At 73.6% G+C, this 56484-nt stretch carries 52 protein-coding genes (1 of these 52 running past the window's edge); 28 read left to right on the forward strand and 24 right to left on the reverse strand.

Translation table 11 applies throughout. From position 1 onward, the window contains the following. Positions 1–107: 107 nt before the first annotated feature. The 8 genes from IE247_RS31470 to IE247_RS31505 form a co-directional block, all read right to left on the reverse strand. Positions 108–317, reverse strand: coding sequence for an MbtH family protein (locus tag IE247_RS31470; protein WP_190126763.1), 210 nt, complete (start codon positions 315–317; stop codon positions 108–110). Further along, positions 314–3130: a condensation domain-containing protein gene (locus tag IE247_RS31475; RefSeq protein WP_190126764.1), complete on the reverse strand. Its 2817-nt coding sequence runs from the start codon at positions 3128–3130 to the stop codon at positions 314–316. The genes IE247_RS31470 and IE247_RS31475 overlap by 4 nt, the downstream gene beginning before the upstream one ends. 14 nt (positions 3131–3144) lie before the next feature. Further along, complete coding sequence (locus tag IE247_RS31480) at positions 3145–4587, reverse strand: lysine N(6)-hydroxylase/L-ornithine N(5)-oxygenase family protein (protein WP_190126765.1); 1443 nt, start codon at positions 4585–4587, stop codon at positions 3145–3147. A gap of 80 nt (positions 4588–4667) precedes the next feature. After that, positions 4668–5960, reverse strand: coding sequence for an acetylornithine transaminase (locus IE247_RS31485; protein ID WP_190126766.1), 1293 nt, complete (start codon positions 5958–5960; stop codon positions 4668–4670). After that, positions 5957–6913 (reverse strand): acetylglutamate kinase, encoded by a 957-nt coding sequence (gene argB / locus IE247_RS31490; protein WP_229869480.1) that lies wholly within the window; start codon positions 6911–6913, stop codon positions 5957–5959. The genes IE247_RS31485 and argB overlap by 4 nt, the downstream gene beginning before the upstream one ends. Continuing rightward, positions 6910–8061, reverse strand: coding sequence for a bifunctional glutamate N-acetyltransferase/amino-acid acetyltransferase ArgJ (argJ, locus tag IE247_RS31495; protein WP_190126767.1), 1152 nt, complete (start codon positions 8059–8061; stop codon positions 6910–6912). The genes argB and argJ overlap by 4 nt, the downstream gene beginning before the upstream one ends. After that, positions 8058–9080: an N-acetyl-gamma-glutamyl-phosphate reductase gene (gene argC, locus IE247_RS31500; protein WP_190126768.1), complete on the reverse strand. Its 1023-nt coding sequence runs from the start codon at positions 9078–9080 to the stop codon at positions 8058–8060. The genes argJ and argC overlap by 4 nt, the downstream gene beginning before the upstream one ends. Before the next feature lie 227 nt (positions 9081–9307). Further along, positions 9308–10282, reverse strand: coding sequence for a helix-turn-helix transcriptional regulator (locus IE247_RS31505; RefSeq protein ID WP_190126769.1), 975 nt, complete (start codon positions 10280–10282; stop codon positions 9308–9310). Positions 10283–10362: 80 nt separating this feature from the next. On the opposite strand from IE247_RS31505, the gene IE247_RS31510 reads away from it, so the two are divergent. The 5 genes from IE247_RS31510 (at position 10363) to IE247_RS31530 (ending at position 17992) form a co-directional block, all read left to right on the forward strand. Beyond that, positions 10363–11097, forward strand: coding sequence for an alpha/beta fold hydrolase (locus IE247_RS31510; RefSeq protein ID WP_190126770.1), 735 nt, complete (start codon positions 10363–10365; stop codon positions 11095–11097). Positions 11098–11456: 359 nt separating this feature from the next. After that, on the forward strand, positions 11457–14102 hold the full coding sequence (gene lanKC / locus IE247_RS31515; RefSeq protein ID WP_190126771.1) for a class III lanthionine synthetase LanKC: 2646 nt from the start codon (positions 11457–11459) through the stop codon (positions 14100–14102). 29 nt (positions 14103–14131) lie between these two features. Then, positions 14132–14263: a SapB/AmfS family lanthipeptide gene (locus IE247_RS31520; protein ID WP_190126772.1), complete on the forward strand. Its 132-nt coding sequence runs from the start codon at positions 14132–14134 to the stop codon at positions 14261–14263. A 133-nt stretch (positions 14264–14396) separates the two neighbouring features. Next, entirely contained in the window at positions 14397–16214 is a 1818-nt protein-coding gene (locus tag IE247_RS31525; RefSeq protein WP_190126773.1) for an ATP-binding cassette domain-containing protein, read from the forward strand. Next, positions 16211–17992 carry an ATP-binding cassette domain-containing protein gene (locus tag IE247_RS31530; protein ID WP_190126774.1) on the forward strand — a complete coding sequence of 594 codons (1782 nt, stop codon included), beginning with the start codon at positions 16211–16213 and terminating at the stop codon, positions 17990–17992. Before IE247_RS31525 ends, IE247_RS31530 begins: the two co-directional genes overlap by 4 nt. 14 nt (positions 17993–18006) lie before the next feature. Here IE247_RS31530 and IE247_RS31535 read toward each other — a convergent pair whose 3' ends face one another. Continuing rightward, the gene (locus tag IE247_RS31535) at positions 18007–18612 is read right to left on the reverse strand and encodes a response regulator transcription factor (RefSeq protein ID WP_190126775.1); all 606 of its coding nucleotides are present in this window, start codon (positions 18610–18612) and stop codon (positions 18007–18009) included. A gap of 463 nt (positions 18613–19075) precedes the next feature. On the opposite strand from IE247_RS31535, the gene IE247_RS31540 reads away from it, so the two are divergent. After that, complete coding sequence (locus tag IE247_RS31540) at positions 19076–20200, forward strand: winged helix DNA-binding domain-containing protein (protein WP_190126776.1); 1125 nt, start codon at positions 19076–19078, stop codon at positions 20198–20200. Positions 20201–20230: 30 nt separating this feature from the next. Here IE247_RS31540 and lysA read toward each other — a convergent pair whose 3' ends face one another. The 3 genes from lysA to IE247_RS31555 all read right to left on the reverse strand — a co-directional run bounded on the left by lysA (position 20231) and on the right by IE247_RS31555 (position 22911). Continuing rightward, entirely contained in the window at positions 20231–21568 is a 1338-nt protein-coding gene (gene lysA / locus IE247_RS31545) for a diaminopimelate decarboxylase (RefSeq protein WP_190126777.1), read from the reverse strand. Continuing rightward, positions 21565–21933 (reverse strand): SAV_915 family protein, encoded by a 369-nt coding sequence (locus IE247_RS31550; RefSeq protein ID WP_229869481.1) that lies wholly within the window; start codon positions 21931–21933, stop codon positions 21565–21567. The genes lysA and IE247_RS31550 overlap by 4 nt, the downstream gene beginning before the upstream one ends. 177 nt (positions 21934–22110) lie before the next feature. Then, positions 22111–22911, reverse strand: a complete 801-nt coding sequence (locus tag IE247_RS31555; RefSeq protein ID WP_373305634.1) for a helix-turn-helix transcriptional regulator — start codon at positions 22909–22911, stop codon at positions 22111–22113. A 156-nt stretch (positions 22912–23067) separates the two neighbouring features. Between IE247_RS31555 and IE247_RS31560 the strand changes: the two genes are divergently transcribed. Further along, positions 23068–24747, forward strand: a complete 1680-nt coding sequence (locus IE247_RS31560) for an AMP-binding protein (RefSeq protein WP_190126779.1) — start codon at positions 23068–23070, stop codon at positions 24745–24747. Then, entirely contained in the window at positions 24744–26396 is a 1653-nt protein-coding gene (locus tag IE247_RS31565; protein WP_190126780.1) for an AMP-binding protein, read from the forward strand. Before IE247_RS31560 ends, IE247_RS31565 begins: the two co-directional genes overlap by 4 nt. A 24-nt stretch (positions 26397–26420) precedes the next feature. On the opposite strand, the gene IE247_RS31570 is transcribed toward IE247_RS31565, so the two are convergent. After that, a complete protein-coding gene (locus IE247_RS31570) occupies positions 26421–26948 on the reverse strand; it encodes a GNAT family N-acetyltransferase (protein ID WP_190126781.1) in 528 nt (175 codons plus the stop codon). Positions 26949–27037: 89 nt separating this feature from the next. After that, entirely contained in the window at positions 27038–27841 is an 804-nt protein-coding gene (locus IE247_RS31575; RefSeq protein ID WP_190126782.1) for a hypothetical protein, read from the reverse strand. Between the two features lie 166 nt (positions 27842–28007). Between IE247_RS31575 and IE247_RS31580 the strand changes: the two genes are divergently transcribed. The 6 genes from IE247_RS31580 to IE247_RS31605 all read left to right on the forward strand — a co-directional run bounded on the left by IE247_RS31580 (position 28008) and on the right by IE247_RS31605 (position 34470). Continuing rightward, positions 28008–28304 (forward strand): hypothetical protein, encoded by a 297-nt coding sequence (locus IE247_RS31580; protein ID WP_229869482.1) that lies wholly within the window; start codon positions 28008–28010, stop codon positions 28302–28304. Further along, a complete protein-coding gene (locus IE247_RS31585) occupies positions 28301–28678 on the forward strand; it encodes a helix-turn-helix domain-containing protein (protein WP_190126783.1) in 378 nt (125 codons plus the stop codon). The genes IE247_RS31580 and IE247_RS31585 overlap by 4 nt, the downstream gene beginning before the upstream one ends. A gap of 266 nt (positions 28679–28944) precedes the next feature. Continuing rightward, on the forward strand, positions 28945–29916 hold the full coding sequence (uraD, locus tag IE247_RS31590; RefSeq protein WP_308433274.1) for a 2-oxo-4-hydroxy-4-carboxy-5-ureidoimidazoline decarboxylase: 972 nt from the start codon (positions 28945–28947) through the stop codon (positions 29914–29916). A gap of 10 nt (positions 29917–29926) precedes the next feature. Then, positions 29927–30847 carry a factor-independent urate hydroxylase gene (pucL, locus tag IE247_RS31595; RefSeq protein WP_190126784.1) on the forward strand — a complete coding sequence of 307 codons (921 nt, stop codon included), beginning with the start codon at positions 29927–29929 and terminating at the stop codon, positions 30845–30847. A 25-nt stretch (positions 30848–30872) separates the two neighbouring features. Beyond that, a complete protein-coding gene (locus IE247_RS31600; protein WP_190126785.1) occupies positions 30873–32237 on the forward strand; it encodes an 8-oxoguanine deaminase in 1365 nt (454 codons plus the stop codon). A 94-nt stretch (positions 32238–32331) separates the two neighbouring features. Further along, complete coding sequence (locus IE247_RS31605; protein ID WP_190126786.1) at positions 32332–34470, forward strand: hypothetical protein; 2139 nt, start codon at positions 32332–32334, stop codon at positions 34468–34470. Positions 34471–34491: 21 nt separating this feature from the next. On the opposite strand, the gene IE247_RS31610 is transcribed toward IE247_RS31605, so the two are convergent. Next, a complete protein-coding gene (locus tag IE247_RS31610) occupies positions 34492–34980 on the reverse strand; it encodes a beta-class carbonic anhydrase (protein WP_190126787.1) in 489 nt (162 codons plus the stop codon). 201 nt (positions 34981–35181) lie between these two features. Between IE247_RS31610 and IE247_RS31615 the strand changes: the two genes are divergently transcribed. Together IE247_RS31615 and IE247_RS31620 are read left to right on the forward strand one after the other, a co-directional pair. Beyond that, positions 35182–36732, forward strand: a complete 1551-nt coding sequence (locus tag IE247_RS31615; protein WP_190126788.1) for a YfcC family protein — start codon at positions 35182–35184, stop codon at positions 36730–36732. A gap of 125 nt (positions 36733–36857) precedes the next feature. Next, positions 36858–37805: a fibronectin type III domain-containing protein gene (locus IE247_RS31620; protein WP_190126789.1), complete on the forward strand. Its 948-nt coding sequence runs from the start codon at positions 36858–36860 to the stop codon at positions 37803–37805. 72 nt (positions 37806–37877) lie between these two features. On the opposite strand, the gene IE247_RS31625 is transcribed toward IE247_RS31620, so the two are convergent. Then, positions 37878–39056: an FAD binding domain-containing protein gene (locus IE247_RS31625; RefSeq protein WP_190126790.1), complete on the reverse strand. Its 1179-nt coding sequence runs from the start codon at positions 39054–39056 to the stop codon at positions 37878–37880. 62 nt (positions 39057–39118) lie between these two features. Then, positions 39119–39784, reverse strand: coding sequence for a nucleotidyltransferase family protein (locus IE247_RS31630; RefSeq protein WP_190126791.1), 666 nt, complete (start codon positions 39782–39784; stop codon positions 39119–39121). 198 nt (positions 39785–39982) lie between these two features. Here IE247_RS31630 and IE247_RS31635 point away from each other — a divergent pair, with 198 nt between their 5' ends. Beyond that, positions 39983–40318: a DUF5955 family protein gene (locus tag IE247_RS31635; protein WP_190126792.1), complete on the forward strand. Its 336-nt coding sequence runs from the start codon at positions 39983–39985 to the stop codon at positions 40316–40318. 100 nt (positions 40319–40418) lie between these two features. After that, entirely contained in the window at positions 40419–41111 is a 693-nt protein-coding gene (locus tag IE247_RS31640; protein WP_190126793.1) for an alpha/beta hydrolase, read from the forward strand. A gap of 52 nt (positions 41112–41163) precedes the next feature. Here IE247_RS31640 and IE247_RS31645 read toward each other — a convergent pair whose 3' ends face one another. After that, complete coding sequence (locus IE247_RS31645) at positions 41164–41973, reverse strand: IclR family transcriptional regulator (RefSeq protein ID WP_190126794.1); 810 nt, start codon at positions 41971–41973, stop codon at positions 41164–41166. Positions 41974–42221: 248 nt separating this feature from the next. On the opposite strand from IE247_RS31645, the gene allB reads away from it, so the two are divergent. Beyond that, positions 42222–43571, forward strand: a complete 1350-nt coding sequence (allB, locus tag IE247_RS31650) for an allantoinase AllB (RefSeq protein ID WP_229869483.1) — start codon at positions 42222–42224, stop codon at positions 43569–43571. 3 nt (positions 43572–43574) lie between these two features. Beyond that, complete coding sequence (gene alc / locus IE247_RS31655) at positions 43575–44723, forward strand: allantoicase (RefSeq protein WP_190126795.1); 1149 nt, start codon at positions 43575–43577, stop codon at positions 44721–44723. On the opposite strand, the gene IE247_RS31660 is transcribed toward alc, so the two are convergent. Continuing rightward, positions 44720–45175, reverse strand: a complete 456-nt coding sequence (locus IE247_RS31660) for a MarR family winged helix-turn-helix transcriptional regulator (RefSeq protein WP_190126796.1) — start codon at positions 45173–45175, stop codon at positions 44720–44722. The genes alc and IE247_RS31660 overlap by 4 nt on opposite strands. 111 nt (positions 45176–45286) lie before the next feature. On the opposite strand from IE247_RS31660, the gene IE247_RS31665 reads away from it, so the two are divergent. Together IE247_RS31665 and IE247_RS31670 are read left to right on the forward strand one after the other, a co-directional pair. After that, positions 45287–46162, forward strand: coding sequence for an MBL fold metallo-hydrolase (locus tag IE247_RS31665; protein ID WP_190126797.1), 876 nt, complete (start codon positions 45287–45289; stop codon positions 46160–46162). 138 nt (positions 46163–46300) lie between these two features. Further along, a complete protein-coding gene (locus IE247_RS31670; RefSeq protein WP_190126798.1) occupies positions 46301–46909 on the forward strand; it encodes a dihydrofolate reductase family protein in 609 nt (202 codons plus the stop codon). Between the two features lie 24 nt (positions 46910–46933). On the opposite strand, the gene IE247_RS31675 is transcribed toward IE247_RS31670, so the two are convergent. Beyond that, positions 46934–47149 (reverse strand): hypothetical protein, encoded by a 216-nt coding sequence (locus IE247_RS31675; protein ID WP_190126799.1) that lies wholly within the window; start codon positions 47147–47149, stop codon positions 46934–46936. 145 nt (positions 47150–47294) lie between these two features. On the opposite strand from IE247_RS31675, the gene IE247_RS31680 reads away from it, so the two are divergent. Further along, positions 47295–48551 (forward strand): sensor histidine kinase, encoded by a 1257-nt coding sequence (locus tag IE247_RS31680; protein WP_190126800.1) that lies wholly within the window; start codon positions 47295–47297, stop codon positions 48549–48551. After that, a complete protein-coding gene (locus IE247_RS31685; RefSeq protein WP_190126801.1) occupies positions 48548–49252 on the forward strand; it encodes a response regulator transcription factor in 705 nt (234 codons plus the stop codon). Before IE247_RS31680 ends, IE247_RS31685 begins: the two co-directional genes overlap by 4 nt. Before the next feature lie 33 nt (positions 49253–49285). Here IE247_RS31685 and IE247_RS31690 read toward each other — a convergent pair whose 3' ends face one another. Next, positions 49286–50290, reverse strand: a complete 1005-nt coding sequence (locus tag IE247_RS31690; protein WP_190126802.1) for a Gfo/Idh/MocA family protein — start codon at positions 50288–50290, stop codon at positions 49286–49288. Between the two features lie 102 nt (positions 50291–50392). Here IE247_RS31690 and IE247_RS31695 point away from each other — a divergent pair, with 102 nt between their 5' ends. From IE247_RS31695 to IE247_RS31710, 4 genes are all read left to right on the forward strand, one after another. Next, positions 50393–51166, forward strand: a complete 774-nt coding sequence (locus tag IE247_RS31695; RefSeq protein ID WP_308433275.1) for a GntR family transcriptional regulator — start codon at positions 50393–50395, stop codon at positions 51164–51166. Between the two features lie 315 nt (positions 51167–51481). Then, on the forward strand, positions 51482–52495 hold the full coding sequence (locus IE247_RS31700) for a sugar ABC transporter substrate-binding protein (RefSeq protein ID WP_190126803.1): 1014 nt from the start codon (positions 51482–51484) through the stop codon (positions 52493–52495). Further along, entirely contained in the window at positions 52492–53553 is a 1062-nt protein-coding gene (locus IE247_RS31705) for an ABC transporter permease (RefSeq protein WP_190126804.1), read from the forward strand. Before IE247_RS31700 ends, IE247_RS31705 begins: the two co-directional genes overlap by 4 nt. Continuing rightward, on the forward strand, positions 53520–54356 hold the full coding sequence (locus IE247_RS31710) for an ATP-binding cassette domain-containing protein (protein ID WP_190126805.1): 837 nt from the start codon (positions 53520–53522) through the stop codon (positions 54354–54356). Before IE247_RS31705 ends, IE247_RS31710 begins: the two co-directional genes overlap by 34 nt. A 6-nt stretch (positions 54357–54362) precedes the next feature. Here the strand turns inward: IE247_RS31710 and IE247_RS31715 are convergent, their stop codons facing one another. The 3 genes in view from IE247_RS31715 to IE247_RS31725 are tightly spaced (at most 1 nt apart) and all read right to left on the reverse strand, a layout consistent with a single transcriptional unit that may run on beyond the window. Beyond that, positions 54363–54878 carry a S24/S26 family peptidase gene (locus IE247_RS31715; protein WP_190126806.1) on the reverse strand — a complete coding sequence of 172 codons (516 nt, stop codon included), beginning with the start codon at positions 54876–54878 and terminating at the stop codon, positions 54363–54365. Between the two features lies 1 nt (position 54879). Then, positions 54880–55539 carry an ABC transporter ATP-binding protein gene (locus IE247_RS31720; protein ID WP_229869484.1) on the reverse strand — a complete coding sequence of 220 codons (660 nt, stop codon included), beginning with the start codon at positions 55537–55539 and terminating at the stop codon, positions 54880–54882. After that, on the reverse strand, positions 55533–56484 hold the 3' portion of the coding sequence (locus tag IE247_RS31725; protein WP_190126807.1) for an ABC transporter ATP-binding protein. It continues 944 nt past the right edge of the window; only the last 952 of its 1896 coding nucleotides appear in the window; the start codon falls outside the window, past its right edge; it ends in the stop codon at positions 55533–55535. Before IE247_RS31725 ends, IE247_RS31720 begins: the two co-directional genes overlap by 7 nt.

Consider the following 56484-nt stretch of genomic DNA (forward strand, 5'->3'; position numbering starts at 1 on the left):
GTGCCCCCCGGGGCCGTCCCGCGCACTGTCGGGGGGGGGGGGGGGGCCCCGCCCAGCCACCGCGGGGGCCCGGCCGGGGGAGCGGGGCCCCCCCCTCTACGTTCGGCTCAGGACTTGGCGATCAGACTCGCCGGGCGCATGTCGGTCCAGTGCGTCTCGACGTACTCCGCGCAGGCCTGCCGCGAGTCCTCGCCGTGCACCACGGTCCAGCCCGCGGGGACTTCGGCGAACACCGGCCACAGCGAGTGCTGGTTCTCGTCGTTGACCAGCACGTAGTACTGGGCGTCGTCGTCCTCGAAGGGGTTGGTGGCGGTCATGATGGTGTCTCCTCAGATGTGTCGTTTCCGGTCACAAGGGTCGTGATCGTCTTGGTGATACGGGTGGTGAGGCGCAGGGCCTCCTCACCGGTGAACAGCCTGCCCGCCCAGCGCCAGCGCAGAACCGTTCCGTCCTGATCATCTGCCGGCACGGTCAGTTCGAGCGCACCGCGCACCGGCGGCTCCGTGCCGGGCAGCTCGGCCAGCGCTGCCCGCAGGGCGGCCCGCTCGGGCCCCGGCGCGAGGCCCCAGCCGGGCGTTTCCGCCCAGTGGCGGGAGGATTCGCCGCGCGTGTAGCGCACGGCGGGACGTGCCCCGGCGGCCAGCACCGGCCCCGCCTGCGGATGCAGATGGCGCAGCCGCTCATGCCCCCGGCCGTGGTCCGGTACGGCGGACCACGGCGCTCCGGACCCGGCCGGGGCGACCCGTACCGGATGGACGGGCGTCAGCGCGCCGACCGTGCGTTCCGGCCGGAGTACGGAGGGCAGCTCCACCTCAGCCAGCAGCTCGCCGCCGTCCGGGCGGAGCCTCGGCTCGTCCCGTGCCGCCAGTGCCAGCGCGCCGAGCACCGCCCGGTCCAGCAGGGCGGGTTCGACACCGGACGGCAGCGCGGACTCGACGACCTGGTCGACCCGGTCGAGGGCATCGGGCCCGTCCGGTGCGGCTCCCGGCCCGTCGGCGGCGGGGGCGAGCAGCTCGCGCCAGTAGGGCAGTTCCGCGATCCGGCCCGGCTCCTGGGCCTGCTCGGACAGGTGCGCGGCCCAGCTCCGCAGCCCGCCGCCCGGAGTCTCCTCCGGTGGCTCGTGCCCCTGGGAGAGCGCGGCGGCGACCGCAGCCAGCCGGTCGGCGACCAGCGGCCAGGAGGCGTCGTCCACGGCCAGCCGGTGGCCGGTGAGCAGCAGCCGGCCGGGTGCGTCCGGGCCCGCGTCGAACCAGACCGCGCGCAGCACAGTCCCCGTGCCGGGGTCCAGCTCCGCCGCCGCCGCGCGGGCCCGGCCCGCGAGGACGGAGACCAGCTCCTCGCCGCCGACGCCCCGGACGTCCACCCGGCGCAGGGTGGACGGGTCCACCACGGCCGGAGCCGTCGCCGACGGCAGGATCTCCGTCGCCCAGACCCCCGCCGCCCGGTGCAGCCGCAGCCGCAGCGCGGGCTGCTCCCGGGCGAGGAGGGCCAGTGCCCGGCGCAGCGGCCCGGCGGCGAGCCCGGGCCCCACCGTCAGCAGCAGGGACTCCTGGAGCCGCGCCACCGGCCTGCCCGCCTCCCGCAGCCGGTGCGCGGAGGGCAGCAGCGGCAGCGGCCCCTCCTCCTCGCCCCGGGAGCCGGTGCCGTGCCCCGCCTCCGGCCCGGGCCCGGGCTCCGGCTCGGGCCCGGCGGCCTCCAGGGCGGCCGCGATCCGCTCCTCGTCCAGCAGCGCGAAGCCGGACAGCGGCCGGCCGGGCTCGGCGCACAGCCGCCGCAGCAGATCCGTGTACCGCACCGCGTGAGAGGCGAGCGCCGGTACGTCGTACAGCGCCGGGTTGGCGTCGAAGTCGAGCCTCAGCCGCCCGTCGGGGTACCGGACGGCGGAGAGCGAGAGATCGTCCACCGGGCCCGAGGCGAGGGTGACCACATGGCCGGGCGTCCCCGCAAAGTCCAGCTCGGTGTCGAAGGGCCGCAGATTGAGCAGCGGCCCCGGCAGCCGCGCGGGTCCCGGCCGGTCCTCGTCCGGCAGCCCCGGCCACAGCTCACGGGCGATCCGGGCGCCCCGGAACCGCTGATGGGCGCGGACGGCGGCGAACTCCCGGCCGGTCCGCTCCAGCACCTCGACGAAGGTGTCACGGCCCGTCAGCGGCAGCCGCAGAGGAAGGGTGTTCAGGGCCATGCCCGGCACCCGGAGCGTCCCCGGCCCGGTGCGCGCCATCGCGTACATCGCCAGCACCGGCTCCGGGGTCCCGGTGTGCCGGTGCAGCTGCACGGCGAGCGCCGCGCCGACGGCCTCCGCCCAGGTGACCCGGGCGGCCCGGGCCGCCTCGGCGACCGCCGCGCCCGCCCGGCGGTCCAGCACCGCAGTGTGGCGCAGCGCGGTGTCGGACGCGGGCGCGGAGCCCGCCGCGAAGGAGGCGGCTCTCGGGCCGTCGGCGTAGCGGGCCGCCCAGTGGGCGCGGTCGGCCGTCTGCCGTGCCGAGTCCCGGTAGTCGCGCTCCGCCGCCACCAGGGCGGCGACGGGTTCGAAGGGCGAGCCGGGCGGCGCGGTGCCGCGCACGCGGGCGGTGTACACCTCGGCGATGCGGCGGGTGAGCAGGGAGAGGCCGTAGCCGTCGACGGCGAGATGGTGGAAGTATTGGAAGAGCAGATGCCGCCGGGGCCCCACGGTCACCAGGACGGCCCCGGTCAGCGAGGGCGCGGCGCGGCCCGCCGCCGGGCCGGGGGGCGCGAACAGCAGATCCGGCCGGGGCGGGCAGGCGAGCTGCTCGCGCACCAGCTCCACGGCGGCGGCCGTGGGGTCGCCCGCGCCCGAGGTGTCGAGCCGGGGCAGCCGCCAGCTCCCCGCGTCGAAGACGGCCGGCTCCTGGCCGAGCCCGCCCCCGCTCTCCCGTACCCGGAAGTGCAGTCCGGCCGCTTCGGCGAGGGTGTGGCGCAGGGCTCCCTCCAGCGCGGCGACGTCGAGCGGGCCGGTCAGCTCGATGTACTGGCCCACATTGTGGGCGGCGTTGTCGGGGGCGGCGCGCTGGGCGGCGAGCACCTCGGCCTGGGCCTCGGTGAGTTCGAGCGGCTCCGCGCCGGCCGGGTCGCCGGGGACCGGCGCGGGGCCCCGGAGGATCGTCTCTGACATCGTCCCGGCCGCCCTCAGCCGCTGTGCGCGGCGACGCTGCCCGCGGCCTCGCCGAGGTCCGCGCCCAGCCGGTCCAGCCGGTCCAGTTCCTCGCTCCCCGCGCGGCGCAGCAGCAGCGAGTCGCGGATCTCGCCGGAGCGCACGGCGAGCGTCGAGAGCAGCGAGGAGGTGATGCCGTGGGTGTGCTCGGTGCCCGCGCCCTGGAGGTAGACGCCGCCGCGCACCCGGTCCGACATCCGCACCCGGTGGTCCCGGTCGATGCGCAGCCTGCCCTGTCCGTCGGTGAGGCACTCGTCGGCGAGCGGCCCGAGCAGCTCGCGCGGGTCGCAGGGGCGGTAGCCGGTGGCCAGTACCACCGCGTCGGAGTCGAGGGTGATCAGCTCCTTGGTGGTGAGGGAGCGCACCACCGCCCGCGCCCCGTCGGGCAGTTCCTCGACGCCGGTCAGCTCGCGGGTGTTGAGGATCCGCAGCCGCTGCGCGCCCGCGACCTTCTCCTGGTAGACCGTGCGGTAGAGCTGTTCGATGAGATCGCCGTCGACCACCGAGTAGTTGGTGTTGCCGTGGTAGCCGAGCAGTGCCTGCTTGGCGTCCTCGGGGGCGTCGTAGAAGTCGTCCACGGCCGAGGGGTCGAAGATCCGGTTGGCGAAGGGGCTGTCGTCGGCCGGGCTGTAGCCGTAGCGGGTGAAGACGGCGCAGATCTCGGCGTCGGGGAAGGTGCGGTGGAGATAGTCGGCGGTCTCGGCCGCCGACTGGCCCGCGCCCACGACGGTGAATCTGCGGTGGGGCCGCTTCTTCAGCCCGGGGGCGCGGAAGAGCAGATCGCGGTTGTGCCAGACGTGTTCGCCCGCGGTGATGCCCTGCGGGAGCCGGGGCCGCAGCCCGGTGCCCAGGACCACATTGCGGGCCCGCACCACCCGGCCCGCGCCGCCCTCGACCCCCGTACCGCCCGCGCCGCCCGTACCGCCCGCGCCGTCCGCCGGGCGGCTGAGTACGTCGAAGCTCTCCACCAGCCCTCCGCGCTCGACGGGACGGACGGCGACCGCCTCCCGCCCGTAGGACACCCGGTCCGCGAAGGACGCCGCGCACCAGCGCAGATAGTCGTGGAACTCGACCCGGGTGGGGAAGAAGCTCTTCTGGTTGATGAAGTCGGCGAGCCGGCCCCGATCGTGGAGGTAGCGCAGGAAGGTGAAGCGGCTGCCGGGGTCGCGCATGGTGGCGAGGTCCTTGAGGAACGACACCTGCATGGTGGCGCCCTCCAGCAGCATGCCCTGGTGCCAGCCGAAGTCGCCCTGGCGCTCCACGAAGGCCGAGGAGACCGTCTGCCCGGGGGCGCACTGCCCGTTGTGCTCCGCGATGGCTATGGCCAGTGCGAGATTGGCCGGGCCGAAGCCTATGCCCACCAGGTCCTGGGTGGGGGTGGTCTCCTGCTGTGCGGTGCTCGCGTGCCCTGCCGACATGCTCGTCCTTACTGGGTGGGGGCCGGCTCGGGGGGTGATGAGCCGGCGGGCGGTGTGGGGGTCCGTCGGGTACGGCGGTGTCAGCCGGGGGTGCCGAGGATCTCGGGCAGCGCCGCGACGAACGCGTCGGCCTCCTGGGCGGTGAGGGTCAGCGCGGGCGCGAGGCGCAGCAGGTCCGGGCCGGTCGCGTTGACCAGGAATCCGGCGTGCTGGGCGGCGAGCGCGGCCCGGGCGGCCACCGGTTCGGTGAGCGCGATGCCGAGGAGGAGCCCGGCGCCCCGCACCTGGCGCACCCGGGGGTGGTCCATGGCGAGGACGGAGCGCCGCAGTCGCTCGCCGACCCGCCGGACATGGTCGAGCAGACCGTCGGCCTCGATGGTGTCGAGGACCGCGAGCGCGGCGGCGCAGGCCACGGGGTTGCCGCCGAAGGTGGAGCCGTGCTGGCCCGGGGTGAGCAGCTCGCCCGCGGCCCCGAAGGCGAGCACCGCGCCGATCGGCAGTCCGCCGCCGAGCCCCTTGGCGAGGGTGACCACGTCGGGGACGATCAGCGGATCCGACTGATGGGCGAACCAGTGGCCGGTGCGGCCGATTCCGGTCTGGATCTCGTCCAGCATCAGCAGCGCGCCCGCGTCGCGGGTGATCTCCCGGGCCGCCCGGAGATAGCCGGGCCGGGCCGGTATCACCCCGGCCTCGCCCTGGATCGGTTCGAGCAGCACCGCCGCCGTCTCCTCGGTGACGGCCTCCCGCAGCGCTGCCGGGTCGCCGAAGGGGACATGGACCACCTCGCCGGGCAGCGGCAGGAACGGGTCCCGCTTGGCGGGCTGGCCGGTCAGGGCCAGCGCGCCCATGGTGCGGCCGTGGAAGCCTCCGGCGGCGGCGACGATCCGCCTCCGCCCGGTACGGCGGGCGATCTTGAAGGCGGCCTCGTTGGCCTCCGCGCCGGAGTTGGCGAAGAAGACCCGGCCGCTCCGGCCGCCCGAGAGCCGCAGCAGCCGTTCGGCGAGGGCGACCGGCGGCTCGGCCGCGTACAGATTGGAGACATGGCCGAGCCGGGCGATCTGCTCGCCCACCGCGCCGACGACGGCGGGGTGGGCGTGGCCCAGGGCGTTGACCGCGATGCCGCCGACGAGGTCGAGATAGGCGGCGCCGTCGGCGTCCCACACCGTGCGGCCCTCGCCCCTGACCAGCGCCAGCGGGGGAGTGCCGTAGCTGTCCATCATCACGGCCCGCCAGCGCTGGGTCAGATCGGCGGTGCCGCCGCGCCGGGCCACGGCGTCGTCGGCGGGCGTGGGGTGCACGGGGTGCGCGGGGTGCGCGGGGTGCGTAGGGTGCGTGGGGTGTGCGGCGGGCACGGGGTGCGCGGTGGTCGTCATCTGCCGTCCTCTGATGCGGGGGAGCCGGTGCTCGGGCGGCCCTGGTCCCGGGCGTCGGGCACCACCGTCGTGCCGGTGCGGTCGTCGGTGAAGACTTCGAGCAGCAGGGAGTGCGGCACCCGGCCGTCGAGCACATGCGCCATGCGGACGCCGCCGTCGCGCACCGCGCGCAGACAGCCCTCCATCTTGGGGACCATCCCACTGGCGAGCCCCGGCAGCAGCTTCTCCAGCTCGCTCACCGTCAGCCGCTCGATGACCTCGGTGCTGTGCGGCCAGTCGGCGTACAGCCCCTCGACGTCGGTGAGCATCACCAGCTTCTCCGCGTTCAGCGCGCTCGCCAGCGCGGCGGCCGCCAGATCGGCGTTGATGTTGTAGATCTGGCCGTCCTCGCCGCGCGCCACGGGCGAGACCACCGGGATACGGCCCCCGTCGAGCAGCGCCCGCAGGGTGTCCGGGTCGACCCGGACCACCTCGCCGACCAGCCCGATGTCCACCGGTTCGCCGTCCACCCACGCCGGGCGGCGCACCGCGGTCATGGTGTGCGCGTCCTCGCCGGTGAGCCCGACGGCGAACGGGCCGTGGGCGTTGATCAGCCCGACGATCTCGCGCTGCACCCGGCCCGCGAGGACCATCCGTACGACGTCCATGATCTCGGGGGTGGTGACCCGCAGGCCCGCCGCGAAGCGGACCTCCAGATCGAGCCTGCCCAGCAGGGAGCTGATCTGCGGGCCGCCGCCGTGGACGACGACCGGGCGCAGCCCCGCGTACCGCAGGGAGACGACGTCCTGCGCGAAGGCCGCCTTCAGCTCCTCGTCCACCATCGCGTTGCCGCCGAACTTGATGACGACGACACGGTCGCGGAAGCTCTCCAGCCAGGGCAGTGCCTCGATCACCGTACGGGCGCGGGAGGCGGGCCCCGCCGGGTCGGCCGGGAGCGGGCCCGGGGCGCTCACGAGCTGTACGCGCTGTTCTCGTGGACGTACTGGGCCGTCAGGTCGTTGGTCCAGATCACGGCGGACTCCCGGCCGGCGCGCAGATCGATGGTGAGGGTGATCTGACGGCCCGACAGATCGACCTTCTCCCTGGCCTCGCCGGGCGCGCCGTCCCGGCACACCCACACTCCGTTGATCGCCACATCGAGCCGGTCGGGATCGAAGACGGCGTCCGTGGTGCCGACGGCCGAGAGCACCCGGCCCCAGTTCGGATCCTCGCCGTGCAGCGCGCACTTGAGGAGGTTGTTCCTGGCGACCGACCGGCCCACGGCGACCGCGTCCCGCTCGGAGGCCGCGCCGACGACCTCGACCTCTATCTCCTTGGACGCGCCCTCGGCGTCGGCGACGAGCTGGCGGGCCAGGTCGAGACAGACGGTGTGGACCGCCTGGGCGAAGGTCTCCGGCTCCGGGACGACGCCCGAGGAGGCGGACGCCAGCAGCAGCACGGTGTCGTTGGTCGACATGCAGCCGTCGGAGTCGACCCGGTCGAAGGTGGTGCGGACCGCGTCCCGCAGCGCCGTGTCCAGCGCGTCGGCGTCGGCGTCGGCGTCGGTGGTGAGCACTGCCAGCATGGTGGCGAGGCCGGGGGCGAGCATGCCCGCGCCCTTGGCCATGCCGCCGACCGTCCAGCCGTCGGCAGAGACCGCGGCGGTCTTCGGCACCGAGTCGGTGGTCATGACGGCGAAGGCCGCCTCCTGGCCGCCGTCCGGCGTCAGCCGTCCCGCGGCCTCGGCGACGCCCGCGGCGAGCCGGTCCATCGGCAGCCGGGTGCCGATCAGACCGGTGGAGCATACGGCCACCTGGTCGGGGTCGGCGTCGAGCGCCTCGGCGGTCAGCTCGGCGGTCCGCCGGGTGTCCTCGTGCCCGGCGCGCCCGGTGCAGGCGTTCGCGCCGCCGGAGTTGAGGACGACGGCACAGAGCCGGCCGTCCGCCAGCACCCGGCGCGACCAGCGCACCGGGGCGGCCTGGACCCGGTTGGAGGTGAAGACCCCGGCCGCCGCCCGCGACGGTCCGGTGTTCACCACCAGCGCGACGTCCGGGGCTCCGGACTCCTTGATCCCGGCGGCGACGCCGCTCGCGAGGAATCCCTGGGCAGCGGTGACACTCACGGGGCCACTCCATTCATGGGAAGTCCCAGGGTCTCCGGCAGCCCCAGGGCGATGTTCATGCTCTGCACGGCACCGCCCGCGGTGCCCTTGGTGAGGTTGTCGATCGCGCTCACGGCGACGAGCCGCCACGCGCTCTCGTCCAGGGCTATCTGCACCTGGGCGGTGTTGGAGCCGAGTACGGCCGAGGTCGAGGGCCACCGTCCCGCGGGGAGCAGCCGGACGAACGGCTCGTCGGCGAAGGCCTTCTCATAGGCGGCGCGCACCTCGTGGACCCCCTCCCGCACCCGCGCCGAGCAGGTGGCGAGGATGCCCCGGGGCATCGGCGCGAGGGTCGGGGTGAAGGAGACGGTCACCGCCTCGCCCGCCGCCGCCGAGAGGTTCTGGACCAGCTCGGGGGTGTGCCGGTGGCCGCCGCCGACTCCGTACGGGCTCATCGAGCCCATCACCTCGGAGCCGATCAAATGGGGCTTGGCGGCGCGGCCCGCGCCCGATGTGCCGCTCGCGGCGACGATCACCGCCTCGGGTTCCAGCAGCCCGGCGGCGAACGCGGGGAAGAGCGCGAGCGTCACGGCGGTCGGGTAGCAGCCGGGCACGGCGATCCGGCGGGTTTCCCGCAAGGCCTCCCGGCAGCCGGGGAGTTCGGGGAGTCCGTACGGCCAGACGCCGGCGTGCGGCGAGCCGTAGAAGGTCTCCCACGCCGCCGGGTCCCGCAGCCGGAAGTCCGCGCCGCAGTCCACCACCAGAGTGGAGTCGCCGAGCCGCCCGGCCAGCTCCGCCGACTGCCCGTGGGGCAGCGCGAGGAACACGACATCGTGCCCGGCCAGCGACTCGGCCGAGGTCTCCACGAGCAAGCGGTTGTGGAGGGCCCCCAGTTGGGGCTGCACCTCGCTCAGGGGGCGGCCCGCGCTGCTGTGGGCGGTCAGGGTGCCGATCTCCACCTCGGGGTGGGCCGCCAGCAGTCGCAGAATCTCACCCCCGGCGTAACCACTCGCGCCCGCAACAGCCACGCCGAAGGTCATCTCAGGAATCTTCTCTTTCGATCGCTGGTGACACGCGGTGACCGTCACCCCGCCCGACAGGAACTTAGCTTAGCCTAACCTAAGGATTGATTTCTGAGGGTGCGGCGGAGCTGTGACCATGGCGACCCTCCGCCCACCGGACCGCTGTTGGGGTGTGACCGAGATGTGCGCCAAGGGGGTAACGGGATGACCTCGCCCTTCCCGAACTGCCGCGGTGAATCCGGTATTTACCGCGACGGTTCTTCCGGTCGCCGTTGAGCGGCTGCGGTGAGCTGGGCGGCGAGGTCCTTGAGGGCCTGTCGCAGTTCGTCGGGGTGGTGGATGGTGAAGGGCCATTCCAGGGAGGCGAGCAGGTGTGCCATGCCGTCCAGCCGGTCTGCTCGTGCGTGCATGAGGACGCCGGCGGGCTGGGCGGTGAGGGTGACCGCTGATCGGGGCAGTCGGCGGGCGATCTCGTCGAGGGGGCCGTGGATCGTCACCTCGACCTGCCAGCGGTAGGGGCCCTGGGCCAGGGTGGAGGTCAGGTGGGCGACGGGATCGAAGCCGTCGGGTGCGGTGAAGCTGTCGGCTCGGGGGGCGACGGAGGCGATGCGGTCGATGCGGAAGGTCCGCAGGCTGTCGCGGAGGTGGTCGTGGCCGACGGCGTACCAGCGGCCGGTGTGGAAGACGACGCCGTAGGGGTCGATGTCGCGTTCGGTCTGCTCCTGCCGCCAGGACCGGTGGCTGATGCCGACGGTCGTGCTGGCGCGGGAGGCCTGGGCCAGGGCCAGCAGGACGCCGGTCCCGGGTGCCTGCCCGATCACGGCGTTGGCGGTGAACGAGAGGGCCTCCCGCATGGCGGCGAGCGGTTCGCGCGTGGCGTGCGGGAGCACCCGCTCGATCTTGGCCAGGGCGCCGGCGCTGGCCGGTGCGGCCGTGCTCATGCCCAGGCGTTCCGCGGCGAGCAGACCCAGGACGACGGCGAGGGCCTCGTCGTTGGTGAGGACCAGGGGTGGCATCCGGTAGCCGCGGGCCAGTCGGTAGCCGCCGTGGCGTCCGCGTTCGGCTTCCACGGGGATGCCCAGTTCCCGCAGGTGGGACATGTACCGGCGCACCGTGCGGACGTCGGTGTCCAGACGGTCCGCCAACTCTGCCCCGGTGAGTCGGGCGTGGGACTGGAGGAGTTCCAGCAGGGTCAGAACACGGGTGAGGGGATGCGACATGGATCACTCGGCATTTCAGGGCGGAAAATGTCCTGTATCAACTCTACGCTCCCGACAGCACCTCACATCAGGGAGATCGCATGGCCACCTTCGTACTCGTTCCCGGCGCCTGGCTCGGCGCGTGGGCCTGGGAAGACACCGCCCGCACTCTGCGGGAGAACGGCCACACGGCGCTGCCGCTCACGCTGACAGGCCTGGCCGAGCGCGCAGGTCAGGGCGGACCCGAGACGGACCTGAACACGCACATCGCGGACATCGCCGGCTTCATCGAGGAGAACGGTCTGCGCGACGTCACGCTGGTCGCCCACAGCTACGCGGCTGCCCCGGTCACCGGGGCGGCCGGGCGTCTCGTCGACCGGCTGGAGCGCGTGATCTACGTGGACAGCGCCCCGTTCACCGCAGGCATGTGCATGCTCGACCTCATGCCGCCGGAGGCGGCGGACCAGCTGAACCGGCAGGTCTCCGCCTCCGGCGACGGGTGGCGGCTGCCGATGCCGCCGTTCGAGGTCCTGGGTCTGTCCGGAAGCCTCGTCGGGCTCGGTGAGGGACAGCGGGACGCTCTGTGCTCGCGTGCCACCCCTCACCCGTTCGGCACCTACACCCAGCGCCTCGCCGGCCCGACCGAGCCCGGGGCCGGTGTGGACCGTGTCCTGATCACCTGTCATGACTTCATGGGCCTGCTGGATGCCGGGACACCGATGCTGGCGTATCTGAAGCAGCCGCCGTGGCGGCGCTTCGAACTGCCCACCGGGCACTGGCCGATGCTGTCCGCACCCACCGAACTCGCCGACATCCTCGACAAGGCCGTCTCCTGACCGCGCTGGACGAGAGACGCGGCCCGATGCGTGACCACGAAAGCCTCCGCGGGCCGCAAGCCCACGCTCGGGCCCCGGCCGGCGCAGCAGGGGAGACGTCTCGGCATCACCGCCAACCACACTGAGGGGGCTCCGGGCGCGCGGCGGCCGGCCGCCGCCGGTGCGATCCGCGCGGCGGCGCTCCCCGGAGGATGTGCGTTCCGCATGCCCGAACGCTGCGCGCGAGCGTGCGGGAGGCATGCGTTCCGCATGTCCGGCCGTACACCGGAGTCATGACAGCGATGACTGTCAGGCCCCCCGACCGTTGTGAAAGCTTCCTCTCACCAGCACAACCGGAGCCGACCTGAGGGAGGTACGGGGTGAACCCGGAGTACGCCGCGTACTGTCAGGCGGACCGAGACTTCTACGACGCGCCGCACCGCGACCGGGGCGGTGTCGCCGCCGAGGAGTCGTTCTACGCCGCGGCCCGCACCCCGGCCCCCGAAGGCTGGGAGACCTCCCGCCGGGGCGACTGGCTCTCCCTCACCCCCAGCGGGCTCACCCTGCCCCAGCAGGGCTGGAAGATCCATGTGGCCGCCGCCCTCGACAACGCGGAATCGATTCTGCGCCGAGTGCTCGACCACTGCCTCCCCCGGCGGATCCCGCTCAAGTTCATCCCCGGCCCCGGCCTGCTCCTGCTGCGCAACGCCAAATACGCGGACCGCGCCGGCAGCGGCAAGTTCATCACGGTCTACCCGCACTCCGAGGAGATGTTCCCCGAGCTGTGCGCGGAGCTGACCGCCCTGCTGGAGGGCGAGCACGGCCCGTACATCCTCAGCGATCTGCGCTGCGGCGACGGACCGGTGCACGTACGGTACGGAGCCTTCGCCGCCCGCTACTGTCCCGGCCCGGACGGCCGGCTGGTCCCCGCCATCGCCGACCCGACGGGCGCCCTCGTACCCGATCCGCGCGGCCCCTCGCTGCGCATCCCCGACTGGGTGACGCCCCCCGAGATCCTCCGGCCCCATCTGGAGGCCCGGCAGGCCGTCGGCATGGACGGCATGCCCTACGAGATCCAGGGCGCGCTCCACTTCTCCAACGGCGGCGGCGTCTACCGGGCCCGCGACACCCGCACCGGGAAGACCGTCGTCCTCAAGGAGGCCCGGCCGCACGCCGGACTCGCCGCCGACGGGGCCGACGCGGTCGCCCGGCTGGAGCGCGAGCGCACCGCGCTGGAGAAGCTCGCCGGACTCGACTGCGTCCCCGCGGTGCTCGACCGATTCGAACTCGGCGGCCATCACTTCCTGGCGCTGGAGCATGTGCCCGGCACCACCCTCAACACCGTCTTCGCCCGCCGCTTCCCGCTCTCCTCCGCCGACCCGGACGCCGAGCGGCTCGCCGAGCACGCCGCCTGGGCGGCCGGCATGCACACCAGGGTGGAGCGCGCGGTGAGCGCCGTCCACGAGCGCGGCATCGTCATCAGCGATCTCCACATGAGCAATGTCATGGTCTCCGAGGACGAGTCGCGGATCACGCTCCTGGACTTCGAGGCCGCCTTCCCGGCCGAGGAGAACCGCCGCCAGGTCGTCGCCAACCCCGCCTTCGTCGCCCCGCGCGACCACCGGGGGACCGACATCGACCGCTACGCCCTCGCCTGTCTGCGCCTCGCCCTGCTGCTCCCCCTGACCACCCTCCTCGCCATCGACCGGGGCGTCGCCGCCCGGCTGGCACGCGAGATCACCCGCGTCTTCCCGGTGACCGGGGAGGATCTCCGCCCCGCGGTGGCGGAGATCCTGCGCGAGCCCCGGTACGAGGACGCCGGGCCCGCCCGCACCGGAGCCCGGACCCGGGGCGCGGACCGCCAGGCCGCCGCACCGGAGCCGCCCGAGCCCGGACAGTGGCCCCTCAGCCGCGACTCCATGGCCCGCGCCATCACCGCCTCCCTCACCCCCGAGCGCGAGGACCGCTGCTTCCCCGGCGACATCGCCCAGTTCGCCTCCCCGGCCGGCGGCCAGTCCTTCGCCCACGGCGCGGCCGGAGTGCTCTACGCCCTCCACCGAACCGGCGCGCCCCCCTGCCCCGAAGCCGTCGAATGGCTCCTGGACAAGGTCAAGGAACCCGCGTCCGGCACCCCCGTCGGCTTCTACGACGGCCTCGCCGGGATCGCCTGGACCCTCGACCGCCTCGGCCACCGCGAGCAGGCCGCCGAGACCGCCCGCCTGATCGCCCGCCAGCCGCTGGAGGGCCTCACCCCCGATCTGCACGGCGGCCACGCGGGCATCGCCCTCGCCCTCGACGACCTCGCCGGCTCCGCCACCGGAGCCGAGGCCACCGCCCTGCGCCGGGCCGCCGACCGCTGCACCGCCCTCGCCGCCCGCGCCCTGGCCTCCGGCCCGCCGTCCGCCCGCACCGGACTGCTGCACGGCGCGACCGGCCTCGCCCTCCTCTTCGTACGCCGCTACGAGAGGACCGGCGACCCGGCCCTCCTCGACCTCGCCGCCACCGCGCTCCGGCGCGATCTGGCCCGCTGCAAGCCCGGCCCGGACGGCGCGCTGATGGTCGTCGACGGCAAACGGCTGATGCCCTACCTCGGCGGCGGCAGCGCCGGGCTCGCCACAGTGCTCGACGACTATCTCGCCCACCGCCACGACGAGGCCTTCGAAGCCGCCCGCCGGCAGATCGAACCCGGTCTGCGCTCCGCCTTCTACGTCCAGCCCGGACTCTTCCGAGGGGTGGCCGGACTCATCCTCCATCTCGTCCGCACCCCCCTCGGCGACCCCGGCGAACGGCGGCGCGCCATCGACCGCCACACCGGACTCCTCGGCCGCCAGGCCACCCCGTACGCCGGTGAACTGGCCTTCCCCGGAGAGCAGCTCATGCGCCGGTCCATGGACCTGGCCACCGGCACCGCCGGATGTCTGCTCGCCCTCGGCAGCGTGCACCGGCCCGACCGGGCCGCCCTGCCGTTCCTCTCGCCCCGCGAGAGCCCCGAGACCCGGCCCCAGCCAGGGGCCGCGCACCAATGAGAAATACGTCCCCACGAAAGGAATTCATCATGGCTCTTCTCGACCTTCAGGCCCTGGAGACCCCCGCCGAGGACGCCTTCGGCGATGTGGAACACGGCAGCCAGGTCAGCCTGCTCGTCTGTGAGCACAGCTCGCTGAGCGTCGTTCTCTGCACCCCGTGACACCACGGCCGAGGGTCTGACCGGTGAACAACCGCACCGCAGGGCCCCTCGGCCCACCGGCCGGCACCCGGGCGCTTCGCCCGGGGCCGGCCCCGCCGGCCCGCGCCCGGCCGATACCGGAAGGACCGTGAGTGTGACGAGCAGTCGGCCCGTGGCGCAGTCCTCCCCGCCACAGGCGACGGTCCTCCGGCCGCCGGGCGCCGGGCGGCTCTCCCTCGCCGCCGTCGTCATCTGCTCCACCGGAGCGGCCCTCGCCGCCCTCGCCCTGCCCGCGGCCCTCGGCGCCGCCGTCGACGAACTCCTCGCGAGCGGCCGGATCCCCTGGACCGCGCTGCTGCTGTGCGCCGCGCTCACCGCCGCCGAAGTCGTCCTGGACGCGCTCGTCGCCCTCCTCGGCGGCACCACCACAGCGCATCTCACCGCCCGGCTGCGCACCGCGGTCATGGACCGCCTCGTCCGGGCCGAACCCCGCCGCGGCGGCGCGATCGCCCCCGGCGACCTCACCACCCGGCTCACCTCCAACGCCGCCGAGGCCGCCGCCGTCCCGGTCACCACCGCGAACGCCGCATCCGTGGTCCTGCTCCCGCTCGGCGGAGCCGTCGGACTGCTGCTCATCGACCCCTTCTCGGCCCTCGCGCTCCTTCTCGGCACCCCCGCCTTCATCCTGGTGCTGCGCGTCCTCGTCCGCCGCACCGCCGACGCCTCCGCCGACTACCAGCGCGAACAGGCCCTGATCGCCACCCGGCTGACCGAGACGCTCGACGGGATCGCCACCGTACGAGCGGCCCGCACCGCCGCCCGCGAACACGCCCGGATCGTCGAACCCCTCACCGCGCTCGCCGCCCACGGCCGCCGCACCTGGGACGTCCACGGCCGGGCCGTCGGCGCCAGTGCCGTGCTGCTGCCCCTGCTCACCGTCCTGGTGCTGGCCGTCGCCGGGCTGCGGATGTCCTCCGGCGCGATCAGCGTCGGCGATCTGTTCGCCGTCTCCCGCTACGCCGTGCTCTCCGTGGGCCTCGGCGCGCTCACCGGCGCGCTCGCCGCGATCTCCCGGGGCCGCACCGCGGCCCGCAGGCTGAGCCCGCTGCTCGACCTCCCGCCGGTGCCCCACCGCTCCCTCGCCCTGCCGCCCGGCGGCCCCGGCACGGTGGAGCTGTACGACGTCGACGTCGTACGGGACGGGCGGCCGGTGCTCCGCGCGGTCCGCCTCACCGTGCCCGGCGGCACCTCGATGGCGGTCGTCGGCCGCTCCGGCTCCGGCAAGTCCGAGCTGGCGGCCGTCGCGGGCCGGCTCACCGACCCCGACGCGGGGACCGTCACCCTGGACGGGGTACCGCTGGACGGCGTGGACCCGGTACGGCTCCGCGAGGAGATCGCCTTCGCCTTCGCCCGGCCCGCGCTGCTCGGCACCACCGTCGAGGACGCCATCGCCTTCGGCGCGCGCACCCCCTCCGCCGCCGAGGTCCGCGCGGCGGCCCGCGCCGCCCGCGCCGACGGCTTCGTCGCCCTGCTCCCGCTCGGATACCGCACCCCGCTGGAGCGCGCCCCGCTCTCCGGCGGCGAGTACCAGCGCCTCGGGCTCGCCCGCGCCTTCGCCCACGCCGGCCGGCTGCTGATCCTCGACGACGCCACCTCCAGCCTCGACACCGTGACCGAGGCCCACATCCAGCGCGCCCTCGCCGCCCGCGCGGGCGCCGGCACCCGGCTCGTCGTCGCCCACCGCGTCTCCTCCGCCGCCCGCGCCGACCGCGTGGTCTGGCTGGAGAACGGCTCCGTCCGCGCCGTCGGCCGCCACGACGACCTCTGGTCCGACCCCGCCTACCGCGCGGTCTTCACCGCCGAACCCGGCGCTCGCACCGAGCCGGAAGCAGGGGCCGCGCCGCGTGGCCCCGGCACCGCTGCTCGCGCCGGTGCCGCCGGTCCGGGCCGCCCGGACGGAGAGACGCCTTGACCCCACAGCGACCGGCCGCCGCCCTCACGACGGAGGCGGAACCCAAGACCGCGCTGGGGCGCGTCGTCCGCGAGGGGCGGCCGTTCCTGCGGGCGCGCACCGGGGTTCTTCTGCGGCTGGGCGGCTGGTCACTGCTGGAGTTCGCGCAGACCTTCCTGGGCGGGTTCGCGATCGCCCGGGCGATCGACGCGGGGTTCCTCGCGGGCGAGCCGGGCACCGGACTGCTCTGGCTGGCGGTGGCCGCCGTCGCCACGCTTCCCGCCGCGCTCGCGACCCGGGGGGTCTTCGGACGGCTGGCGGATCTGGTGGAGCCGATGCGCGACGGGCTGGTGCGCCGGGCCGTCGCCCGGGCCCTCGGCGACGCGCTCGACGGCCCGGCCGCCGCCACCACCCGCTCGGTCTCCCAGGTCACGCATCAGAGCGAGATCGCCCGCGACGGCTGGGCCGGGCTCGTGCTGTCCCTGCGCTCCTTCGTCTTCACCGCGGCGGGCGCGCTCGCCGGTCTCGCGGTCCTCTCCCCCCGGCTGCTGCTGGTGGTCCTGCCGCCGCTCCTGCTCGGCCTGGGGCTCTTCCTCGCCACGCTCTTCCCGATGGCGGCCCGTCAGCGGGCCTATCTCGGCGCGGACGAGGCCTTCGCCGCCCACGCGGGCCGGACCGCCGCCGCGCTCCGCGACATCGCGGCGGCCGGCGCGGCCGACCGGACCGTCGCCGAGGCCGAGGCGCTCGCCCGCGACCAGGCCGACCAGGCCAGGGGCCTGGCCCGCTGGGCGGCCGTACGGATCCTCGCGCTCGCGGTGTGCGGGCGGGTGCCGCCGCTGGTGCTGCTGCTCGCCGCGCCCTGGCTGATGCGGCACGGGCTCACCAGCGGTGCGCTGGTGGGGGCGTTCACCTATCTCACCTACTCGCTGGCCCCCGCCGTGCACGCGCTGCTGAGCATGCTCGGCACCGCCGGCGGCCGGCTCGTGGTGGTCCTGGACCGCTTCACCGGCCCCGCCCCGCTGCCCCCGGCGGACCCGCCCGTGCCCACTCCCGTGCCCGCCCCGACGGCGCGCCCGCGCCCGCCCGTCGCCGAGCTGAGGGGCGTCAGCTTCGCCTACGGGCCGGCGGCCCGCCCGGTGCTCGACCGGCTCGATCTCACCCTCGGCGAGGGGGACCGTCTCGCGGTCGTCGGCCCGAGCGGCAGCGGGAAGTCCACCCTCGCGGCGGTGCTCGCCGCGGTGGCCGCGCCCACCGGGGGAGAGGTCCGCTGGCTGGGCCGCCCCGCCCAGGGGCAGCGGCCCACCGCCGTCCGTACGCTCCTTCCCCAGCAGCCGTACGTCTTCACCGGCACGCTCCGCGACAATCTCCGCTATCTCCGGCCCGGCGCCCGGGACCGGGAGATCGCCGAGACGGTGGCGGCGATCGGCCTCGGTGAACTGTCGGACCGGCTCGGCGGGCCGGACGCCCCGCTCGACCCGGGGCGGCTCTCCCCGGGCGAACGCCAGCTGATCGCACTGGGCAGAGCCCATCTGACCACCGCGCCCCTGCTCATCCTGGACGAGGCGACCAGCAGCCTCGACGCGGCCGCCGAAGCCCGGGCCGAGAGCGCGCTCGCCGAGCGGACCGGGGCGCTGGTGGTCATCGCCCACCGGCTCAGCTCGGCGGCCCGCGCCGGCCGGGTACTGGTGATGGACGGCACGCACACGACTCTCGGCACCCCCTCCGAACTGCTCGCCGGATCGGCGCTCTACCGCGATCTGGCCGGCCGCTGGTCCGGTGTCCCCGGTGTCCCCCGTTAGCGGCCCCGGACCGGCTAGAGCCAGCCGAACTCCCGGGAGAGCCGGATGGCGTCGAGCCGGTTGCGGGCGCCGGTCTTGCGGATCGCGGCCGCCAGATAGTTCCGTACGGTCCCACTGGCCAGATGCAGTGCGCCGGCTATCGACGAGACGGACTCACCCTCCGCCGCGAGAGCCAGCACCCGTAATTCGCGCGGCGAGAGCGGCACTTCGCTCGCCTGGAGCAGACCGAAGGCGAGCGACTGGTCGATGTGACGGCCGCCCGCCGCGACTTTCCGTACGACCTCGCACAAGTGGTCCACCTGGCCGAACTTGTCGATGTAGCCCCTGGCCCCCGCGTCCGAGGCTCTGCGCAGATCCCCGGCGCGATCCCCCCGGGCGAGCACCACCAGGGCCGTGCCGAGTCCGGCCGGGTGCCTCGACGACTCGACGAAGCTGAGGACTTCCACGGAATCCGGACAGTCGAGGTCGGTGACGAGTATGTCCGCCGCCCACTCGGCCATGGCGGTGCGTACCCCGCCCTTGTCCGTGGTGCGCACCTGGAGTCCCTGGTCCCTGCCGAGCAGAGAGGCCAGCGAGGCGCGCCACAGAGCCACCGCGTGTACCAAGAGAACCGATGTCATGGGGGGGTGCTCCTCAACTCTCGTTACCGAAGAGTGCGTTGGGTCAGTTGGTTCTATGCGCAACTACCACTAGTTCATCGCAGACGACCCGCGTATCACTGACGAACTGCCTAATACCCGTGCGCGGGCGGACGCGAGGGGGGCGTGAGAGCGCACACCGTGACCCTCCGTGTGCCTCCGTTCACCGAACCTCGCGCCCGCGTACGGGTTTGAGTCGCGGAGGGCTCCGGCCGAGAGTCTCCTTCCCGGTCACCGCGGAACCAGTCGTGCCCCGGCCGTACTCCGTCAAGGACGCCCCCTCCCACCCCCAGATCAAGCCAACTCTCTTTTGTTACAAGGAGGTTCGGCGAAACGCGGACTCACCGGACCCGTACGGGCCGATCGCCGCCGGGCGGGCACGGAAGACACTCCGGGCCATCGATGAGGACCGGAACTGTCCGCAAGCCTCCGTAACGTGTACGCCATGGCCCCCAAGACCACCCACCCCCGGCTCACCGCCCGCGACCTCGGCCGCGCCACCCTCGCCAGACAGCTGCTGCTGCGCCGGACACCCCGGAGCGAGCTGACCGTCGAGGGAGCCGTGGAGCACCTCGTCGGCCTCCAGGCGCAGAACGTCAAACCCCCCTACCACGCCCTCGCCGCCCGGCTCGCGGACTTCGACCCCGCCGAACTCTCCGGGCTGATGGCCTCCCGCCGGGTCGCCCGTCTGGTCACCATGCGCTCCACCCTGCACACCCACACCGCCGACGACTGCCTCGCGCTGCGCCCCCTCCTCCAGACGGGCGGCCCCGACCGCGAGCTGAGGGCGTTCCGGGCCGGACTCACCGGAGTGGACCTCGGCCGGCTGGCCGAGCTGACCCGGGCGCTCGTGGAGGAGGAGCCGAGGACCATGAAGCGGCTGCGCGAGGCGCTGCTGACCGAGTGGCCGCGGGCCGACCCCTTCGCGCTCTCGGTGGCCGCCCGCTGTGTGCTCCCGCTGGTGCAGACCACCCCGCGCGGGCTGTGGGGCGGCGTCGGACAGGTCACGCTCACCACCGCCGAGCACTGGTTCGGCCGCCCCGCCGGGCCCGCCGCCGCCCTCGACGAGGTCGTACGGCGCTATCTGGCCGCCTTCGGACCCGCCTCCGTGAAGGACTTCCAGTCCTGGTCGGGGCTGACCCGGACCAGACCGGCCTTCGAGCGCCTCCGCCCGGCGCTGGCCGTCTTCCAGGACGAGAAGGGCGTCGAACTCTTCGATCTGCCCGAAGCGCCGAGGCCCGGCCCGGACACCCCGGCCCCGCCCCGCTTCCTCCCCGAGTTCGACAATCTGCTGCTCTCCCACGCCGACCGCTCACGCGTGATCGCCCAGGACGGGCACCGGGCCCTCACCCGGCGCGGCAACCAGTCCTTCCCGACCCTCCTGATCGACGGAGCGCTCGCCGGGATCTGGCGGCTGACCGAGACCGGCGACCACGCCACCCTGACCGTGCGGCCCTTCGGCGACCTCTCCCGCGCCCGGCGCGAAGAAGTGGCCGCGGAGGGGGAGCTGATGCTCTCCGCCCTCTCCGCGGCCACCTCGTACGACATCCGCTTCGGCCCGGTCGAGTGAAGCGAGCGGGCCGAAGGTCCCGGCGGGCCGTCAGAGGCCCACGTCCCGGCCCCGGTGGTCCTCGAAGGTCTCCCGCCGCACCAGCAGCCGCGACCGCCCCCCGGCGACCGCCACCACCGGCGGCCGGCCCGTCAGGTTGTAACCGGAGGCCATCGACACCTGGTACGCGCCCGACGCGGGCACCGCCAGCACATCGCCGGGCCGCAGATCCTCCGGCAGCTCCACCGACTCCGCGAGCACATCGCCCGCCTCGCAGTGCCGGCCGACCACCGTCGTCGCCCGCATCGGCGCGGCGGACGGCCGCCCCACCATCCGGACCGTGTACCGCGCCCCGTACAGCGCGGGCCTCGGGTTGTCGCTCATCCCGCCGTCCACCGCCGCGAAGACCCGGCCGCCGGTGCGCTTGACCGCCAGCACCCGGTAGAGCGCCACCCCCGCGGTGGCCACGATCGAGCGGCCCGGCTCCACGGTCAGCCGGGGCAGCGGAAGGTCGAACTCCGCGCAGGCGCGCACCAGCGCGTCATTGATCCGGCGGCCGTACGCGGCGGGCGAGGGCGCGGGCTCCCCGGGCAGCTGGGCGACCGCGAAGCCGCCGCCCGCGTCCAGCTCGGGAAGGGTGACGCCGTAGCGGTCACGGATCCTCGCCATGAACGCGACCACGCGCCGCACCCCCCGCGCATAGGGCTCGGCGGAGGCGATCTGGGACCCCAGATGCATGTGCAGTCCCACCAGTTCCAGCCGCGGCTGGCCCAGGATGCGGGCCACCGCGTCCTCGGCGTCGCCGCCCGCGATCGAGAGGCCGAACTTCTGCCCCTCCGCGCCGGTGCTGATCTTGTGATGGCCGCCCGCCGCTATCCCGGGCAGCACCCGCACCATCACCTGCTGCGCCTCGGGGCCCGGCACATGGGCCGCCAGCCGGGCGATCTCGCACTCCGAGTCGATGACGATCCGGCCCACACCCAGCCGCAGCGCGGTCCGCAGATCCCGGGGCGACTTGGCGTTGCCGTGCAGCACGATCCGGTCGGCGGGGAAGCCCCGGGAGGCGGCCAGCTCCAGCTCGCCCGCCGAGCAGACGTCCAGCCCCACACCCTCCTGCTCCATCCAGTCCACCATCGCCCGGCACAGGAACGCCTTGGCCGCGTACACCACATCGGCGTCCGGCAGGGCGCGCCGCCAGGCGGCGGCCCGGGCCCGGACCTCGGCCTCGTCCAGCACATAGACGGGGGTGCCGTACCGCTCGGCCAGCTCGGCGAGCGGCACCCCGCCGACCGAGACATCGCCGCCCCTGGCCGTCACGGCGGACGCGGGCCACACCGAGGGGGCGGTCAGCTCGGGGAGCGGGACGGGGATGGTCGACAGGGTGGTCATCCGTACACCTCGGTCCAGGAGAGCCGGCGAGAGCAGGGCCCGGCCGGGGCCCCGTCGCCACGCGGGGCGGGGGCGGGGGCGGCGAGCTGGGGATCCACCGTCACGGTGGTCACCCCGAGGGGTTCGGCGAGCGTGCGCAGCGCGGGTTCCGCGAGCCTGATCCACTGCTGGCGCGCGCCCAGGACACGGGCGAGCAGCTCCGGGCCGGTGAATCCGACGGCGGTGCGCTCCCCGAGCGGGGTGCGCAGAAAGCGCAGCTGACATCCTCCGGCGGAGCCGAGCCGAACCGGCACGTACAGCGGCCCCGCCGGGCCGAGTTCGTCGGGGTCGGCGGTCTCCGCGTCCTCACGGGTGAGGGTGTTCATGGTGTCCTCCGCAGGGGAAGTCGATGGCGGGCCATCGGCCGACGGGAGACCCCGCCGACCTGGTTGAAGCTATGCCCGCCCCGGGGGTCCCCAGCGGTTCCCTGACGCTCCGCTGATCGTTCGCCGCCGCTATTTGACGCGCTCTTGGCGCCGGCCGCCGTCGCTCGAAGGCAGGCGCTACGGCAGCAGGCCAGCGCGGCGGGCCGCGACCACCGCCTCCAGCCGGGTGTGCGCCCCCAGCTTCCGCATCGCCGCCCGCAGATACCCCTTCACCGTCTCGGGCCGCAGCCCCAGCCGCTCCGCCGCCGCCGCGTTGGTGGAGCCCGCCGCCACACAGGCCAGCACATCCACCTCACGGGGCGAGAGCGCGACCGCCCCGGCGAGGCTCGATCCGCCGCCCGCCGCCGCCAGCCGCCCGCACACCGCGAGAAGCTGCTCCCGCAGCCCCCCGTCCACCACCTGCGGGGCCAGCGCCCGCAGCACCCCGTGCACCTCGCGGACCTCCTCCCACGCGCCGAGCCCCGCCACCGGCTCCCTGGCCAGGGCCAGCAGCCCCCGCACCTCGTCCCGGACCACCAGCGCCTGCTCCACATCGCGCGCCGCCGCCACCGCCGCGTCGAAGGCCCGGTCGCCGAGCGCCACCGGCCGCCGCAGCGCCCCGTACAGCACCCCCCGCACCTTGCGGCGCACCACCACCGGCACCGCGAGCACCGAACGCAGCCCCTCCGCCGAGACCGCCGCGTCGTACTCGTGGCTGATGTGGCGCGCCTCCTGGTAGTCGGTCACCGCGCACGGCCGCGACAGCGCCATCGACTTCCCGCCGAGCCCGTGGCCCGTGCAGATCGCCAGCCCGTGCAGCGCGTTGGTCCGCGCCCCGCTGATCTCGGCGATCCGCAGCCGCCGCGCGTCGTGCAGCATCCCTCCGAAAGTGATCGGGATCCCGGTCGCCCGGCGCAGCCGCAGCAGCGCCGCGCGCATCTCCACCGCCTCGGCAGGCTCGGACACCGCTCCACTCCCCTCCGTACCTCCGCCGCGGGGCCCCGCGGCGGGTCCCCACCCCCCGATCGGGGGTGGTGAGACGTACGTCACTGATTACACGATGCTACTGAGTGGTGAGGCAATGAGGAGGGGCACATGACGGCAAGCAGCGTGACCGAGGAGTTCCGGGCGGCCCGGGACTTTCTGCTGCGACACCGGGAGGACTACCGAAGCGCGTACGACGGCTTCGTCTGGCCCCGGCCCGAGCGGTTCAACTGGGCACTCGACTGGTTCGACGCCATCGCCGAGGGCAATGACCGGATCGCGCTCCACATCGTGGAGGAGGACGGCTCCGAGACCCGGCTCTCCTTCGCCGAGCTGTCCGCCCGCTCCGCCAGGGTCGCCAACTGGCTGCGCGCCCAGGGCGTCCGGGCCGGGGACCGCCTCGTCGTGATGCTCGGCAACCAGCACGAGCTGTGGGAGACCGCCCTCGCCGCGATGAAGCTGCGCGCCGTCGTCATTCCCGCCACCCCGCTGCTGGGCCCCCTCGATCTGCGCGACCGCGTCGAGCGCGGCGGCGCGGCCCATGTGCTCGTACGCGCCGAGGACACCCCCAAGTTCGACGAGGTGCCCGGCGGCTACACCCGGATCGCGGTCGGCGGCGGGGCCGTCCCCGGCTGGCTGGCGTACGAGGACGCGCACACCGCCGACGCCGTGTTCCGGCCCGACGGGATCACCCGATCCGACGACCCGCTGATGTTCTACTTCACCTCCGGCACCACCGACCGCCCCAAACTGGTGGAGCACACCCACGCCTCGTACCCCATCGGCCATCTCACGACGATGTACTGGATCGGTCTCCGGCCCGGCGATGTCCACCTCAACATCTCCTCGCCCGGCTGGGCCAAGCACGCCTGGTCCAATCTCTTCGCGCCGTGGAACGCGGAGGCCACCGTCTTCATCCACAACTACACCCGCTTCGACGCGGCCAAGCTGATGGCCTCGATGGACCGCGCGGGGGTCACCAGCTTCTGCGCGCCCCCCACGGTCTGGCGGATGCTGATCCAGGCCGACCTCACCCGGCTGCGGGTCCCGCCGCGCGAGGCGGTCGCGGCGGGGGAGCCCCTCAACCCCGAGGTCATCGAGACCGTGCGCCGGGAGTGGGGCGTCGCCATCCGGGACGGCTTCGGCCAGACGGAGACCACCGTCCAGGTCGCCAACACCCCCGGCCAGCTCCTCAAGGCCGGCTCCATGGGCCGCCCCAGCCCCGGCTACCGGGTGGAGCTGCTCGACCCCGTCACCGGCGCGCCCGGCGCGGCGGAGGGCGAGATCTCCCTCGACCTCTCCGCCGCCCCGGTGGGGCTGATGGCCGGATACCGGGGCGATCCGGAGCGTACGGCGGAGGCCACGGCGGGCGGTCACTACCGCACCGGGGACATCGGATCGCGCGACGCCGACGGGTACATCACCTACATCGGCCGCTCCGACGACGTCTTCAAGTCCTCCGACTACAAGATCTCGCCGTTCGAACTGGAGAGCGCGCTGCTCGAACACGAGGCGGTGGCGGAGGCGGCGGTGGTGCCCGCGCCCGATCCGCTGCGGCTCTCCGTCCCCAAGGCGTACATCGTCCTGGCGGACGGCTGGCAGCCGGGACCGGAGACGGCGAAGCTCCTCTTCGCCCACTCGCGCTCCGTCCTCGCGCCCTACAAACGGGTGCGGCGCATCGAGTTCGCCGAACTGCCCAAGACCGTCTCCGGCAAGATCCGCCGGATCGAGCTGCGCGAACGCACCGCGAAGGGATCCACCGCCGAATACGACGAAGGGGACTCGCGATGACCACCGTGACCGGCACAGGCGCCCTTACCGGTACCCGTACCCGGCTCTCGTACGACCACGGCACCGGCACCACCCCGCTCCTCGGCGACACCATCGGGGAGAACCTCGACCGCGCGATCGCCGCCCACCCGGACCGCGAGGCCCTGGTGGTCGCGGACGGACCCCGCTGGACCTACGCCGAGTTCGGAGCCGCCGTCGACGAGCTGGCCAGGGGCCTGCTCGGCATCGGCGTCGCCCGGGGCGACCGGGTCGGGATCTGGGCGGTCAACTGCGCGGAGTGGGTGCTGACGCAGTACGCCACCGCCCGCATCGGCGCGATCATGGTGAACATCAACCCCGCGTACCGCGCGCACGAACTGGAGTACGTACTCAACCAGGCCGGGGTCTCGGTGCTCTGCGCCTCCCTCAGCCACAAGACCAGCGACTACCGCGCCATGGTCGAACAGGTGCGCGCCGACTGCCCCCTGCTGCGCTCGGTCCACCACATCGGCGACGCCTCCTGGGACGCGCTGCTCGCGGCCGGCCGGACGGTCACCGCCGGGCGGCTCGCCGCCCGCGAGGCCGAGATCTCCTGCGACGACCCGGTCAACATCCAGTACACCTCGGGCACCACCGGCTTCCCCAAGGGAGCCACCCTCTCGCACCACAACATCCTCAACAACGGCTACTTCGTCGGCGAGACGCTCGGCTACACCGAGCGGGACCGGATATGCATACCCGTGCCCTTCTACCACTGCTTCGGCATGGTGATGGGCAATCTCGCGGCCACCTCGCACGGCGCGTGCATGGTGGTCCCCGCGCCCTCCTTCGACCCGGCCGCCACCCTCCGCGCGGTCGCCGCCGAGCGCTGCACCTCGCTCTACGGCGTGCCGACGATGTTCATCGCCGAACTGGGCCTGCCCGACTTCGCCTCCTACGACCTCGGCTCGCTGCGCACCGGCATCATGGCCGGCTCGCCCTGCCCCGTGGAGGTGATGAAGCGCGTCGTCGCCGAGATGCACATGGCGGAGGTGTCGATCTGTTACGGAATGACGGAGACCTCCCCGGTCTCCACCCAGACCCGGCGCGCCGACGATCTGGAGCGCCGCACCGGCACGGTGGGGCGGGTGATGCCGCATGTCGAGGTCAAGATCGTCGACCCGGCCAGCGGGGTGACCCTGCCCCGGGGCACGGCCGGTGAGCTGTGCACCCGGGGCTACAGCGTGATGGCCGGCTACTGGGGGGAGCCGGAGCGGACCGCCGAGGCGGTCGACCCCGGCCGCTGGATGCACACCGGGGATCTCGCCGAGATGCGCGAGGACGGCTATGTGCGGATCGTCGGCCGGATCAAGGACATGATCATCAGGGGCGGCGAGAACATCTACCCCCGGGAGGTCGAGGAGTTCCTCCACACCCATCCCCAGGTCGCCGACGTCCAGGTCGTCGGCGTCCCCGACCAGCGGTACGGCGAGGAGATCCTCGCCTGTGTCGTCCCCCGCGACCCCGCCGACCCGCCGACCCTGGACGCCATCGCCGCCTTCTGCCGGGACCGGCTGGCGCACTACAAGATCCCGCGCCGGCTGGAGATCCTGGACGGCTTCCCGATGACGGTCAGCGGGAAGGTGCGGAAGGTGGAGCTGCGCGAGCGGTACGGGGCGGCCGGCCGCTGACCGTCCCGGCCGCCGTCCCGTCCCTCACAGCTCGCGGCGCATGCACACCCTCGGCCACCGGTCGAGACCGATCTCCCGCTCCACGCGTCTGATCCTCCGCAGCCCCTCGGTGAGTTCGCCCTCGCCGAGGGCGCGGAAGCCCAGCCGGGCGTAGTACGGGGCGTTCCACGGCACCTCGGTGAAGGTCGTCAGCGTCAGGGCGGTGAGCCCGCCGGCCCGGGCGCGGCCCTCCAGGTGCTCGATCAGCTCGCGGCCCAGACCCCGGCGGGCCGCCGCCGGATGGACCGAGACCTGCTCGATGTGGGCCGCGCCGTCGACCTCCTCATGGAGCAGATACGCCAGCGGCGGACCGTCCCCGCCGCCTTCGGCCCGCTCCACCGCCACCCAGGCGCGGCCCTCGCCCCGGAAGCCCTCCAGCACCGTGAGGGCGGGCGGCTCGTCATCGGCGATCCACCCCATCCCCAGCCCCCGGAACGCCTCTCCGGCGGCCCGCTCGATCTCCTGGAGCCGGGGCAGTTCGGCGGCCTCCGCCTCTCTCACACATATACGCATACCGGAATTGTCACTGTTCGAAGAGGTCTCGGGCGAGTGGATTCCGTGCCGCGCGGATCCGCGCGCCGTCCGGACCGGGCGGGGAGACCTCAGGCCCCCGTCTCCATCAATTCCTCCGCCGCCCCGTTCACCGGCTGCGGATTCCCCGTGAGGTCCATCACGAAGAGCGGCACACCCAGGCCGTCCGCCCGCTCCCGGGCCTGGGGCGCGTACCCCGCGAGCGAGAAGAACGCGGTCGCCGAGGACTCCGCCATCCCGTTCAGCCAGAGGCACTCCACGTCCCGCAGTGTCGCGGGCCGGGTCGAGGGGTCCACCTGCGCGATCAGCCCGGCGGCGCGCAGCTCCACGGTCGTGGCGGCGGTCCGGACCTCCGGCGGTCCCTCCGGCCGGGCCTCGGCGGGATGCGTCTCCCGCCCGGTGACGTCATGGAATCCGAGCCACCGCAGATACAGCGTCACGACGCTCACCGCGTCCCGCTCGGTCCTTATGGTGACCGGCCGGAACGGGGGGCGCGGGGAGAGGGCCGGGCGCGCCGGGGCGTACGGGGGCGCGGGCGGCGGCTCCACGGCGGCCGGCCGCACCTCCGCGCGCCCGTCCGGCCGCGCGGCGGAATCGAGGGGCGGGCCGTCCTCCGCCCGGCGCACCGGCACCCGCAGCAGCGTCCCGCAGGGGCAGCCGAGCTCCGGCTGCGGCCAGTGGTCCCGCCGTCCGCACGCCGTGCAGCGCACCACCACCCACTCCTCGTCCCAGCTGCGCCGGACCATCCGCTCGGGCGGCGCGCCCAGCAGCAGCGGCGGGGCCAGCGGGGCCCCGCAGGCGCACGGGTACACCGGTGAGGCGAACAGATGGTCGCGCAGGCAGGACGGGCACCGCACCGGCACCGAATCGGCCATCGCTCACACCCCCACCGTCTCCGTCGGCCCTCCATCGTCCACCAACGCCATCGGTACGGCGAGCGGGTTCGGCCAACCCCGGCGATCTTCCCGCAGGTCTCGTCCCGGCGGCGGTGATTCCTCCGTACCGTGATCCCCGGGGGCCGCGTCGCGTTAGGTTGTGCGCGTGCGATTGAGACTGGAGTTCACGACCGAGCCCTTCGACCTGGAGGAGCCGCCGGAGCACGCGGTCGCCGCGCGCGAGGCGATCCGGATGGCGGGGCTGGACGACGTGGACGTCGGGCCGTTCGGCAACACCGCCGAAGGCGGCCCCGACACCGTACTCGCCGCCGTCGACACGGTGTTGCGCCGTGCTCTCGACGCCGGGGCGACCCGGGTCACGCTCCAGGTCAATGTGGTCGCTCCGGCTCTTCGGGCCGATCCGTCCGCCGCGCCGGGGGAGTCCGGGGGGTCCGGGGCATGACCGGCGAAGCGGATCATCCGCTGGTACGGGCCGTCCGGCCGCTGATCGACGCGCTGGGCGCGGAGATCGTGCCCCCGGGGCGGGCGGGGCCCGAGGACGTGGTGCTCGACTGGGAGGGCGAGAGCGTTCTCGCGGTACGGCTGCCGCAGCTCTCCGAGTCGCTCGACCGGCTGCTGGCCGCGCTGGAGCGCCGTCACGGCATGCCGCTGTCCGAACTCGACCGCAGGGCCAAGCAGTCGATCGTACGGAATCTGGAGGCGCGCGGCGCGTTCTCCGTACGCCATGGCGTGGAGCGGGTCGCCGGGGCGCTCGGCGTCAGCCGCTTCACCGTCTACAACTATCTGAACAGGGCGAACGCGGCGGACGACGGCTGATCCGCCGGGGCGGGCCCCGGTGCGCCGGGGCGGCCCCGGGGGCGCGGTCCGGACAGATGGCCTCCGGACCCTGTTCGGCGGTGCCCGCCATTCCCTATTCTTCAACAGAGTGTTGAGGCCGTCGGCCGATGGCGTCGACTGTGCCCGCCCGATCGCACCCGATCGCATTCTGGCTGATTCCTATAGGGTTTTGACCGCATTTCGCTCGCGGCCTCTCTTCACGGCCCGCTCCCCGGCGGGGCGGCGAGCGAGTCCCGGAGGCTCCCGTGACGCCGAGTCCACCGCCACCACCGCCACCGTCGGCCCCGCCGATCCTGTCGCCCCCGCCGGGCCGGGCCCTCGGCCCCTCAGCGGCGGCGCTCGCCCGGTTCAACGCACGACCGGAGGCCGAGGCCGCCGCCGTGCTCCACGAGGTGTGCGCCTGCCGCGCCTGGAGCCGGGGCCTGCTCGCCCGGCGGCCCTTCCCCGGCCCCGACGCCCTCCTCGCCGCGAGCGACGCCGCCGTCGCGGAGCTGACGGCGCGGGAGCTGGCGGAGGCGCTGGCGGGACATCCGCCCATCGGCCGCCCGGAGCCCGGCGATCCGGTCTCCGCCCGGGAGCAGCGCGCCATGGCCGGGGCCACCGCCGCCCTCCGGGCCGAGATGCACACGCTCAACCAGGCCTACCAGGAGCGATTCGGCCATGTCTTTCTGATCTGCGCCACCGGACTGACGGCCGAGCGGCTGCGCGACGCGATCCGGCTGCGCGTCAAGAACCCGCCCGAGCGCGAACGGGAGATCGTCCGCACCGAACTCGGCAGGATCAACCGGCTCCGGCTGACCCGGCTCCTGGACAACCCCCGGCCGCACACGTACGCCGACGACGCCGCCGAGAGAGAGCGTATGAGCACGGAAACCACCGCCTCCGTCTCCACCCATGTCCTCGACACCGGCGTCGGCCGCCCCGCCGCCGGCGTCCCCGTACGGCTCTCCGCCCGCGCCGGACCGGGCGACGACGCCCCCTGGACGGTCCTCGGCGACTTCGCCACCGACACGGACGGACGCTGCGCGGATCTGCCGCCGCTGCCGGAGGGAACGGCCCACGCCCGCCTCGAATTCCGGACCGGCCCCCACCGGGAGGGCGGCGGCGGTGCCTTCTTCCCCGAGGTGGCGGTCGTCTTCGCCGTCGTGCCGGGCGAGCACTTCCATGTGCCGCTGCTGCTCGGCCCGTTCGGCTACTCCGTCTACCGAGGGAGCTGAGTCAAGAGCCGTGTCCACGATTCTCGGTCAGAACAGTTACGGAAAATCGGAGAACCGCGTCGTCAGAATCGTCCGCGAAGGCCCCACCCACCACATCAAGGACCTCACGGTGTCCATCGCCCTCTCCGGCGACATGGACGAGGTCCACTACTCCGGTTCCAACGCCGGAGTCCTGCCGACCGACACCGCCAAGAACACCGTGTACGCCTTCGCCAAGGAGCACGGAATCGACTCCGCCGAACAGTTCGGCATGCGGCTCGCCCGCCATTTCGTGACCTCGCAGCCGGGGCTGCGCCGGGCCCGTGTCCAGGTCGAGGAGCACGCCTGGGAGCGCGTCGAGACCACCGGCCCGACCTGCCACTCCTTCGTCCGCAGCGGCCGGGAGACCAGGGTAGGCAGGATCGGCTACGACGGCGAGCGCTGGGAGATCGTCTCCGGCCTCCAGGACCTCACCGTGCTCAACTCGACCGACTCCGAATTCCGGGGATACGTCAAAGACGCGTACACCACCCTCGAAGAGACGTCCGACCGGATTCTCGCCACCGAGATCTCGGCCCGCTGGCGCTACCGCTGGAGCCGCGACGGCGAGCCCGCGCCCGACTGGGACCGCGCGTACGAACGGGCGCGTACGAACATCCTCCGGGCCTTCGCCGGAACCTACTCCCGATCGCTCCAGCAGACCCTCTACGCCATGGGCTCACACGTCATCGAGCGGAGCGGCGGGGAGGGCGGGGAGGGCGGAGAGGTGGACGAGATCCGTCTCTCCCTGCCGAACAAACACCACTTCCTGGTGGATCTGACGCCCTTCGGACTCACCAACGACCACGAGGTCTATCTCGCCGCCGACCGCCCCTACGGCCTGATCGAGGCCACCGTCCTCCGCGCCGGAGCCCCGGCCCGCATCCCGGCGGACCTGCTCCGCGACCGCTGACCCCACGGCAGAATCGAGGCCCCGCATGCCGGTCCTGCGCACCGTCATCGAGAACTGCGCCGTCGCGACCGTGGACGAGCGCGACACCGAGTACGCCCGGGGCCATCTCGTCCTCGCCGGCCCGCTGATCGAGTCCGTCGGCGACGGACCCGCGCCCCGGGGCCTGAAGGGGGTCGTCCGCCGGATCGACGCCACCGGCCATCTCGCCACCCCGGGCCTGATCAACACCCACCACCACTTCTACCAGTGGCTCACCCGGGGGCTCGCCGCCGAACACGGCCTCTTCGACTGGCTGGTCGCGCTCTACCCCCTCTGGTCCAGGATCGACGAACCGATGGTCCGCGCGGCCGCCCGGGGCTCCCTGGCCGTCCTGGCCCTCGGCGGCGTCACCACCGCCGCCGACCACCACTACATCCACCCGCGCGGCTCCGGGGACCTCTCCGGCGCGATCGTCGGCGCGGCGCGCGAGACGGGCGTACGGCTCACCCTCGCCCGGGGCTCCATGGACCTCGGCGCGTCACAGGGCGGACTGCCGCCCGACTTCGCCGTGGAGAGCCTCGACGGCGCGCTCGCCGCCACCGAGGAGACCATCGACACCCACCACGACGCCTCGCCCGACGCCATGGTCCAGATCGCCGTCGCGCCCTGCTCGCCGTTCTCCGTCTCCGCCGAACTCCTCCGCCAGGGGGCCGAACTGGCGCGCCGCAAGGGCGTACGGCTCCACACGCACGGCTCGGAGACCGTCGAGGAGGAGCGGTACTGCCGACAGCGGTTCGGCATGGGACCCACCGACTATCTGGCGTCCACGGGCTGGCTCGGACCGGACGTCTGGATGGCCCACTGCGTGCACATGACGGACGAGGACATCGCCGCCTTCGCCCGGACCGGCACCGGAGTCGCCCACTGCCCCTCCTCCAACGCCCGGCTCGCGGCCGGCATCGCCCGCGTCCCCGATCTGCTCGCGGCCGGAGTGCCCGTCGGCCTCGGCGTCGACGGGAGCGCCTCCAACGAATCCGGCGAACTCCACACCGAACTCCGCAACGCCCTGCTCATCAGCCGCCTCGGCGCCCACCGCGAACACGCGCTCAACGCCCGCCGGGCACTGCGCCTCGCCACCCACGGCGGCGCCCGCGTCCTCGGCCGCGCGGACCGCATCGGCTCACTGGAGCCGGGGAAACTCGCCGATCTCGTGCTCTGGAGACTGGACACACTCGCCCACGCCTCCATCGCCGACCCGGTGGCCGCCCTGGTCCTGGGCGCACCGGCCCCGGTGACGCTCTCCCTCGTCGGCGGCGAGACCGTGGTCGAGGACGGGCGGCTCACCGGGGTGGACGAGGAAGCCGTGGCCCGGTCCACCCGTGAACAGGCCCGCCGGCTGGGGTCTCTCTGACCTCCTCCGGCCCCCTTCCCCGGCCCCCTTCTCCGGCCTCCTCCGGCCCTCTTCCGAGGGGGCGTTGTCAGACCTCCGTGGGATGCTCTGAGGCATGGATCTTGAGCGGCTTTTCGTTGATCTCGACGGTGTGCGCTGGGCCGACGCCGACCACGCCTACGGCGAGGCGGACGACCTGCCCGGCATGCTGCGCGCGCTCACGGGCGACGAGGAGCAGGCCTCGGAGGCGCTGGACGAGCTGTGGAGCAGCATCCTCCACCAGGGCACGGTGTACGCGGCGACGGCCGAGGCCGTGCCGTTCCTCGCCCGGCTGGCGGCCGCCGGGGTCCGCACCGGGGATCTGCTGGTCCTGCTCGGCGGCATAGCGGAGAGCCGGGACGAGTACGGCCTGCCCCGGCCCGGGGCCTGCCGCTCGGCGGTCGCCGACCAACTGCCGCTGATCCTGCCGCTCTTCGACTCCCCGGACCCCGAGGTGCGCCGGGCCGCCGTCCGGGCCGCCGGGTGCACCGGCGCGGCCCCGGCGCTCCCGGCGCTGCGTGCCCGGCGGGCGGCCGAGGAGGAGCCGGCGGTCCTGGCCGAGCTGCTCGCCGCCCTCGTCCTGCTCGACCCGGTGGAGGGCGCGGCGGCGGCGACCGCCGCGCTCTCCCCGGAGCTCCCCGCCGAGGTGCGGATCGTCGCCGTGCTCGGCTGCCTCGATCTGGGCCTGCCCTGGAGCGCCGTCCACCGCGAGACGACCGTCTCCCTGCTGCCCGCCGGACCGCTGGTCGCCGCCCGCTTCGACGAGGAGCGCGACGAGCCCCTGCACTACGCGGTGGACGCGCTGCTGCTGCGCGACACCGACGAGGACCGCACGGCCGCCTATGAGCTGATCGAGGCCGCGCTGCGGCTGCCGGGCGCGGAGGCGAGGGGAGAGGCGCTGTGGGCGGCCGAGCACGCGTGCATGATCTCCCGGGGCGCGCCGCTCCGGCTGGCCCCGGCGCTGCTGGCCCTGCTGGCCGACCCGTCGTTCACGGATCCCGTGCCGATGCTGCCGGTCCTCGGCAGGCTCGGCGGACACGCGGCCCCGGCCGCCCCGGCGCTGGCCGCCCTCGCGGAGCTGGACGGCGAGTCCGCCGACCGCGCGCTCGAAGTGCTCGTGCGGATCGCTCCCGACCAGGCGGGCCCGCTGCTCGCCCGCGATCTGGACGGCCGGCCGCGCACCATGCGCGCGGTGACCGGCTTCCCCGGCATCCGGCCCGCGCTCCCGATCCCCTACACCCCGGAGCTGCTCAACGCGATCCGGATCCGGCTCACCGGGATCGCGGGCGCGGACGACACCACGACGGGCGATGCCCGGGAGCTGGCCTCGCTGCTGCTGAGCTGGGGCCGGCAGGCCTCGGCCGCCCTGCCCGAGCTGACCGCCGTGTTCGAGCGGCTGCCCGCCCCGCTCGCCCCCGCACTCGCCGCCATCTGCCCGGCGGAGGGCCGCGAGCGGACGGCCGGGCTGCTGAGAAGGGCCGCCGCCGCGGGGGAGTCGGGGCCGGAGGGCCGCTGTGCGGCGGCCCAGGCGCTGCGGACGCTCACCGGCGAGACCGCCCCGCTGGTGAGCGCCCTGAAGGACGCGCTGACGGAGGAGTCCGCGCCGGAGCTGTCCCGGGCGGCGGGGGAGCTGGGGCCCGAGGGCGATGTCCTGATACCCCGGCTGTGGGCTGCCCTGACGCCCCCGGGCACCCGGCGGACCGTTCCCGACATGGACGCCGACATCGAGACGGCCCTCGCGCTCTGGCGGCTGACGGGGGACGCGGCCGAGCCGGTGCGGGTGCTCGGCGGAGTCCTCGCGGAGGCCGCCGACCGGGAGTGGACCCGGCGGACCCTGTCCGCCGCCGCCCGGGCCGCCACCCTGATCGGCCCGGCCGCCGCCGCCCTGGCCCCCGCCCTGGAGGCGCTCCTCGACGACCACGAGCAGGTCCCCGCCGCGCTGCTCGCCCTCTGCGCGCTGGGCCACGAGACGGACCGCGCCCGCGCGGCGGATCTGCTGCTGACCTCGGTGGAGCGGGAGACGGACTGGACCACCGCCCTCGAAGCCCTGGCGGCGCTGGGCCCCGAAGCGCTGACCGAAAAGGTGACCGCCCGGCTGACCGCCATCGCCGAACGGGACCTGCGGGTCGTCGTCTCCGGGGTGGGCGCCGAGCCCGCCGCGGCGGACGAGAGCCTGCGCCGCCGGGTCCGTGAGCTGCTGGCCACCGCCGGCTGAGCGGCCCGGCCCCGGCCGCCCTCACTTCACCTCGGTCAGCCGTCCGCTGTCCACGTCGAAGACGAATCCGCGCAGTGAACCGGTGTGCGGGATGAAGGGGTTCACCCGAATGCGGCGCATCGACTGGAGAACGTCGTCCTCAAGATGGGAGAAGCCCTCCGGGGCCCACGGCGGGCGAATCTTCGTGTCCTCTTCGATCTCCCGTTTGAATTCATCGTCGGTGAAGGTGAGCATTCCGCAGTCCGTGTGATGGATCAGCATGATCTTCCGGGTGCCCAGCAGCCGCTGGCTGATGGTCAGCGAGCGCACGGTGTCCTCGGTGACCACGCCTCCCGCGTTGCGGATGACATGGGCGTCGCCCCGGCGCAGCCCCAGAATCGCGTAGACGTCGATACGGGCGTCCATACAGGTGACGATCGCCAGTTTCCGGGCCGGCGGCAGGGCGAGCGGCCCCGAGAAAGTCGCCGCGTACGTCTCGTTGTTCGCCAAATACTCTTCGGTCGTGGACATCTTTACCTCGCGCTCTGGAATACCCGGCCGAACGCCCAACGATCTTCCCCCGGAAAGGTGCCGATCGAAAATATGAACGCGGGTGGAGCGGGGTGGGACGGGCTTCGCCGATGTGCGGCCGGGGCGTCCGTGTGATCCATTGTTCTCAGCCGCACCACATCGACCGAACCGGCCGCGCCGGTCGCGAACGGGGGTTCAGCGATGGATCCGGGACCCGGGGCGGGCGGGCCGACGGCCGCCCCCGAGCAGGCCCCCGAGGAGCCCGCGGACGGCAGGCGCTTCGCCTTCCCCAGCGCGCTGACCGTCCTGGTCCTGGTCACCCTCGCGGTGTGGGCGCTGGCCTTCCTCATCCCGCCCGGAACCTATGACCGCGACGAGGACGGCGCTCCGATCGAGGGCACCTACCACCGGGTGGAGAGCGGCCAGAGCCTCGCCGACCGTCTGAACGATCTCTTCCTCGCCCCGGTCAACGGCCTCTACGGCATCCAGGACCTCAGGACCGGCGTCGTCGGCCCCGATCTCGCGGGCGAGCTGTACGGCAGCGCGGGCGTCTTCCTCTTCGTCCTCGCCATCGGGGCCTTCATCACCGTCGTCTTCGCCACCGGCGCGCTCGACCTGGGCATCGCCCGGCTCGCCCACCGGCTCCGCGACCGCGGAGCGCTGCTGATCGCCGGGGTGATGCTGGTCTTCGCCCTCCTCGGCACGGTCGAGGGCTTCGCCGAGGAGACCCTCGGCTTCTACGGGCTGATCGTGCCGCTGATGCTCGCCCTCGGCTACGACCGGATGACGGCGACCGGCACGATCATCCTGGGCGCGGGCGTCGGCGTACTGTGCTCCACCGTCAACCCGTTCGCGACCGGGGTCGCCTCCTCCGCGGCGGGCATCTCCCTCGGCGACGGCATCGTCCTGCGCGCCGTGATGTGGGTGGTGCTGACGGCGGTGACGATCGGCTATGTCGTCCGCTACGCGCGGCGCGTGCGGCGGGACCCGGGCCGCTCGCTCTCCGGCTTCCTCCCCGGCGACCGCGAGCACGCCGCGGCCGGGGCCGCCGACCCGCCGGAGCTGACCGCCCTGCACCGCACGGTCCTCGTTCTCGTGGTCCTGGTCTTCGCCTTCATGATCTTCTCGGTGGTCCCCTGGGCGAGCGCCCTGACCGGCGACGCGACCGCCACCCCGTACGGATTCGAACTCGGCTGGTCCTTCCCCCAGCTGGCGGCGCTGTTCCTGGTCGCGGCCGTCCTGGTCGGCATCGTCGCCCGCTTCGGCGAACAGCGGCTCAGCGCCGTCGTCGTCCAGGGCGCGGCGGACTTCATCTCCCCGGCGCTGGTGATCGTGCTGGCCCGGGGGGTCACCGTCATCATGAACAACTCGCAGATCACCGACACCGTGCTCCACTCGATCGAAGGCGTGGTGCGGGGCACCTCCTCCGGGCTCTTCGCCGTCATCGTCTTCGTCGTCAATCTGCCGCTGGCCTTTCTGATCCCCTCCTCGTCGGGCCACGCCACCCTGGCCATGCCGATCCTGGCCCCGCTCGCCGACTTCGCCGGGGTCTCCCGCGCGGTGGTGGTGACGGCGTGGCAGGCGGCCAGCGGCTGGATGAACCTCTGGGTCCCCACCACCGCCGTCACCATCGGCGGCGTCGCGCTGGCCAAGGTGGGCTACGACAGATATCTCCGGTTCGTCTGGCCCCTGCTGGCCCTTCTCGCGGTGCTGATCTGCGGCTTCCTGGTGGCGGGCGCGAACCTCGGCTGAGCGCCCCGCCCGGCGGTCATGTGCGGACGTCCCAGGACGAATCCCCGGCCGGGCCTTGATGTCGGGTCGCCCCCCGTGTCATATAGGTCTGGACCATTCTCAGTCCGCTTGCGGAGGTCCCACCCGTGCAACGTCCCCCCACACTCCTGGCGCTGGCCGCCCTGGCCGCGCTCACCCTCACCGCCTGCGGAGGCGACAACAAGGACACCGAGGCCCCCACGACCCCGGCCGACGTCACCGCGCAGGCAGGCAGCTCCACCTCCGTCCACGTCATGTGGAAGGCGTCCACCGACGACAAGGCCGTCACCGGCTACGAGGTGTTCCAGAAGGACGTCAAGGTCAAGACGCTCCCCGGCACCAAGACCATGGTCGACGTCGACGGCCTCAAGCCCGGCACCGCGTACAGCTTCACCGTCCGCGCCCGCGACAAGGCGGGCAATCTCTCCGAGCCCAGCCCCGCGAAGGCCGTCACCACCCCTCAGCCCACCCCCGAGGACAAGAAGGCCCCCACCACCCCCTCGGGGCTGCGCGGCAAGCTCGACGGAACGCACGCGGTCACCCTCGACTGGGGCAAGGCCACCGACAACACCGCCGTCACCTCCTACGACATCTACCAGGAGGACTCCCGCATCCACAGCGTCTCCGGCACGGAGACCAGCGCCAAGGTCACCGGGCTGCGCCCCGGCACCGTCTACACCTTCACCGTCCGGGCCCGGGACGCCGCCGACAACTCCTCCCCGGACAGCGGGGCCGTGGACCTCACCACCCCCGCGGGCGAGGGCGAGGGCCCCAGCACCGCCCCCACCGATCTGACGGCCACCGCCCGCAAGGGGAGCATCGAGCTGTCCTGGACGCCTCCGAAGGCGGACGGCGACATCGAGTCCCACGAGCTGTATCTGAACGGGAAGCCCGCCACCACCATCGTCTGGGGCACTATGCCGGAGGGGAAGGCGAAGTACACCATGACGGTCACCGAACCGGCCGGCACCCGCTACAGCATCAAGCTCCGCGCCAAGCTCCCCGACGGGAAGTGGGGCGACTTCTCCGCCCAGCGCACGGTCGTCGTCCGCTGACCCGACCGGACCCGACTCGGCCCCGGCCGCGCCCGCCCGTCCCGGCGGGCGCGGCCGGGCCGGGACGGGCCGTCATCCGTCCAGCCTCCGCCCGCCGAACAACCCCGCCGCGTCCGCCTCCTCCCACCAGGCGTCCAGACCCGCCCGGTCCAGCGAGGCCCAGGGCGGAGCCGCCTCGACCAGGGCGCGGCCGAGCCGGCGGCCGAGATCGACCATGCCGCCGCTCACGGCGGAGCGCGCGGTGTCGTACGAGGCCAGGGCCGCCGGCAGCGACCGGTGCGCCGTCAGGGCGTCTTCCAGGAGCGTGGCGTCCTGAAGGGCCTTGACGGCCCCCGCGCCGGTGTGCGGACGGGCGACGGCGGCCGCGTCGCCGACGAGGGCGAGACGGCGGGTGACGCCCGGGGCGGCCGTGAAGTCGTACATCGGCTGCACGATGAGTTCGCCGGGCGCGGTGAGGCCGACCAGGGTGGACCAGAACGGCGGCAGCCGGTCCTCGACCAACCCGGCCAGATACGGATGGAGCGAGGCCGCCGGCCCGCTCGCGCCGGTGTCGGCCCCGGGCGGCGGGGCCGTGTAGAGCACCCAGTTGACGAGATGACCGCCCTCGCCGTCCGGGATGCGGTAGATCACCGCGTGGCCGCCGTCGAAGACCGCGTACACCGTGGCGCTCGTCTCCCACCGCCCCGGATCCGGCAGCCTGCTCTCCGGATAGGCCCCGCGCCACGCCAGATACCCCGCGTGCGCGGGACGCACCCCCGGACAGACCGCCTCCCGGATCACCGAGCGAAAGCCGTCGGCCCCGACCACCAGGTCGTAGTCGGCGAAACCGGAAGCCGTGCCGAGCCGCACCCCGGCCGCCGACTCGGCCGCCGAGCCGACCGCCGTACCGGAGCGGAAGACGACCGAGGCCGGGAGCCGGGAGCGCAACTCCCGCCAGAGCGGACCCCAGTTGTAGGTACGGAAGGGGAAATGGCCCGACCCGATGAGACGGCCCAGCGGCGCGTCCCCCTCGCGGACGTACCAGCGGCGCTCGGCCATCGGCGTCCACGGCATCGCCGCGTCCAGATAGCCGCGCCGCTCCAGCTCCGCGTAGCGCGAGTGGTGGACGGCGAGTCCCAGCCCCCGCGAGGCGAGATCGCCCGAGGTGCGCTCGTACACCGTGATGTCCTCGTGGCCCGCGCGATGCGCGGCGAGGGCCGCCGCGCACCCCCCGATGCTGCCGCCCACGACGGCGACCCGCAGTCCGCTCATGCGCGCATCATGGCAGCGGCACACCCCGCCCCCGGGCGGCCGTCGGGCCGCGACGGCCCGAATCAGCCGGTCGGCCGCCCGGGGCGGGGCGGCGAACCCGGGCCCTCCAGGCGGCCGAGGTCGGCGGGCGTGTCGATGTCGCAGGGGTCGGCCACGTCGCCGCACTCCACCAGTACGAGTGACGAGGCGCGCTCCCGCAGGTAGGCGCGGGCCCCCCGGTCGTCCGCCGCTCCGGCCGCCACGGCCGCCCAGTGGTCCGCGCCCAGCAGGACCGGATGGCCGCGCTCCCCGCCGTACGAGGCCGCCGCCAGCGTCGCCCGCGAGCGGTACGCGGCACGCACCCGGGCGACGGCTTCGGCCCCGACGCCCGGCTGGTCCACCAGGCAGACCAGCGCCGCGTCCGCGCCCGCGGCGGCCAGCGAGGCGAGCCCCGCCCGGAGCGAGGAGCCCATGCCCGCCGCCCAGCCGGGGTTGTCGACAAGGACACAGCCGCTGAGATCGGCCTCGGCCCGCACCCGGCCGGCCGCCGCGCCCAGCACCACATGGACCGGGTCGCAGCCGCCCTCGCGCAGAATCCGTACGGCGTGCTCGGCCAGCGGCCGGCCCCGGTGGCCCAGCAGCGCCTTCGGCCGGCCGCCGAGCCGTCGGCCGCCGCCCGCCGCGAGCAGCAGTCCGGCGACGGCCGGACGCGGGAGGGGAGAGGTCAGACGCGGGAAGGGGGAGGTCATGGGGACAACTCTCCCCGACGGCCCGCGGGCGCGCTCCGCCGCCCGGCGTCGACGCGATGTACCTCCGTCGTCCTGAATTCGGTCCCCGGAGTGGCGCGTACCGCACACAATGGCGTTAACTTGCCCGCAACTCTGGGTGGTTGGCCGTCGACTGACGGTCGTGGGGACCGATTCCAGGGGTGTGCGAGGGGGAGTGCTTTGTTGCGGAGCGTGGGGCAGACGCCGGTGACAGGGAGCGGGAAGGACCCGAGAGCGGCCGCGCTGGGGGCGGCCGTCTCCAGATTGCGCCGTGAACTGGCCGGAAATCCCGGGAGATTCCCCGACCGGGACATCGCGGAGGACGAGCTGGCGGCGCTCGCCGCGATGGTGACCGGCGGACGGCCCGAGATCGCCCGGATGCGGTGCTCCCTGCTGCTGATCGCCGGGGCCATCGGCTCGGTCAGCGCGCTCGGACCCGCCCTGATGCAGGTGAGGCATGCCGTGGATCTCTTCGGCGAGGCCCCGCCCGGGCCGCCCGCCGGATCCCCGGGGTAGCCGAAGGGGCGGGGCGTCAGCGGTGGCAGCTCCGGCACGGTCGTTTTAGCGTGGGGAGGAAAGCCTCGAAACGACCGTCCATTGATCAAGGGAAACGGATATGGCCGACAAGCCAGCAGTCGTTCTGGTGCATGGATTCTGGGGCGGAGCCGCCCACTGGGGCAAGGTCATCCTGGAGCTGCGGAACCGGGGATACGGTTCGCTGTACGCCGTGGAGAACCCGCTGACCTCCCTCGCCGAGGACGCCGAGCGCACCCGGAAGATGGTCAACCAGGTCGACGGTCCGGTCGTCCTGGTGGGGCACTCCTACGGCGGCGCGGTCATCACCGAGGCGGGCGATCTGCCCAATGTCGTCGGACTGGTCTATGTGGCGGCCTTCGCGCCCGACGCGGGGGAGAGCCCCGGTGGCATCAGCCAGGAGCTGCCGCCCGCGGCCTTCGAGAATCTCGCGCCGGACTCCGACGGGTATCTCTGGATCAAGCAGGACAAGTTCCACTGGAGCTTCGGCCAGGATCTGAGCGACGACGAGGCGCTGGTCATGGCGGTGACCCAGAAGGCCCCGCTCGCCTCGACCTTCGGCGACAACATCACCGCGCCCGCGTGGAAGAAGAAGCCCGTCTGGTACCAGGTCTCCACCGACGACCGGATGATCCACCCGGACAACGAGCGGAAGATGGCGGCGCGGATGTCACCGCGCAAGACCATCGAACTCGCCGCCAGCCACGCCTCGCTGGCGTCCCACCCGAGGGACATCTCCGACCTGATCGACGAGGCGGCGGCCGAGGCCGGCTGAGAAGGGGCTGAGAAGGAGCCATGGGTGAGCGGGCCGGGTCCTCCCCGCCCGCTCACCCCGCGGCTGTGCCCGCGCCCGCGCTGTTCAGCGTCCGCGACAGCTCGCGGGCGACCTCCTGGAGCACCGGCACGATCCGCACCGTGGCCGCGTCCGTCACCCGGCCCGCCGGGCCCGAGATGGAGATGGCCGCCGCCGTCGGCGAGTCGGGCACCGGGACGGCCAGACAGCGCACCCCGATCTCCTGCTCGCTGTCGTCCACCGCGTACCCGTGCCGCCGCACCAGCTCCAGAGCCTGGAGGAAGCCCTCGGGCGTGGTGATCGTCCTGTCGGTGGCGGCCGGCATACCGGTCCTGCGCAGCAGCGCCCGCACCTCGTCCGGGGCCGCGCCCGCGAGCAGTGCCTTGCCGACCCCGGTGGAGTGCGGCAGCGCCCGCCGCCCGACCTCGGTGAACATCCGCATGGAGTGCTTGGACGGCACCTGGGCCACATAGACGATCTCGTCGCCGTCGAGCAGCGCCATGTTCGCCGTCTCGCCGGTCTCCTCGACCAGCCGGGCCAGATGGGGGCGCGCCCAGGTGCCCAGCAGCCGGGACGCCGACTCGCCCAGCCGGATCAGCCGGGGGCCGAGCGCGTAGCGGCGGTTGGGCTGCTGACGGACATAGCCGCAGGACACCAGGGTGCGCATCAGACGGTGAATGGTCGGCAGCGGCAGTCCGCTGCTGGCGGACAGCTCGCTCAGCCCGACCTCGCCGCCCGCGTCGGCCATTCTCTCAAGCAGGTCGAAGGCGCGCTCCAGTGACTGCACACCACCGCTGTTGGCGGTCTTGGCGGCGTCGGAGGTGCTGGCGCTGGACGTCGGCACGGGTGGCGGTCCTTTCGGGCGGACGGACAAGTGAGCAGCCTACCGGGGCGCGGTCGCCGCCAACCCGCCCCCGAACCGGCGTTCATGCCGGTCAGATGGTGTTTGTCCGTTGCGGTCGAGCACCCTGGACACCCCTTTCGCACGGCCCCCGGCTCTCCCGCGGCCGGACTCTTGACGGGCGGGACACCCGGGTGAAGACTCCTTCCACAGTTCGTTGAATTTCGCCCGTGGGCGCGGAAGGAGAACGGGTGGCCGAAGCCGACGCGCGTCCGGGACGGCCCCTGCTGCTGCGCTCCACCCGGGTGATCACTCCGGAGGGGGCCCGCGCGGCCTCGGTGGCGGTGGCGGACGGCCGTGTCACGGCGGTCCTCCCGTACGGCGCCGAGCCCGGGCCCGGCGCACGGGTCGAGGACGTCGGCGACGACGCCGTGCTCCCCGGCCTGGTCGACACCCATGTCCATGTGAACGACCCGGGCCGCACCGACTGGGAGGGCTTCTGGAGCGCCACCCGCGCCGCGGCGGCGGGCGGGGTGACCACCCTCGTCGACATGCCGCTCAACGCGGTCCCGCCGACGACCACCGTCCGCGCGCTGCGGGTCAAACAGGCGATGGCGCGCTCCCGGGCGCATGTCGACACCGGCTTCTGGGCCGGTGCCGTACCGGACAACGCGGCGGCGCTGGGAGAGCTGCACCGGGCCGGGGTCCTCGGCTTCAAGTGCTTTCTGTCGCCGTCCGGGGCGGAGGAGTTCCCGGCGCTGGACCGGGCGGGGCTGGCCCGGACGATGGCGGAGACCGCCGCCTTCGACGGCCTGCTGATCGTCCACGCGGAGGACCCGGCGCGGCTCGTGCCCCAGCGGCCGGGCCCCCGTTACGCCGACTTCCTCGCCTCCCGTCCCCCGGCGGCGGAGCACGGCGCGATCGAGCTGCTGATCGCGCTGGCCCGGCGGCTGGACGCCCGGGTGCACATCCTCCATCTCTCCTCGTGCGGCGCGGTGCCCCTGATCGCGGCGGCCAGGGCGGACGGCGTACGGATCACCGCCGAGACCTGTCCGCACTTCCTCGCCCTGACCGCCGAGGAAGTCCCCGACGGGGCGACCGAGTTCAAGTGCTGCCCGCCCATCCGCGAGGCGGCGAACCGGGACGGGCTGTGGGCCGGGCTGGCCGACGGCACGATCGACTGCGTCGTCTCCGACCACTCGCCGTGCACCGCGGACCTCAAGACCGCCGACTTCGCCACCGCCTGGGGCGGTGTCTCCTCGCTCCAGCTGGGGCTGCCGGTCCTGTGGACCGAGGCCCGGCGGCGCGGGCACACCCTGGCGGACGTGGCCCGCTGGATGTCGTACGGCCCGGCCCGGATCGCCGGTCTCGGCGGCAAGGGCGCGATAGCCCCCGGACACGACGCCGACTTCGCGGTCCTCGCCCCCGAGGAGACCTTCACCGTCGACCCCGCCCGTCTCCACCACCGCAACCCGGTCACGCCCTACGCGGGGAGAACACTGCACGGGGTCGTCCGCTCCACCTGGCTGCGCGGCGAACGGATCGCGGCCCGCGGCGTCCTGGCCGCACCGGCCGGGCGACTCCTGGAAAGGACCGGCTGACCCATGCCCCGAACCCCCGCCGAGCACCCGGCCCCCGCCGGGGACACCTCCTTCACCGGGGCCGCGGAGCCGTACGCCGGGGGCGATCCCTACGCCGACTACCGCGCCGCCGCCCACACCGCCCCCGCGCACTGGGTCGACCTCGCCGACCGGCGTCTGGGCTCCGGAGTCGTCGCCGCCAACGACGAGTTCTTCGCCGACCGCGAGAATCTGCTGCTGCCCGGCCGCGCGGAGTTCCACCCCGGGAGCTTCGGCCACAAGGGCAAGGTCATGGACGGCTGGGAGACCCGCCGCCGCCGGGGCGGCTCGGCCGGCCGGCCGCACCCCCTCGCCGACGACCACGACTGGGCGCTGATCCGCCTCGGCGCGCCCGGCGTCGTACGCGCCGTCGTCGTCGACACCGCCCACTTCCGGGGCAACCACCCGGCCGCGATCTCCGTCGAGGCCGCCTCGGCCGACGGCACGCCCTCCCCGGACGAGCTGCTGGGCCCGGCGGTGAAGTGGACGGAACTGGTCCCCCGTACCCCCGTCGGCGGACACGCCGAGAATCGCTTCACCGTCCGTGCCGAGCGGCGCTTCACCCATCTCCGGCTCAACCAGCACCCCGACGGGGGCGTCGCCAGGCTGCGGGCGTACGGGGAGGTCGTGCCCGATCCGCGCTGGCTCGGCACCCTCGGCACCTTCGACCTGGTCGCGCTGGAGAACGGCGGCCGGGTGGAGGAGGCCTCCGACCTCTTCTACTCGCCCGCGGTGAACACCATCAGGCCCGGACGCGCGCGACGGATGGACGACGGCTGGGAGACCCGCCGCCGCCGCGACCGGGGCAACGACTGGATCCGCTACCGGCTGGCGGAGCGGGCCCTGATCCGGGCGGTCGAGATCGACACCGCCCACCTCAAGGGCAACAGCGCCGGATGGGCCTCCCTCTCCCTCCGCGACGGCCCCCACGCGCCCTGGACGGACCTCCTCCCCCGCACCCGGCTCGAACCCGACACCGCGCACCGACTGCTCCCGCCCGAGCCCGCGATCGGCGCCGAGCTGCGACTCGACGTCTACCCGGACGGCGGCATCGCCCGACTGCGGGTCTTCGGCGAACTGACCCCGGACGGCGCGGCCCGGCTCGCCGAACGCCACCGGGAGCTGAGCGCCTAGGTCGTGGCTTTCGCCGGCGCCGGCCAGGAACGCGTGATCGCCTGTTCGAGGAGACTCCGCAGGGCGCGCCGCTGTTCGGGGTCGAGACCGGCCAGTGGTGAGCCCTGCGCGAGGAGTTCGAGGAGCCGTTCGCGGGAGGCGCTGCCCGCGGGGGTGAGGACGAGGTGTCTGGCGCGGCGGTCGGTGGGGTGGGAACGGCGCTCGACCAGGCCCTGTTTCTCCAGTTTGTCGATGACGAAGGTGGCGTTGGAGGGCTCGCAGCTCATGCGCTCGGCGAGCTCTCGCATCGTCATCGGCCCGGCCATCTCCCGCAGCGCGGTCGCCTGGGCCGCGGTGAGGCCCAGCACGGCGGCGCGTTCGCGCACATGGTCGGCGATCTGCTGGGCCAGCCCGTTCACCAGGCAGCACAGCTCCCGTTCGGCGATGGCGTGCGGCTCCGGGGGCGTCGTCATGGATCCCACCCTAACAAGTTCATCAAGCAAGAATATTCCGAGCTTGTACAGTTCAAACTTGATGCTTATCGTCGTCATCGACAACCCGCCGGAGCAATGGGGGAGATGGGTATGACGTACTCCGCGAGCGACCGGGACGAGCGGCTGCGGCGGCCGGCCGGCATCCGTTCGGTACGGCTGGGCGACACGAAGGTGTCCTATGTGCCGGACGGGGCGCTGCGGCTGCGGCCGCGCGATCTGATCCCCGACGCGCCGGGCGAGGTGTGGGCCGCCCATCCCGGGTATCTGGACGAGTCCGGCGCCCTGGTGGCGGGCGTCGGCGGTCTGCTGGTGGAGCACGGCGACCGTGCGCTGCTGATCGACGCGGGGTTCGGGCCGCGGTCGTGGCCGGCCGCGCCGGACGGCCCGCTCGGCGGGATCCACGGGGGCGCGCTGCTGGACAGCCTGGCCCTGCTCGGCAGCGGGCCCGAGCGGATCGAGGCGGTGGCCCTCACCCATCTCCACCCCGATCACACCGGTTGGGCCTGGCGTCGCGCACCCGGCGCCGACCGGCCCGCGTTCGCCCATGTGAACTGCCTGGTGTCCGAACCGGAATGGGCCCGGCGCGACCTCCTCGAAGTGCGGGAGGCCGAGGGCCTGGCACCCCTGATCCGTACCGTGGCCGACGGGCAGGAGATCTTCCCCGGTGTACGGATGCGGATCACCGCCGGTCATTCGCCCGGACACGCCGAGTACGTCATCACCTCGGGCGGGCAGCGGCTCATCGCCTTCGGCGACTCCCTGCACTCCTCGATCCAGATCGCCCACCCCGAGTGGTCCACCGTCTTCGACCACGACCCCGTCCGTGCCGCCGAGCACCGCCGCCGGCTCGTCGAGGAGCTGGCGGAGTCCGACACGATCGGCTTCGGCATCCACTTCGCCGATGTGGTGTTCGGCCGTGTCCGGCGGGACGGCTCCGCCTTCACCTGGCGCCCCCTGGACGTCTGACGGCGGGAAGGCCCACCCCCGCCGGGGCGCGCGGGTGGAAACGGGACCGGGACGGCCGTGGCGCCGACGGCCGGGCGGGGCACCGGGGGAGGATCGGTCCGGCGTCGGTACTCCCCGTACGGAAGCAGGTGCTCCCCCATGTCCCGGCTCACTCTCACCACCTTCCTCACCCTCGACGGCGTGATGCAGGCACCCGGCGGCCCCGACGAGGACCGGGAGGGAGGCTTCGCCCGGGGCGGCTGGTCGGTGCCCTACGGGGACGAGGACTTCGGACGGTTCATGGTCGAGGTCTTCGACCGGGCCGGGGCGTTTCTGCTGGGCCGCCGCACCTACGAGATCTTCGCCGGGTACTGGCCGAAGGTGACCGACCCCGCCGACCCGATCGCCTCCCGTCTCAACTCCCTCCCCAAGTACGTGGCGTCCACCACCCTCACCCACGCCGACTGGAACGGCACCACCGTCATCGGCGGCGATCTGGCGCGCGAGGTCACCGCGCTCAAGGAGGCCACGGACGGCGAACTCCAGATCCACGGCAGCGGCCGGCTCGCCCAGTCGCTCTTCGCGCACGACCTGGTCGACGTCGTACGGCTGCTGGTCTTCCCCGTGGCCCTCGGCGAGGGCCTGCGCCTCTTCCCCGAGGGCGGGACGCCCACCGCCTTCCGGCACCTCCACGCCCGCACCACCGGCACGGGCGTCGCCATCCACGTCTACGAGCGCGCGGGCCGCCCCGAGTACGGCAGCTACTGACCGCCCGGCCCGTGAAGCCGGGCCCTACCGCCCCCGGCGGTCCGCGATCATCAGGACCGCGAAACCCACCACCGCGATCACGATGTTCGCGAAGACCGCCCGGCCCGCCAGGAGATCCACGTTCTCGATGAGGAAACGGGTGTACCCCATGAAGGGGAACCACCCCGTCAGCTCCTGGATCACTCCGCTCACGCCGCCGAACAGCAACACCACACCGAGGACTTCGTACAACTTCTTCATGCGCCGATCCTGGAACCCGCCGCGCCCGCCGCGCGTCGGTCCTCCGGATGGGCCGCCGGGCCGAAAGTCTCCTGTTCCGCGACTTTGGTAGCCGTTCACCGCCACGGGGAGCCCGGGGGCGCCGATGCTGCGTACGTTTGTCCGTATGACGCGTACGGAATACCCCTGGCTGCTCCCCTCGGCCATGGCGGACCCCCACGACCCGGAGCTGCCGGGCGATCCACCGCCGGAAGGGGGCGGCCGGCCCAAGGGCCGCAGGCCGAGGCGGACCGTGCGCGACTGGGTCGTCGACACCGTCCTGTTCCTGCTCGCCGCAGCCGTGGGACTGCTCGCGGCGGAGAGCAGCGAACAGATCAACACCAGTGGCGCGGTCGTCCTCTTCGACCAGCTCGTCGGCGCGGCCGCCTGCTGCGCGCTCTGGCTGCGGCGGCGCTGGCCCGTCCGGATCGCGGTGGTCCTCACGATCGCCGGGGTGTTCTCACCGGTCGCGGGCGGGGCGTTCCTCGTCGGCCTGTTCAGCGTCGCCGTGCACCGGCCGTTCCGCCCGGCCGCCCTCGTCGGGGCACTGGCGCTGGTGACCGCCTTCGTCCAGCCCCTGCTGCGCCCCGAACCGGGCGTCGGCCTCCTCACCTCGATCATCGCCGGAATCGTCCTCGTCCTGCTGGCGATGGGCTGGGGCATGCTCGTCCGGTCCCGCCGGCAGCTCGTCGTCGTCCTGCGCGAACGCGCCCACCGGGCCGAGGCCGAGGCGGAACTCCGCGCCGAGCAGGCGCAGCGGCTGGCCCGGGAGGCCATCGCCCGGGAGATGCACGATGTGCTCGCCCACCGGCTCACCCTGCTGAGCGTCCACGCGGGCGCGCTGGAATTCCGGCCCGACGCGCCGCCCGCCGAGGTGGCGCGCGCCGCCGGGGTGATCCGCGACAGCGCGCACGAGGCGCTCCAGGACCTGCGCCAGATCATCGGGGTGCTGCGCACCTCTGGCGAGGGCGAGGGCGAGGGCGACCGGCCGCAGCCGACCCTGGCCACCCTGGACGCGCTGGTCGCCGAGTCCCGGGAGGCAGGGATGAAGGTCGTCCTCGTCAACCGCATCCCGGAGCCGGCCGATGTCCCCGCCGCCACCGGCCGCACCGTCTACCGCATCGCTCAGGAGGCCCTGACCAACGCCCGCAAGCACGCGCCGGGCGCGGAGGTCACGGTCGCCGTCCGGGGCGCCCCGGGCGACGGCGTCGTCGTGGAGGTCGACAATCCCGCCCCCGTCGGAGAGCCCGGCCGGGTGCCCGGCTCGGGCCAGGGGCTGATCGGGCTCACCGAGCGCGCCACCCTCGCGGGCGGCAGCCTGGAGCACGGCAGGACGGGCGACGGCGGATTCCATGTCAGGGCCTGGCTACCGTGGGCGGCATGACTATCCGGTTGCTCGTGGTCGACGACGATCCCCTGGTCCGCGCGGGACTCGCCCTCATGCTCGGCGGGGCCGACGATCTGACGATCGTGGGAGAGGGGGCGGACGGCTCCGAGGTCCCGGCGCTGATCGAGCGGCACGCCCCCGACGTGGTGCTGATGGACATCAGGATGCCGCGCGTGGACGGACTGACCGCCACCGAGGAGCTGCGCCGCCTGCCCGGCGCTCCGCAGGTGCTGGTGCTCACCACCTTCCACGCCGACGAGCAGGTGCTCAAAGCGCTGCGGGCGGGGGCCGCCGGGTTCGTCCTGAAGGACACCCCGCCCGCGGAGATCGTGGACGCGGTGCGACGGGTGGCCGCGGGCGATCCGGTGCTCTCGCCCGCCGTGACCCGTCAGCTGATGTCGCACGTCGCGGGCGGCGGCGCGGCGGGGGCGGGCGGTACGGCCGGGCGTGCGACGGACGCCCGGGGGCGGACGGCGGCGGCCAGGCTCGGCTCGCTGGCCGAGCGCGAGCGGGAGGTGGCGATCGCGGTCGGCCGGGGCCAGTCCAACGCGGAGATCGCCGCCTCGCTCTATCTGAGCGTGCCGACCGTCAAAACCCATGTCTCGCGGATCCTCGCCAAACTGGGCCTCAACAACCGGGTGCAGATCGCGCTGCTGGCCCATGACGCGGGCCTGCTGGACGAGGACGACAGGCCGTAGGGACTCAAGGGACGTAGGGATGTACGGAGGCGCTCAGCCGCCGGGGATCTCCGCCAGCGGCACCGGCCGCCGCTCGCGCCGGGACAGCTCGCACGCCTCGGCGATCCGCAGGGCGGCGAGCGCCTCCCGCCCGTCGCAGGGGTTCGCGGCCTCGCCGAGCAGCACCCGGACGAAGGCGTCCAGCTCGGCCTCGTACGCGGGCGCGAACCGCTCCAGAAAGCCCGGCCAGGGCTTGTCGGCGGCGGGCGGGCCCTGCGCCTCGGTCGAGGTGATCGGCGTACGGTCGTCCAGGCCCACCGCGTAGGTGTCCCGCTCGCCCGACAGCTCCATCCGCACGTCGTAGCCCGCCCCGTTGCACCGGGTCGCCGTCGCGGTCGCCAGCGTCCCGTCGTCCAGGGTGAGCACCGCCGCCGCCGTGTCCACGTCGCCCGCCTCGCGGAACATCGCCGGGCCCGCGTCCGAACCGGTCGCGTACACCTCGACGACCTCCCGGCCGGTCACCCAGCGCAGGATGTCGAAGTCGTGCACCAGACAGTCCCGGTACAGCCCGCCGGAGAGCGGCAGATACTCGGCGGGCGGCGGCGCGGGGTCCGAGGTGATCGCCCGTACGGTGTGCAGCCGGCCGAGCCGGCCCGAGCGCAGCAGCTCACGGGCGGTCCCGTACCCGGCGTCGAAACGGCGCATGAACCCCACCTGGAGCACGGTCCCCGCCGACTCCACCGCCTCCAGGGCGCTCAGCGTGCCCGGCAGATCCAGCGCTATGGGCTTCTCGCAGAAGGCCGGCAGCCCTGCGCGGGCCGCCCGGCGGATCAGCTCGGCGTGCGAGGCGGTCGCCGAGGTGATGACCACCGCGTCCACGCCCCAGGAGAAGATCTCGTGCACACCGGGGGCGGCGGTCGCTCCGGTGCGCTCCGCCACCGCCGCCGCGCGCGCGGGGTCCGTGTCCGCCACCACCAGGGAGCCGACCTCACGATGGCGGCTGAGCACCCCCGCGTGGAAGCTGCCGATCCGTCCGGTCCCGATGAGTCCGATGCGCATGCGCCAAAAATGGGCCCGGGCCCGTCACCGTGTCAAGACTTTGTCCTGACAACCGAACCTCACGACTTCCCGTCAACATGAGCGGCGACTACGCTCGCCCCCGTGCCCAAGCAGCCCAGACACGTGACGGAACCGTCCCTGTCGCTCCAGCTCGGCGTGGACCGCACCAGCCCGGTCCCGCTCTACTTCCAGCTGGCCCAGCAGCTGGAGGCGGCCATCGAGAAAGGCGCTCTCACCCCCGGCAGCCTGCTCGGCAATGAGATAGAGCTGGCCCAGCGGCTCGGCCTCTCCCGCCCCACCGTGCGCCAGGCGATCCAGTCCCTCGTCGACAAGGGGCTGCTGGTGCGCCGCCGGGGCATCGGCACCCAGGTCGTGCACAGCCAGGTCAAGCGCCCGCTGGAGCTGAGCAGCCTCTACGACGATCTGGAGGCGGCCGGCCAGCGGCCCGCGACCGAGGTGCTGCGCAATGTCGCCGAACCCGCGAGCGCCCGGGTGGCGGCGGCCCTGGGGATCGCCGAGAACAGCGAGGTGCGGCGGATCGAACGGCTGCGGTACGCCCACGGCGAGCCCATGGCCCTGCTCACCAACCACCTCCCCGCCGAGCTGCTCGACTGCGACACCGAGCGGCTGGAGGCCACCGGCCTGTACCGGATGATGCGGGCCGCCGGGATCACCCTGCACAGCGCCCGCCAGTCGGTCGGCGCGCGGGCCGTCGGCGAGGAGGAGGCCGCGCTGCTCGGCGAGGAGCCGGGCGGACCGGTGCTCACCATGGAGCGCACCACCTTCGACGACACCGGACGCGCCGTCGAGTACGGCTCGCACATCTACCGCGCCTCCCGCTACTCCTTCGAGTTCCAGCTCCTGGTCCGACCCTGACTCGTAAGAATGTTCGGACAAAGCCTTGACGGCCTCCCCGGCCCGCCGTAGAAACTCCCCAGCCGCAACCCGGCGGCCAGGGAGAGAAGGCGGATCCCCATGCGTACCCCTCCCCGTACGGCGCACACCCCCCGCACCCCTCGTACGGCCCCTCCCGACGGCTCCGGCGCGGCCCGCCGAGGACGCCCCGCGAGCCACGCGGCGTACCCGATGCCCACCCTCCTACCTGCCGTGACCCATACTTGGTCGGCTGGGGTGCGACAAATCGCCCCCCGGTGGCACCGGAGAGCAGTACGGCAAGAAGGGCACGGCACCGTGGCAAGGGCAAGGACAGGGGTACGCGCGATCGGCGCGCTGCTGGCGGCGGTGCTCGTGGCGTCCCTCGCGGGATGCAGCAGCACCGGCGGCAAGCGCGCCGAGGACGCCCGCAAGGCCCAGGCCGCGGCAGGCAAGGCGGCGGTGAGCACCCCCCGCTGGACATTCGCCATGGTGACCCACTCGGGCGACGGCGACACCTTCTGGGACATCGTCCAGAAGGGCGCGGAGGAAGCCGCGGCCAAGGACAACATCAACTTCCTCTACTCCAAGAACGACGAGGGCCAGCAGCAGGCCCAGCTCGTCCAGACCGCCATCGACAAGAAGGTCGACGGGCTGATCGTCACCCTCGCCAAACCGGACGCCATGAAGGCCGTCGTCGAGAAGGCCGTCGCCGCCGGCATCCCGGTGGTCACCGTGAACTCCGGATCCGAGCAGTCCAAGGCCTACGGCGCGCTCACCCACATCGGCCAGGACGAGACCGTCGCCGGCGAGGCCGTCGGCGACGAGCTGAACGGCCGGGGCAAGAAGAAGGCCGTCTGCGTCCTCCACGAACAGGGCAACGTCGGCCACGAGCAGCGCTGCGCCGGAGCGAAGAAGACCTTCGACGGCGAGATGCTGAACCTCTACGTCGACGGCACCAACATGCCCGACGTCCAGGCGTCCATCGAGGCCAAGCTCCAGACCGACAGCTCCATCGACGCCATCGTCACCCTCGGCGCGCCCTTCGCGGACGCCGCCGTCAAGGCCAAGAAGTCGGCCGGCAGCAAGGCCGAGATCGACACCTTCGACCTCAACGCCAAGGTCGCCGCCGCGCTGAAGAACGACACCCTGGGCTTCGCCGTCGACCAGCAGCCCTATCTCCAGGGGTACGAGGCGGTCGACCTCCTCTGGCTCTACCGCTACAACGCCGACATCCTCGGCGGCGGCAAGCCCGTGCTCACCGGCCCGCAGATCATCACCCGGGACGACGCCGCCGAGCTGGAGGACTACACCAAGCGGGGGACCCGATGAGCGCCGCCGCGCCGCCCGCCGGAACCCGCGACCCGGGCGCGGGCGACGAACGGCTGCTGCGCACCTCCCCGCTGCGCCGGCTGATGGGCAGGCCCGAGCTGGGCTCGGTCGTCGGAGCCGTCGCCGTCTTCCTCTTCTTCGCGATCGTCGCCGACTCCTTCCTGCGCGCCGCCAGCCTCTCCACCGTGCTGTACGCCGCCTCCACCATCGGGATCATGGCCGTCCCGGTCGCGCTGCTGATGATCGGCGGCGAGTTCGACCTCTCGGCCGGTGTGATGGTGACCAGCTCCGCGCTCGTCTCCTCGATGGTCAGCTACCAGCTGACCGCCAACGTCTGGGTAGGGGTGCTGGTCTCCCTGCTGGTCACCCTGGCGATCGGGGTCTTCAACGGGGTGCTGCTCACCCGTACCAAACTGCCCAGCTTCATCATCACGCTCGGCACCTTCCTGATGCTGACCGGCCTCAATCTCGGCTTCACCAAGCTGATCAGCGGCACGGTCTCCACCAAGTCCATCGCCGACATGGAGGGCTTCTCCTCCGCCAAGGCGCTCTTCGCCTCCGAGTTCACCCTCGGCGACGTCACCATCAAGGTGACCATCCTGTGGTGGATCGGACTGGTCGCCCTCGCCACCTGGATTCTGCTGCGCACCCGCTTCGGCAACTGGATCTTCTCGGTCGGCGGCGGCCCGGACGCGGCCCGCGCGGTCGGCGTCCCGGTCGTCAGGACCAGGATCGGCCTCTACATGGGGGTGGCGTTCGCGGCCTGGATCTCGGGGCAGCATCTGCTGTTCTCGTTCGACGTGGTCCAGTCGGGCGAGGGCGTCGGCAATGAGCTGATCTACATCATCGCGGCCGTCATCGGCGGCTGTCTGATCACCGGAGGGTACGGCTCCGCCATCGGTTCGGCGGTCGGCGCGCTCATCTTCGGCATGACCAGCAAGGGCATCGTGTACGCGGAGTGGAACCCGGACTGGTTCAAGTTCTTCCTCGGCGCGATGCTTCTCCTGGCCACCCTGCTGAACGCATGGGTCCGCAAGAGGGCGGAGGCGACACGATGACGGAACCCGCTCTGATCGAGCTGGACGAGGTCAGCAAGTACTACGGGAACATCCGGGCGCTCGAAGGGGTGTCGCTGGAGGTCCACGCCGGGGAGATCACCTGCGTCCTCGGCGACAACGGCGCGGGCAAGTCCACCCTCATCAAGATCATCGCGGGGCTGCACCAGCACGACGCGGGCTCCTTCTCGATCGAGGGCGAGCCGGCCCGGCTGGCGAAGCCGAGGGACGCCCTGGACCGGGGCATCGCCACCGTCTACCAGGATCTGGCGGTCGTACCGCTGATGCCGGTCTGGCGGAACTTCTTCCTCGGCTCCGAGCCGACGAAGGGGGTGGGCCCCTTCAAGCGTCTCGACGTCCAGCTGATGCGCGAGACGACCCGGACCGAGCTGCTGCGCATGGGCATCGATCTGCGCGACGTCGACCAGCCGATCGGCACCCTCTCGGGCGGCGAGCGCCAGTGCGTCGCCATCGCCCGCGCGGTTCACTTCGGCGCGAAGGTGCTGGTCCTGGACGAGCCGACGGCCGCGCTCGGCGTCAAGCAGTCCGGCGTGGTGCTGAAGTACGTGGCGGCGGCCCGGGACGCGGGGCTCGGCGTGGTCCTGATCACCCACAATCCGCACCACGCGTTCCTGGTCGGCGACCGCTTCGTGCTCCTCAAGCGCGGCCGGATGTCCGGCAGCCACACCAAGGGCTCGGTGACGCTCGACGAGCTGACCCGTCAGATGGCGGGCGGCAGCGAACTCGACGACCTCCGCCACGAGCTGGAACGCGCCTCCGGCCCGGGCGGCGACGACCCCGCGTAAGGCCCGTCACCCCCGCCCCCGCCCCCGCGCCGCGCGGGGGCGGCCCGGCCCGGCCGCCGGGGAGAGCCTGCGCACCACCACCCCGAGGATCTGCCCCTCGGGGCAGGGCCCGTACTGCTTGGAATCCTGGCTCAGCGGATAGTCCCCGACGACCACCACCTCCCCGGCCGCCACCCGCTCCCCGCCGCCCGCCACCCGCGCGGGCATCGGGTCGCCCGCCACCGCCGTCACCCGCTTGACGCACCACTCCACCGCGGTCAGATCGCGCCCCACCGGCGCGCTCCGGCGCCAGGCGACCGCCGGATCCGGATCGGGCAGCGCGAGCACCGCGATCCGGCCCCGGCGCAGCGCGCCGGTGCCCCGGCGGATCAGCACCCGGTCGCCCGGCAGCAGCGCGGGCGACATGCTCCGGCCGACGACCGTGATCGCCACATAGCGTCGGCGCACCAGCCACCCGGCCGCCCCCGCCGCCGCCAGCGCGGCGGTCCCGGCCGCCGCCGCCCACCGCACTCCCCGCGCCATCTCAGCCCACCCTGCCGTCGCGCAGCTCCACCGCGCGGTCGCAGCGGGCCACCACCCCGGGGTCGTGGGTGGCCATCACCACCGTGGTGCCGAACCTCTCCCGCAGCCCCAGCAGCACCTCCACGATCTCCTTCCCGGTGCCCGAGTCGAGATTGCCGGTCGGCTCGTCCGCCAGCAGCAGCGCGGGGCGGCCGATCAGCGCCCTGGCTATCGCCACCCGCTGCTGCTGCCCGCCGGACAGCTTCGAGGGCAGCGCGCCGGTCCGCTCCCCGAGCCCCACGCTCTCCAGCAGCTCACGGGCGCGCGCCCGTTTGTCGAAGTCCGTACGGTAGGGCAGCACCGGGGCCGTCACATTGTCCAGAGCGGTGAGCGTGGGCAGCAGATGGAAGCGCTGGAAGACGAAGCCGACCCCGCGCCGGTACTCCGCCAGGGCGCGCCGCCCGAGCCCGGTGATCTCCCGGCCGTCGACCTCGACGGTCCCCGAGTCCGGCACATCCAGCGCCCCGATCAGGTGCAGCAGGGTCGACTTGCCCGAACCGGAGGGCCCGGTGAGCGCCACGATCTCGCCCCGGGCCGCCTCCATGTCGACCCGGTCGCAGGCGTGCAGCGGCGAACCGGAGTCCGCCCGATAGGTCTTGCACAGCTCTCTCACGGTCAGCACTGCGCCGCGTCCTCCGTGGTTCTCGTGGTCTTCGTGCTCTGCGCGGACTCGGTGTCCCGGTAGCCCGCCGCCTGGGTGGTGAAGAGCCCGGCGTAGACGCCGCCCTCCCGCATCAGCTCGGCGTGGGTGCCCGACTCGGTGATCCGTCCCCCGTCGAGCACCACGATCGCGTCGGCCCGCCGCACCGCCCCCAGCCGGTGCGAGATCAGCAGACTGGTCGCCCCCTCGCGATAGGCGCGCAGCCGCTCGTGCGTCCTCTCCTCGGCCGCCGCGTCGAGGCCCGCGCTGGGCTCGTCGAGGATCAGCAGGTCCCGGCCCTCGCGCATCATGGCCCGGGCCAGCGCCAGGCGCTGCCACTGGCCGCCGGAGAGCGTCATCCCGGTCTCCGTGCCGTCCCCGTCCTCATCGGCGAAGATCCGCGAGAGCAGGGTCCCGTACCCCTTGGGGAGCGCCGAGACCAGCTCGTGGGCGCCCGCGCGCTCGGCCGCCGCGACGATACGGGCGAGGTCCTCGCGGTGCTCCAGATCGCCCAGACCGATGTTGTCGGCCACGGAGAAGTCGTACTCGACATAGTCCTGGAACACCGCGCTGATCCGGTCCCGCAGTCGCGCCGGGTCCATGTCCCGCAGATCCACGCCGTCCCAGCGGACCGTGCCCCGGTCCGGGTCGTAGAGCCGGCACAACAGCTTGACCAGGGTGCTCTTGCCCGCGCCATTGAGCCCCACCAGCGCGACCGAGGAGCCGGCGGGGATCGTCAGGGTGACCCCGCGCAGCACCCAGGGGCCGCCCCCGCCGTAGCGGAACCAGACGTCCTCGAAGGTGATCGCGGACCGCAGCGGCGCGGTGGGCGCGGGCGCGGCGGGCACCGGCAGATCGGGGCCGGCCGTGGTGACGTCGGTGAAGTGCCCGAGCAGCAGCAGCGAGTGGTACGCCCCGGTGCACTGG

It is taken from the genome of Streptomyces inusitatus, from assembly GCF_014651115.1.
GTDB classification, from domain to species: domain Bacteria; phylum Actinomycetota; class Actinomycetes; order Streptomycetales; family Streptomycetaceae; genus Streptomyces; species Streptomyces amakusaensis.

What these genes read in the sequence shown, in the direction of transcription:
- IE247_RS31470 (WP_190126763.1), bottom strand. Translation starts at nt 317, where the DNA reads ATGACCGCCACCAACCCCTTCGAGGACGACGACGCCCAGTACTACGTG.
- IE247_RS31475 (WP_190126764.1), bottom strand. Translation starts at nt 3,130, where the DNA reads ATGTCAGAGACGATCCTCCGGGGCCCCGCGCCGGTCCCCGGCGACCCG.
- IE247_RS31480 (WP_190126765.1), bottom strand. Translation starts at nt 4,587, where the DNA reads ATGTCGGCAGGGCACGCGAGCACCGCACAGCAGGAGACCACCCCCACC.
- IE247_RS31485 (WP_190126766.1), bottom strand. Translation starts at nt 5,960, where the DNA reads ATGACGACCACCGCGCACCCCGTGCCCGCCGCACACCCCACGCACCCT.
- argC (WP_190126768.1), bottom strand. Translation starts at nt 9,080, where the DNA reads ATGACCTTCGGCGTGGCTGTTGCGGGCGCGAGTGGTTACGCCGGGGGT.
- IE247_RS31505 (WP_190126769.1), bottom strand. Translation starts at nt 10,282, where the DNA reads ATGTCGCATCCCCTCACCCGTGTTCTGACCCTGCTGGAACTCCTCCAG.
- IE247_RS31510 (WP_190126770.1), top strand. Translation starts at nt 10,363, where the DNA reads ATGGCCACCTTCGTACTCGTTCCCGGCGCCTGGCTCGGCGCGTGGGCC.
- IE247_RS31520 (WP_190126772.1), top strand. Translation starts at nt 14,132, where the DNA reads ATGGCTCTTCTCGACCTTCAGGCCCTGGAGACCCCCGCCGAGGACGCC.
- IE247_RS31535 (WP_190126775.1), bottom strand. Translation starts at nt 18,612, where the DNA reads ATGACATCGGTTCTCTTGGTACACGCGGTGGCTCTGTGGCGCGCCTCG.
- IE247_RS31540 (WP_190126776.1), top strand. Translation starts at nt 19,076, where the DNA reads ATGGCCCCCAAGACCACCCACCCCCGGCTCACCGCCCGCGACCTCGGC.
- lysA (WP_190126777.1), bottom strand. Translation starts at nt 21,568, where the DNA reads ATGACCACCCTGTCGACCATCCCCGTCCCGCTCCCCGAGCTGACCGCC.
- IE247_RS31550 (WP_229869481.1), bottom strand. Translation starts at nt 21,933, where the DNA reads ATGAACACCCTCACCCGTGAGGACGCGGAGACCGCCGACCCCGACGAA.
- IE247_RS31555 (WP_373305634.1), bottom strand. Translation starts at nt 22,911, where the DNA reads ATGCGCGCGGCGCTGCTGCGGCTGCGCCGGGCGACCGGGATCCCGATC.
- IE247_RS31560 (WP_190126779.1), top strand. Translation starts at nt 23,068, where the DNA reads ATGACGGCAAGCAGCGTGACCGAGGAGTTCCGGGCGGCCCGGGACTTT.
- IE247_RS31565 (WP_190126780.1), top strand. Translation starts at nt 24,744, where the DNA reads ATGACCACCGTGACCGGCACAGGCGCCCTTACCGGTACCCGTACCCGG.
- IE247_RS31570 (WP_190126781.1), bottom strand. Translation starts at nt 26,948, where the DNA reads ATGCGTATATGTGTGAGAGAGGCGGAGGCCGCCGAACTGCCCCGGCTC.
- IE247_RS31575 (WP_190126782.1), bottom strand. Translation starts at nt 27,841, where the DNA reads ATGGCCGATTCGGTGCCGGTGCGGTGCCCGTCCTGCCTGCGCGACCAT.
- IE247_RS31585 (WP_190126783.1), top strand. Translation starts at nt 28,301, where the DNA reads ATGACCGGCGAAGCGGATCATCCGCTGGTACGGGCCGTCCGGCCGCTG.
- IE247_RS31600 (WP_190126785.1), top strand. Translation starts at nt 30,873, where the DNA reads ATGCCGGTCCTGCGCACCGTCATCGAGAACTGCGCCGTCGCGACCGTG.
- IE247_RS31605 (WP_190126786.1), top strand. Translation starts at nt 32,332, where the DNA reads ATGGATCTTGAGCGGCTTTTCGTTGATCTCGACGGTGTGCGCTGGGCC.
- IE247_RS31610 (WP_190126787.1), bottom strand. Translation starts at nt 34,980, where the DNA reads ATGTCCACGACCGAAGAGTATTTGGCGAACAACGAGACGTACGCGGCG.
- IE247_RS31615 (WP_190126788.1), top strand. Translation starts at nt 35,182, where the DNA reads ATGGATCCGGGACCCGGGGCGGGCGGGCCGACGGCCGCCCCCGAGCAG.
- IE247_RS31625 (WP_190126790.1), bottom strand. Translation starts at nt 39,056, where the DNA reads ATGAGCGGACTGCGGGTCGCCGTCGTGGGCGGCAGCATCGGGGGGTGC.
- IE247_RS31630 (WP_190126791.1), bottom strand. Translation starts at nt 39,784, where the DNA reads ATGACCTCCCCCTTCCCGCGTCTGACCTCTCCCCTCCCGCGTCCGGCC.
- IE247_RS31640 (WP_190126793.1), top strand. Translation starts at nt 40,419, where the DNA reads ATGGCCGACAAGCCAGCAGTCGTTCTGGTGCATGGATTCTGGGGCGGA.
- alc (WP_190126795.1), top strand. Translation starts at nt 43,575, where the DNA reads ATGCCCCGAACCCCCGCCGAGCACCCGGCCCCCGCCGGGGACACCTCC.
- IE247_RS31660 (WP_190126796.1), bottom strand. Translation starts at nt 45,175, where the DNA reads ATGACGACGCCCCCGGAGCCGCACGCCATCGCCGAACGGGAGCTGTGC.
- IE247_RS31665 (WP_190126797.1), top strand. Translation starts at nt 45,287, where the DNA reads ATGACGTACTCCGCGAGCGACCGGGACGAGCGGCTGCGGCGGCCGGCC.
- IE247_RS31670 (WP_190126798.1), top strand. Translation starts at nt 46,301, where the DNA reads ATGTCCCGGCTCACTCTCACCACCTTCCTCACCCTCGACGGCGTGATG.
- IE247_RS31675 (WP_190126799.1), bottom strand. Translation starts at nt 47,149, where the DNA reads ATGAAGAAGTTGTACGAAGTCCTCGGTGTGGTGTTGCTGTTCGGCGGC.
- IE247_RS31680 (WP_190126800.1), top strand. Translation starts at nt 47,295, where the DNA reads ATGACGCGTACGGAATACCCCTGGCTGCTCCCCTCGGCCATGGCGGAC.
- IE247_RS31685 (WP_190126801.1), top strand. Translation starts at nt 48,548, where the DNA reads ATGACTATCCGGTTGCTCGTGGTCGACGACGATCCCCTGGTCCGCGCG.
- IE247_RS31690 (WP_190126802.1), bottom strand. Translation starts at nt 50,290, where the DNA reads ATGCGCATCGGACTCATCGGGACCGGACGGATCGGCAGCTTCCACGCG.
- IE247_RS31705 (WP_190126804.1), top strand. Translation starts at nt 52,492, where the DNA reads ATGAGCGCCGCCGCGCCGCCCGCCGGAACCCGCGACCCGGGCGCGGGC.
- IE247_RS31710 (WP_190126805.1), top strand. Translation starts at nt 53,520, where the DNA reads ATGGGTCCGCAAGAGGGCGGAGGCGACACGATGACGGAACCCGCTCTG.
- IE247_RS31715 (WP_190126806.1), bottom strand. Translation starts at nt 54,878, where the DNA reads ATGGCGCGGGGAGTGCGGTGGGCGGCGGCGGCCGGGACCGCCGCGCTG.